The 56,985-nt window shown below is 62.5% G+C and carries 51 protein-coding genes (1 of these 51 cut by a window edge); 17 read left to right on the top strand and 34 right to left on the bottom strand.

Translation table 11 applies throughout. From position 1 onward, the window contains the following. Window positions 1–60: 60 nt before the first annotated feature. The 3 genes from RIN61_RS20445 to RIN61_RS20435 all read right to left on the bottom strand — a co-directional run bounded on the left by RIN61_RS20445 (window position 61) and on the right by RIN61_RS20435 (window position 6,585). Window positions 61–4,548, bottom strand: a complete 4,488-nt coding sequence (locus tag RIN61_RS20445) for an NEL-type E3 ubiquitin ligase domain-containing protein (protein ID WP_313853734.1) — start codon at window positions 4,546–4,548, stop codon at window positions 61–63. Between the two features lie 99 nt (window positions 4,549–4,647). Beyond that, on the bottom strand, window positions 4,648–5,667 hold the full coding sequence (locus tag RIN61_RS20440; protein ID WP_207878162.1) for an AraC family transcriptional regulator: 1,020 nt from the start codon (window positions 5,665–5,667) through the stop codon (window positions 4,648–4,650). Between the two features lie 54 nt (window positions 5,668–5,721). Beyond that, on the bottom strand, window positions 5,722–6,585 hold the full coding sequence (locus RIN61_RS20435; protein WP_112253282.1) for a LysR substrate-binding domain-containing protein: 864 nt from the start codon (window positions 6,583–6,585) through the stop codon (window positions 5,722–5,724). Between the two features lie 357 nt (window positions 6,586–6,942). On the opposite strand from RIN61_RS20435, the gene RIN61_RS20430 reads away from it, so the two are divergent. Both RIN61_RS20430 and phnX read left to right on the top strand, forming a co-directional pair. Beyond that, window positions 6,943–8,049, top strand: coding sequence for a 2-aminoethylphosphonate--pyruvate transaminase (locus tag RIN61_RS20430; RefSeq protein ID WP_313853730.1), 1,107 nt, complete (start codon window positions 6,943–6,945; stop codon window positions 8,047–8,049). Between the two features lie 34 nt (window positions 8,050–8,083). Next, complete coding sequence (phnX, locus tag RIN61_RS20425) at window positions 8,084–8,911, top strand: phosphonoacetaldehyde hydrolase (protein ID WP_112253284.1); 828 nt, start codon at window positions 8,084–8,086, stop codon at window positions 8,909–8,911. A gap of 43 nt (window positions 8,912–8,954) precedes the next feature. Here the strand turns inward: phnX and RIN61_RS20420 are convergent, their stop codons facing one another. Then, a complete protein-coding gene (locus RIN61_RS20420; RefSeq protein ID WP_112253285.1) occupies window positions 8,955–10,019 on the bottom strand; it encodes an AI-2E family transporter in 1,065 nt (354 codons plus the stop codon). A gap of 133 nt (window positions 10,020–10,152) precedes the next feature. Here RIN61_RS20420 and trhP point away from each other — a divergent pair, with 133 nt between their 5' ends. The 4 genes from trhP (at window position 10,153) to RIN61_RS20400 (ending at window position 13,533) form a co-directional block, all read left to right on the top strand. Further along, window positions 10,153–11,487: a prephenate-dependent tRNA uridine(34) hydroxylase TrhP gene (trhP, locus tag RIN61_RS20415; RefSeq protein ID WP_112253286.1), complete on the top strand. Its 1,335-nt coding sequence runs from the start codon at window positions 10,153–10,155 to the stop codon at window positions 11,485–11,487. Between the two features lie 106 nt (window positions 11,488–11,593). After that, window positions 11,594–12,022: a DUF411 domain-containing protein gene (locus RIN61_RS20410; RefSeq protein WP_313853725.1), complete on the top strand. Its 429-nt coding sequence runs from the start codon at window positions 11,594–11,596 to the stop codon at window positions 12,020–12,022. Further along, complete coding sequence (locus RIN61_RS20405) at window positions 12,022–12,459, top strand: YqaA family protein (protein ID WP_207878164.1); 438 nt, start codon at window positions 12,022–12,024, stop codon at window positions 12,457–12,459. Before RIN61_RS20410 ends, RIN61_RS20405 begins: the two co-directional genes overlap by 1 nt. 75 nt (window positions 12,460–12,534) lie before the next feature. Then, on the top strand, window positions 12,535–13,533 hold the full coding sequence (locus RIN61_RS20400; protein ID WP_112253288.1) for an alpha/beta fold hydrolase: 999 nt from the start codon (window positions 12,535–12,537) through the stop codon (window positions 13,531–13,533). A 31-nt stretch (window positions 13,534–13,564) separates the two neighbouring features. Here RIN61_RS20400 and RIN61_RS20395 read toward each other — a convergent pair whose 3' ends face one another. The 6 genes from RIN61_RS20395 to RIN61_RS20370 form a co-directional block, all read right to left on the bottom strand. Further along, window positions 13,565–14,146 (bottom strand): DinB family protein, encoded by a 582-nt coding sequence (locus RIN61_RS20395; protein WP_133970941.1) that lies wholly within the window; start codon window positions 14,144–14,146, stop codon window positions 13,565–13,567. Window positions 14,147–14,160: 14 nt separating this feature from the next. Beyond that, window positions 14,161–15,267 (bottom strand): cell division protein ZapE, encoded by a 1,107-nt coding sequence (gene zapE / locus RIN61_RS20390; RefSeq protein WP_313853721.1) that lies wholly within the window; start codon window positions 15,265–15,267, stop codon window positions 14,161–14,163. 204 nt (window positions 15,268–15,471) lie between these two features. Next, window positions 15,472–16,620: a PQQ-dependent sugar dehydrogenase gene (locus RIN61_RS20385; protein WP_112253291.1), complete on the bottom strand. Its 1,149-nt coding sequence runs from the start codon at window positions 16,618–16,620 to the stop codon at window positions 15,472–15,474. A 23-nt stretch (window positions 16,621–16,643) separates the two neighbouring features. After that, window positions 16,644–16,961: a hypothetical protein gene (locus tag RIN61_RS20380; RefSeq protein WP_207878168.1), complete on the bottom strand. Its 318-nt coding sequence runs from the start codon at window positions 16,959–16,961 to the stop codon at window positions 16,644–16,646. Window positions 16,962–17,187: 226 nt separating this feature from the next. Continuing rightward, window positions 17,188–18,153, bottom strand: coding sequence for an agmatinase (gene speB / locus RIN61_RS20375; protein ID WP_112253293.1), 966 nt, complete (start codon window positions 18,151–18,153; stop codon window positions 17,188–17,190). A 25-nt stretch (window positions 18,154–18,178) separates the two neighbouring features. Then, window positions 18,179–19,258 (bottom strand): extracellular solute-binding protein, encoded by a 1,080-nt coding sequence (locus tag RIN61_RS20370; RefSeq protein WP_112253294.1) that lies wholly within the window; start codon window positions 19,256–19,258, stop codon window positions 18,179–18,181. Between the two features lie 102 nt (window positions 19,259–19,360). Between RIN61_RS20370 and RIN61_RS20365 the strand changes: the two genes are divergently transcribed. Continuing rightward, a complete protein-coding gene (locus RIN61_RS20365; protein WP_112253295.1) occupies window positions 19,361–20,251 on the top strand; it encodes a LysR family transcriptional regulator in 891 nt (296 codons plus the stop codon). Window positions 20,252–20,447: 196 nt separating this feature from the next. On the opposite strand, the gene RIN61_RS20360 is transcribed toward RIN61_RS20365, so the two are convergent. Both RIN61_RS20360 and RIN61_RS20355 read right to left on the bottom strand, forming a co-directional pair. Next, window positions 20,448–22,874 (bottom strand): TonB-dependent receptor, encoded by a 2,427-nt coding sequence (locus RIN61_RS20360; protein ID WP_313857654.1) that lies wholly within the window; start codon window positions 22,872–22,874, stop codon window positions 20,448–20,450. 226 nt (window positions 22,875–23,100) lie between these two features. Then, window positions 23,101–24,222: a sigma-70 family RNA polymerase sigma factor gene (locus RIN61_RS20355; RefSeq protein WP_313853712.1), complete on the bottom strand. Its 1,122-nt coding sequence runs from the start codon at window positions 24,220–24,222 to the stop codon at window positions 23,101–23,103. 135 nt (window positions 24,223–24,357) lie between these two features. On the opposite strand from RIN61_RS20355, the gene RIN61_RS20350 reads away from it, so the two are divergent. After that, window positions 24,358–24,840, top strand: coding sequence for an LEA/WHy family protein (locus RIN61_RS20350; protein WP_313853710.1), 483 nt, complete (start codon window positions 24,358–24,360; stop codon window positions 24,838–24,840). Between the two features lie 18 nt (window positions 24,841–24,858). On the opposite strand, the gene RIN61_RS20345 is transcribed toward RIN61_RS20350, so the two are convergent. After that, window positions 24,859–25,122: a hypothetical protein gene (locus RIN61_RS20345; RefSeq protein WP_003256287.1), complete on the bottom strand. Its 264-nt coding sequence runs from the start codon at window positions 25,120–25,122 to the stop codon at window positions 24,859–24,861. A 129-nt stretch (window positions 25,123–25,251) separates the two neighbouring features. Between RIN61_RS20345 and RIN61_RS20340 the strand changes: the two genes are divergently transcribed. Further along, window positions 25,252–25,572, top strand: a complete 321-nt coding sequence (locus RIN61_RS20340) for an ElaB/YgaM/YqjD family protein (RefSeq protein ID WP_112253299.1) — start codon at window positions 25,252–25,254, stop codon at window positions 25,570–25,572. Between the two features lie 22 nt (window positions 25,573–25,594). On the opposite strand, the gene miaE is transcribed toward RIN61_RS20340, so the two are convergent. Beyond that, window positions 25,595–26,212 (bottom strand): MiaE family protein, encoded by a 618-nt coding sequence (miaE, locus tag RIN61_RS20335; protein WP_015269630.1) that lies wholly within the window; start codon window positions 26,210–26,212, stop codon window positions 25,595–25,597. A 153-nt stretch (window positions 26,213–26,365) separates the two neighbouring features. Here miaE and RIN61_RS20330 point away from each other — a divergent pair, with 153 nt between their 5' ends. Next, window positions 26,366–27,229: a universal stress protein gene (locus tag RIN61_RS20330; RefSeq protein ID WP_215521164.1), complete on the top strand. Its 864-nt coding sequence runs from the start codon at window positions 26,366–26,368 to the stop codon at window positions 27,227–27,229. Window positions 27,230–27,372: 143 nt separating this feature from the next. On the opposite strand, the gene RIN61_RS20325 is transcribed toward RIN61_RS20330, so the two are convergent. The 8 genes from RIN61_RS20325 to RIN61_RS20290 form a co-directional block, all read right to left on the bottom strand. Further along, entirely contained in the window at window positions 27,373–27,576 is a 204-nt protein-coding gene (locus RIN61_RS20325; RefSeq protein WP_112253301.1) for a formate dehydrogenase subunit delta, read from the bottom strand. Further along, on the bottom strand, window positions 27,573–30,455 hold the full coding sequence (fdhF, locus tag RIN61_RS20320; RefSeq protein WP_112253302.1) for a formate dehydrogenase subunit alpha: 2,883 nt from the start codon (window positions 30,453–30,455) through the stop codon (window positions 27,573–27,575). The genes RIN61_RS20325 and fdhF overlap by 4 nt, the downstream gene beginning before the upstream one ends. Then, window positions 30,452–32,011, bottom strand: coding sequence for a formate dehydrogenase beta subunit (locus RIN61_RS20315; RefSeq protein ID WP_313853702.1), 1,560 nt, complete (start codon window positions 32,009–32,011; stop codon window positions 30,452–30,454). Before RIN61_RS20315 ends, fdhF begins: the two co-directional genes overlap by 4 nt. Beyond that, window positions 32,005–32,487 (bottom strand): formate dehydrogenase subunit gamma, encoded by a 483-nt coding sequence (locus tag RIN61_RS20310; RefSeq protein ID WP_112253308.1) that lies wholly within the window; start codon window positions 32,485–32,487, stop codon window positions 32,005–32,007. The genes RIN61_RS20315 and RIN61_RS20310 overlap by 7 nt, the downstream gene beginning before the upstream one ends. Before the next feature lie 434 nt (window positions 32,488–32,921). Further along, window positions 32,922–34,016, bottom strand: coding sequence for a dimethylsulfone monooxygenase SfnG (sfnG, locus tag RIN61_RS20305; protein ID WP_313853700.1), 1,095 nt, complete (start codon window positions 34,014–34,016; stop codon window positions 32,922–32,924). A gap of 176 nt (window positions 34,017–34,192) precedes the next feature. After that, a complete protein-coding gene (locus RIN61_RS20300; RefSeq protein WP_039614149.1) occupies window positions 34,193–34,480 on the bottom strand; it encodes a DUF3077 domain-containing protein in 288 nt (95 codons plus the stop codon). A gap of 102 nt (window positions 34,481–34,582) precedes the next feature. Then, a complete protein-coding gene (locus RIN61_RS20295; protein WP_112253305.1) occupies window positions 34,583–34,840 on the bottom strand; it encodes a hypothetical protein in 258 nt (85 codons plus the stop codon). 701 nt (window positions 34,841–35,541) lie between these two features. Then, entirely contained in the window at window positions 35,542–36,228 is a 687-nt protein-coding gene (locus RIN61_RS20290) for a hydrolase (protein WP_112253306.1), read from the bottom strand. A gap of 212 nt (window positions 36,229–36,440) precedes the next feature. On the opposite strand from RIN61_RS20290, the gene RIN61_RS20285 reads away from it, so the two are divergent. Next, a complete protein-coding gene (locus RIN61_RS20285) occupies window positions 36,441–37,346 on the top strand; it encodes a LysR family transcriptional regulator (protein WP_313853696.1) in 906 nt (301 codons plus the stop codon). Here the strand turns inward: RIN61_RS20285 and RIN61_RS20280 are convergent. Beyond that, window positions 37,343–38,380 (bottom strand): sterol desaturase family protein, encoded by a 1,038-nt coding sequence (locus tag RIN61_RS20280; protein WP_313853694.1) that lies wholly within the window; start codon window positions 38,378–38,380, stop codon window positions 37,343–37,345. The genes RIN61_RS20285 and RIN61_RS20280 overlap by 4 nt on opposite strands. A 244-nt stretch (window positions 38,381–38,624) precedes the next feature. Here RIN61_RS20280 and RIN61_RS20275 point away from each other — a divergent pair, with 244 nt between their 5' ends. From RIN61_RS20275 to RIN61_RS20255, 5 genes are all read left to right on the top strand, one after another. Further along, on the top strand, window positions 38,625–41,036 hold the full coding sequence (locus RIN61_RS20275) for a TonB-dependent siderophore receptor (RefSeq protein WP_313853691.1): 2,412 nt from the start codon (window positions 38,625–38,627) through the stop codon (window positions 41,034–41,036). Window positions 41,037–41,341: 305 nt separating this feature from the next. Then, the gene (locus RIN61_RS20270; RefSeq protein WP_215521161.1) at window positions 41,342–42,211 is read left to right on the top strand and encodes an AraC family transcriptional regulator; all 870 of its coding nucleotides are present in this window, start codon (window positions 41,342–41,344) and stop codon (window positions 42,209–42,211) included. 835 nt (window positions 42,212–43,046) lie between these two features. Continuing rightward, the gene (locus RIN61_RS20265) at window positions 43,047–44,312 is read left to right on the top strand and encodes an AAA family ATPase (RefSeq protein ID WP_313853688.1); all 1,266 of its coding nucleotides are present in this window, start codon (window positions 43,047–43,049) and stop codon (window positions 44,310–44,312) included. A 727-nt stretch (window positions 44,313–45,039) separates the two neighbouring features. After that, on the top strand, window positions 45,040–45,246 hold the full coding sequence (locus RIN61_RS20260) for a hypothetical protein (RefSeq protein ID WP_313853686.1): 207 nt from the start codon (window positions 45,040–45,042) through the stop codon (window positions 45,244–45,246). A gap of 322 nt (window positions 45,247–45,568) precedes the next feature. Next, the gene (locus RIN61_RS20255; RefSeq protein WP_313853684.1) at window positions 45,569–46,303 is read left to right on the top strand and encodes a HEPN domain-containing protein; all 735 of its coding nucleotides are present in this window, start codon (window positions 45,569–45,571) and stop codon (window positions 46,301–46,303) included. A gap of 286 nt (window positions 46,304–46,589) precedes the next feature. Here the strand turns inward: RIN61_RS20255 and umuC are convergent, their stop codons facing one another. After that, the gene (umuC, locus tag RIN61_RS20250; RefSeq protein WP_313853682.1) at window positions 46,590–47,861 is read right to left on the bottom strand and encodes a translesion error-prone DNA polymerase V subunit UmuC; all 1,272 of its coding nucleotides are present in this window, start codon (window positions 47,859–47,861) and stop codon (window positions 46,590–46,592) included. Then, window positions 47,851–48,279, bottom strand: coding sequence for a LexA family protein (locus RIN61_RS20245; protein WP_054572226.1), 429 nt, complete (start codon window positions 48,277–48,279; stop codon window positions 47,851–47,853). Before RIN61_RS20245 ends, umuC begins: the two co-directional genes overlap by 11 nt. 102 nt (window positions 48,280–48,381) lie before the next feature. Here RIN61_RS20245 and RIN61_RS20240 point away from each other — a divergent pair, with 102 nt between their 5' ends. Further along, window positions 48,382–49,089 carry an SOS response-associated peptidase family protein gene (locus tag RIN61_RS20240; protein WP_313853679.1) on the top strand — a complete coding sequence of 236 codons (708 nt, stop codon included), beginning with the start codon at window positions 48,382–48,384 and terminating at the stop codon, window positions 49,087–49,089. Here RIN61_RS20240 and RIN61_RS20235 read toward each other — a convergent pair. The 9 genes from RIN61_RS20235 to RIN61_RS20195 form a co-directional block, all read right to left on the bottom strand. Then, window positions 49,072–49,866 (bottom strand): DNA adenine methylase, encoded by a 795-nt coding sequence (locus RIN61_RS20235; protein WP_313853677.1) that lies wholly within the window; start codon window positions 49,864–49,866, stop codon window positions 49,072–49,074. The two genes, RIN61_RS20240 and RIN61_RS20235, sit on opposite strands and share 18 nt — an antisense overlap. A 150-nt stretch (window positions 49,867–50,016) precedes the next feature. Further along, window positions 50,017–50,577 (bottom strand): lysis protein, encoded by a 561-nt coding sequence (locus RIN61_RS20230; protein ID WP_313853675.1) that lies wholly within the window; start codon window positions 50,575–50,577, stop codon window positions 50,017–50,019. Continuing rightward, window positions 50,574–51,125, bottom strand: coding sequence for a glycoside hydrolase family 19 protein (locus tag RIN61_RS20225; protein ID WP_313853673.1), 552 nt, complete (start codon window positions 51,123–51,125; stop codon window positions 50,574–50,576). The genes RIN61_RS20230 and RIN61_RS20225 overlap by 4 nt, the downstream gene beginning before the upstream one ends. 18 nt (window positions 51,126–51,143) lie before the next feature. Beyond that, the gene (locus RIN61_RS20220; RefSeq protein ID WP_313853672.1) at window positions 51,144–52,196 is read right to left on the bottom strand and encodes a phage late control D family protein; all 1,053 of its coding nucleotides are present in this window, start codon (window positions 52,194–52,196) and stop codon (window positions 51,144–51,146) included. A gap of 61 nt (window positions 52,197–52,257) precedes the next feature. Further along, complete coding sequence (locus RIN61_RS20215) at window positions 52,258–52,464, bottom strand: tail protein X (protein WP_178075685.1); 207 nt, start codon at window positions 52,462–52,464, stop codon at window positions 52,258–52,260. Next, window positions 52,439–53,284: a phage tail protein gene (locus RIN61_RS20210; RefSeq protein ID WP_313853671.1), complete on the bottom strand. Its 846-nt coding sequence runs from the start codon at window positions 53,282–53,284 to the stop codon at window positions 52,439–52,441. The genes RIN61_RS20215 and RIN61_RS20210 overlap by 26 nt, the downstream gene beginning before the upstream one ends. 9 nt (window positions 53,285–53,293) lie before the next feature. Beyond that, entirely contained in the window at window positions 53,294–56,380 is a 3,087-nt protein-coding gene (locus RIN61_RS20205) for a phage tail tape measure protein (RefSeq protein ID WP_313853670.1), read from the bottom strand. Between the two features lie 126 nt (window positions 56,381–56,506). After that, the gene (locus RIN61_RS20200) at window positions 56,507–56,803 is read right to left on the bottom strand and encodes a phage tail assembly protein (protein WP_313853668.1); all 297 of its coding nucleotides are present in this window, start codon (window positions 56,801–56,803) and stop codon (window positions 56,507–56,509) included. Between the two features lie 34 nt (window positions 56,804–56,837). Then, on the bottom strand, window positions 56,838–56,985 hold the 3' end of the coding sequence (locus RIN61_RS20195) for a phage major tail tube protein (protein WP_313853666.1). 362 nt of this gene lie beyond the right edge of the window; 148 of the gene's 510 nt are visible here — the last part of the coding sequence; its start codon lies beyond the right edge, outside the window — the gene reads right to left on this strand; its stop codon occupies window positions 56,838–56,840.

Below are 56,985 nucleotides of genomic sequence, written 5' to 3'. Positions count from 1 at the left end.
GGGCAAGCGTCCTGGGCGAGATACGAATTTCACTCTCCTGCGCGATCGATAGCAGGGCGATCAGGCGCCGTGGTCAGGCCTGGCTTGCAATATTTCCTTGGTAAATTCCACAACCAACCTGTAGCGGTCCGAGGTCCGCCTGTATTCAAGCTCATCCCATTCAGCCTGAGGTGCCTGCGCGCCGGCGCCCTGCTCCGTCTGAGCGGACAATGCGTTTGCCTGCTGCGCATAGTGCGTATCGAGCTCCTCGAAGCGCTGCTGATTCTGGCTTTCCACCCAACCGCTCCAGAACGGTTGCAACGCGAGAAACTCGGCCTGCGCCTCTACGGTCTCGCTTTCGCGGACGAATGCGCGCGCTGCTTCCAGCTGAGCTGGGGTAACATTGGCCAGATCGCCGTACCTGAATGACGAGGGTTGCCCTGGCAAGCCCATTTCCTGCGCCAATGCCACGCTGTAGGCGAGCTTGACCTCTATCGGGTCTACCTGTTGGTGCAGGCTCTCGCGCGTGGCAATGTCCATGCGTGCGAACCTTTGCAACCTTTCCAGCCGGAACAAGCCAAGCCCCAGTTGCAACAAGCCATCCTGCTGGACGTCGGTGGCTCGGTTGGTCTGGGCGATCAGGGCTTGCAGATGCATTTCGCTGAAGCGTTCGGCAATGCTGTCGGCGCAGGTCGTCCTGTCTTCGGCGATGGCTGTCACCTGGCCTGCAAGCTCGGCATCTTCATCCATCGCCTCGAGCAGCCCCCACACCTGCAGTGTCAGATCGGCTCGGTGCCTGTGGTAATCCTTGGTGTTCTGCAGCGCCTGCAAGATATCCAGCACACGCGCACGGCCCGCCACGCCGAACACTCGGTCCCAAAGATCGCGCTGCACCTGGGTGGCGGCCTCGCCCAGCCACAGCTGGCGAGCCGGAACTTGCACCACCGGAGCGGCTTGTGGGTGCGCCAAATGGGCCGGCGGAGCGTGCAATCTGGCCAATTGGCGTGCAGAGATGGCGTTGTTCTGCACCTGAAAAGCCATACGAAATTCATACGGCATTTGCATGATCGCCTGTGGCACCTCGGTAATCTGGTTACAGCGCAGATCCACCACGGTAAGCAGGGCACATTGTTCCAGCCCTGCGGGCCATTCCACCAGGCTGCAATGGCGCAGATGCAGCGCTTGCAACTGCGCAGCCGGGTTGAAACGCAGTGCCAGGCGCCGCAACGGATTCGCGCTCAGGTCCAGCACGGCCAGATGCTGTAACCCGCTCAAGGTTTCGCTTCCCATTTCGCCCCACCGGATGCGGTTATAAGACAGTTGCACGCTTTCCAGGTTGGCCATATGCCGCAGCCCGGCGGGCACCCGGAGCAGGTGGTTTCTGGAAAAATTCAGCCTGCGCACTTCTCTGAAGCAGCTGAAGAACTCGTTAGGCTCCACGACCAGCGGCGTATTGATCATCACCAGCGTGGTCACGAAATGGAAGTCGAGGGCCTCTGCCAGTTCCGGCAGGCTGCTGACCTGAAAGCCGCTCAGGTCAAGAATCCGCCCACCCAATTCGGCATGCATCCTGTCGAGGGGCAATTGCCGGCGCCAAGCCTGACGTAACCTGGCTGCAAACAACCGCCGCGGCCCCGCCTCGTTGCCCCTGGCATACGAAACCCATCGGCCTAGACGGTGGTTGAGCAGACGAAAATTGTCTTCCTCGGCAAGCATCGCTGCGAACGGGTCTTCGCTGCGGTTGATCCTGTCCAGGTGTTCATCGATTTCTGCGTCACTCGCACCATGGTAAAGGCTTCTGAGCCGCGCGCGCAGTTGGCCCACGTAGCCCTGTTCGGTTGACTGCTGACCGCCCAGAGGGTAACCCACTCGCCCGTCAGGCAAGCGCTGCCCGGGGTTGAACCAACCTGGCTGCTCTCGCCAGCCGAGCCGCCTGAGCAATTGCGTACGCGTCGTCGGTATCGCCTCGATAATCAGTCGGCGCAGCGCGCCGGCCGGATTCGCGGGATCAAGCATCAACCGGCTTTGCTGTCCGGGTGACAGCAGGGCTACAACCGCCGCGAAGATGTCGTCTGGTGCATCCACCTCAGTATCGAGCGACGTGCCAAGGTGGCCATACAGCTTGAACTGCCCCTCGGCGCGCACCAGTACTACCCCGGCCTCTGCGGGCGCTTGTGAGTTGAGGATCGCGATCAGGCGGCCCGATGCGCTTTTTGCGCGCAGCTCCAGCCGCTGCCGGAAAGACCAGTTGGCCAGGCGTGGTAACAGTTGCACCAGCAGTTCACCGCTTTCGTCGCTGTAAGCGTTGCGCAGCAGCAGGCCTTGTTGAGCCCGGCTCAGCCTGGCCAGTTGCAGCAACGCCCGGGCTTTTTCGGCGACCGGCAGCGGTAGCCGCTGCAACAGTTCGATCTGCTGCCGCTCTTCGCCAGAAACCGAATACGCCAGCTCCAGGGCATAGCCAACAGGCAACCCGGCAAAGTCACGCAAGACTACGCCCGCAACGCGGTCCTCCGTGGTCGCTTCCTGGGTCAGGTGGGCAAACAGCTCCGCACGCAATGTCGAGCTCTGTTCGACAACCGCAGCAGCCAGGCCGGCGTCGTCGACGCCGGCAAATTGCGGACGTTGCCGGCAGTACTGGATGAGTGCTGGATCCGCCCCAGCCTTGGCGGCGCCGAGCGCGGCAAAAAACGTTTCGATGCGCCGATCCGCCGCGAAGCGGCGCAAGGTATCCCGCAGGTTGGCTGGCAAGGCGCGGTTATCGAGAACGATGCCGCGCAGCTCGTCCAGGTCACTGCCTGCTACTTGCAATATTGCCTGGGCACGCTGTGAGTCCAGTGGCTGTGCCTGCGGCCACAGCCGGTTGAGCATCTGCGCTGGATCGCTCCAGGCTGCCAGGCGCTCTTGCGGCAAGTGCCAAAAGCGCTCCCCGTTGAAATTGACTGCGGGCCCGTAGGCCTCACTGCGCAGCGGATGACGCAAGCGCCAGCCGCTACCCGCGTGCGGCTGGTGCACCTCATAGTAATCATCAGCGATGCGTAGCCAGTGCCGCTGACCGGTGCTATAGAGGCCTCGCTCATCGAGTAACGCATTTTGCTCCAGATCACAGGCATAGGCCGTCAGATCATTTTGCCAGAGACGCGCGCCAACACCTTCAAGGCTGACCGGCACCAGGCCGTCGACGAATGTACTGCGCTGTAACAGCCGTACCACAGCCCCGGCACCCGCCACCGCGCCGGTGGTGATGGCTACGCCCGCAGCAATCTGCGCAACGCCAAGCAAATGTTCAAGTGCCTCGTGGTCATGCCCCTCGGCCCAGTCGGCCATCCCTTCATAGGTATGGGAACAAACCTGGCGCAGCAAGTCGGCCAGCAATGCTGCCCCCACCAGCGGAATGAAGAATCCGGCGAGGTTGGCCAGGTTCCAACCGGCCGAACTCCAGGTCGCCAGGCGCTCCTGACTGGCCTTGGCGTCGGCATCAGCGGTGGGCACCAAAAGCAGCCGCGCATCATCTTTGGCCCGATCGATCAGCGCCGCTACCCAACGCTCGCCAATGGCGCCATGCCCCGCCTCGCCTTCCACTTCAAGATCGGGTTCAGCATCTGCCAGGCGCAATCCCAGTTGATCAAGAAACGGCTTTCGCTCGCGCAGGGCTATGCGTTGGCTGAATGCTGCCAGGGGCTCCGGCGTCGATAACTGGCGGACCAGCGCCTGCTCAAGGGCCAGCTTCGAGTCATAGCGGCGCAACGGATGATCGGAGCCATCTGCCAGGTACAGGATTACCCCTTGATCACTGTCATCGTGGCCGCGCAACTGTATGTACAGCGCCTCGTGCACGGTATGGCCGAGCATGCTCAGCAAGCCAGGATACGCGATCAATGCGGGAGCGGGATCCTGTGGTGCCCTGGCACTGGGCGCGAAACAGGCATCCAACGCTGCTTTCACTGTCGCGTCGATCTGCCCGCGCAAGAGCGCGACCTGCGCGGCAAGCCGCAGCGCGGCGAGTTTGTCACCGACCAGTACCGCCCGGTGGCGTCTGAAGTTGTCGGTGAGCAAGGTCTGATACCTGCCACCCGCATCCAGGCTTCGGCAGGCAAACACGAGCGAATCGATATCCTCGGACACCAGCGTTTGCGTGACAGGATCGTAAAGGCCACTGCCATCCAGCGGGGTGGCGCCTTCGGCGAAGTTCTGCATCAGGCGCAGTAAGGCAGGGCCAGCCTTGTAGGAGTATTCCAGGTGGGGCAGCGAGACACCCAGCAGCTCCACTCCCTTGTCTCGCCACTGCAGCTTGCTGAGTGATTTGCCCGCTGGCAGAAACCGGCTCAGGGCCCGGGCGAACTGGGTTGCGGCAAACTGCTGCACTGGGGCGACCGCTTGCGTCGCATCCTTCACTCGCTTCTGGCTGGCCTTGTGCGCGTCGAGCAGGCGGCGTAGTTCGCTGATTTGCCCCACGGATGCTTCTTTTAGCCAGTCTGGCAAGCGCTGCTGGATGAAACGGTCGGTGGCCCGTTGCTCATCCTCCACGGTGTATGCGAGGGGCTTTTGCGAAACGGCGGCAAACTGGCGCATGGGCTGTGCTCTGATCGGCGGAAAGAGACGCACAATCTTTCATCGAAGCGCCCTGCCGGTCAGGGGGAATTACCTCACCCGCTAGCCTTCAACAGCCCGTCAACGCCTGCCGCGGGCCTGGGTCTGCTCGCGATATTGCCCAGGGTTGCAGCCAAACCATTTGCGAAATGCCTTGTAGAACGAGCTGCTGTCGGCAAACCCCAGGCGCTCGGCAATTTCAACCATGCCTGGCTGTGGCTGGCTCAACCAGGCAATGGCGAGCTCGCGCCGGACGCTGTCTTTAAGGCCTTGATACGACTGCCCTTCTTCAGCCAGGCGACGGCGCAAGGTGGAAGGTGACAAGCACAGACGCCTTGCCAGGCTGTCGCTGTCGGGCCAACGGCCAGGGTCCAGGCCCAATAGATCGCTCCGGATACGCAGGCCCAGGCTGGCTGGGTCACGGTATTTCACCAGGATATTGCCCGGCGCTTCGGCAAGAAAGCGCTGCAGCTCTTCTTCGGTACGACGCGGCGGCTGGTCGAGGCCGTCTGCCGCCATTACCAGCCGGGTCAATGGCCGCTCGAAGTGCAGGTTGTCCGAGAACATCACGCGATAGTCTTCGCAAAATGGCGGCGCGCTGCAACGCAGGTCGATGGCCAGTATCGGAATGCGTCGCCCGGCCAACCAGCACGCAACACCATGCACGATCATCCAGAAGGTGAAATAGGTAAACGCCCGGCGGGGTTGATCGCGGGGTTCGTTGATCACGATCTCGGCCAAGCCCTGCTGACGCACCAGGGCCGGTTGCAGGTCCTGCAGCATCAATGACAAAAAGGCCAGGGCCGTTTCCAGGCCGGCGCCGAGGGTAGGTTGCGCCATGCTGGCCCGGCACATGAACGCCAGGCTGCCATTGCGCAAGCCGCGCGGGTCCATGGCAAAAAACTCATCGTTGCAACGCCGCGCCAGCAGGCGCCAGAGCCGGGCATAGGCCTGCGCCCCAACGCGCGCATCCGGCTGGTGCAACTGGTCGGCGTCGATACCGGCGCGCGTCAGCAAACCCCTGTCAGGCTCGCCGGCCGGGCAGGTTTGTAAAAGTGCCTCACGCACCAGGTGCATGGAGATGGTGTCTTTTTCGCTCATCGGCCGTCCCGTCGGCTTGATCTCGGTAGTTACGGCCACCTTGGGCAACCGCCATCAGAGTGTTGCCGCCAGCCCCAGAAAAGCCTGGATCAGGCGCAGTTCCCGGCGCCGCTCCAGGCAGCCGACCAGGTGCTGGTTGACCAGCCCCTGCCCGGCCAGGGGCCGGGCGACCACCCGCGGGTCACTGGCGACCTCGGTGGACGAAACCACGCCAATGCCAAGTTCCGCTGCCACTGCCTCGGTGACCGCTTCGCGGCTGTCCAGCTCCAGCAGTACGCGCGGCTGCACCGTCGCCGCCAGGCAGGCCTTGTCGAACGTGCGGCGGGTAGTGGAACTGGGCTCGCGCAGTACCATGATCTGCTGATGAAGCGCTGTCAGCGGCAGGTCGCCCTGCTCTGCCGCCCAGGCATGCCCCACTGGCAGCAAGGCACACAGGCGTGACTGGCAAAGGCTCTGCAAATGCAAGCCCTTGCGCGGTTCGATCTCGGTCAGCACGGCGACATCGGCATGTTCACCGAGCAACGCGGCCAGGGTTTCCTGGGCATTGCCCAGCCGCAGATTGACGGTGATACCCGGGTAGCGCTCGCGCAGTATTGCCAGCATCGGCATGACCCGATGCGGGCCGTCGGCGGCCACTTCCAGACGCCCGGTCAGTAGTTGCCGGTTGGCTTCGAGCATGGCTTGCGCTTCGTCGGCGAGGCTGAACATGGCCCGCGTGATGGCTGCCAGGCGGGTGCCCTCTTCTGTCAGCTCCACCCGGCGGGCCGTGCGCCGCAGCAAGGTAATCTGATAATGCTCCTCCAGCGCCTTGATGTGACCGGTCACCGCCGGCTGGCTGATGAACAGGCGTGCGGCGGCGCGGGTAAAACTGCCTTCACGGGCTACCGCGTCGAAAGCACGCAACTGGAACAGGTTCATGGACATAGGCCTGGCTAATGCTCGAATTGTCTGCGAGCAATTTGACTGATGAGGGCGTCAGCTAGCAAGGGCAATCAGCGAAGGCATGTGTGGCCAGGTACCAACTGCTTCTCGAATGAGCGCGATAGCACGTATGACAGGTGGACCGGTAAACGTGGCCAGTTGCTTCTGACTGGCCAGGCAGGCAGGTGCTGCGCGATGAAATCGTCGAGGGAAACAGGCGTAAAGCAGAGGAACGCGGGGCCATTTATCGGCACGACTTATAGCTCGGATAACAACAAACAATTTGATTGATGACAGCGCCAATTGCAACCTAGGCCCCGTAGTTTCAGCCCACCGCTTGTGAGGAATAACGGAATGAGCAACGCCCCGATTCTGCTGACTCCCGGTCCCCTGACCACATCAATCCGCACCCGCCAAGCCATGCTGGTGGACTGGGGCTCCTGGGACCGCGACTTCAACCAACTGACTGCCAGTGTCTGCGAGCAACTGCTGGCCATCATCGATGGCAGCGCCAGCCACCACTGCGTGCCTCTGCAGGGCAGCGGCACCTTCGCCGTGGAAGCCGCGATAGGCACCCTGGTGCCACGTGATGGCAAGGTTCTGGTCCTGATCAATGGCGCTTATGGCCAGCGCCTGGCAAAGATCTGCAAGGTACTGGGCCGCAACTACAGCACCTTCGAAACCGCCGAAGACCAACCGACCACCGCCGCCGACGTCGACCGCCTGCTGGCCGCCGACCCGACCATCACCCATGTCGCGCTGATCCACTGCGAAACCAGCACCGGTATCCTCAACCCGCTGCCCGAGATCGCCCAGGTGATCAAAGGCCACGGCAAGCGCCTGATCATCGACGCCATGAGCTCGTTCGGCGCACTGCCGATCGATGCCCGCGCGATCCCCTTCGAGGCGCTGATTGCCGCCTCCGGCAAATGCCTGGAAGGCGTACCCGGCATGGGCTTCGTGTTCGCCGAGAAAACCGCCCTGGCCGCCGCCGAAGGCAACGCCCACTCGCTGGCCATGGACCTGCACGACCAGCACGCCTACATGGCCAAGACCGGCCAGTGGCGCTTCACCCCGCCGACCCACGTGGTCGCTGCCCTGCACGAGGCGCTGCAGCAATACAACGAGGAAGGTGGCCTGCCAGCGCGCCACCAGCGCTACGCCGACAACTGCAAGACCCTGCTCGACGGCATGGCCGCCATCGGCCTGCTCAGCTTCCTGCCTGCCGATATCCAGGCGCCGATCATAGTCACCTTCCACGCACCGAAGGATCCCCGCTATCAGTTCAAGGACTTCTACGAGCGGGTCAAGGCCAAGGGCTTCATCCTCTACCCGGGCAAGCTGACCCAGGTGGAAACCTTCCGTGTCGGCTGCATCGGCGTGGTCGGAGCCGATGGCATGCAGGCTGCCGTGAATGCCGTGGCCGAAGTGCTGCGGGAAATGGAAGTGCTGGATATCTGACCCTTTGCCCACCCAATTTCAGGAACACGCGCACATGAACTACAGCAACCCAACGCAGCTGCAAGCCGCCATCCTCGACTGGGCCGGCACCGTGGTCGACTTCGGTTCCTTCGCCCCGACCCAGATCTTTGTCGAAGCCTTTGCCGAATTCGATGTGCAGGTGTCCATCGAAGAAGCCCGCGGCCCGATGGGCATGGGCAAGTGGGACCACATCCGCACCCTGTGCGATGTGCCGGAAATTGCCGAGCGCTACCGCAAGGTGTTCGGCCGTACCCCGACCGACGATGATGTCACCGCCATCTACAACCGCTTCATGCCGCTGCAGATCGAGAAGATCGCCGTGCACTCGGCGCTGATCCCCGGCGCTCTGGACACCCTCACCGGGCTGCGCCAGGACGGCCTGAAGATCGGTTCTTGCTCGGGTTACCCGAAGGTGGTGATGGACAAGGTGGTGGAGCTGGCCGCGCAGAACGGCTACGTGGCCGACCATGTTGTGGCCACCGACGAAACCCCGAACGGCCGCCCATGGCCGGCCCAGGCCCTGGCCAACGTGATTGCGCTGGGTATCGACGATGTGGCGGCCTGCGTGAAGGTCGACGACACCGTGCCGGGCATCCTCGAAGGCCGCCGCGCCGGCATGTGGACCGTGGCCCTGGTGTGCTCGGGCAATGCCCTGGGGCTGACCTGGGAAGGCTACCGCGCGCTTAGCGCCGAGAAGCTGGAAAGCGAGCGCCAGCGCATCCACGCCCTGTTCGCCGGCTCTCGACCGCACTATCTGATAGACACCATCAACGAACTGCCCGAAGTGATCGCCGACATCAACCGGCGCCTGGCCCAGGGTGAGATGCCGCAAACATCCTGACCCGGCCACTGGGGCCGCTTTGCGGCCCCATGAAGGCCCACCCCTACTCCGGCAACTGCACCTGGGGCTTGGTCGCCGCGAAGATCGCCCAGCTCGACACAAACAGCGCCGCGATCAACGGCCCGATCACGAAACCGTTGAGCCCGAACACCGCCAGCCCGCCCAGCGTCGACACCAGAATCAGGTAGTCCGGCATGCGCGTGTCCTTGCCCACCAAAATCGGCCGCAACAAATTGTCCACCAGGCCGATCACCAGCACGCCAAACGCGGTCAGGATCACCCCCGACAATATCGCCCCGGTCAACAGGAAATACGCCGCCACCGGTGCCCACACGATCCCTGCCCCTACCGCCGGCAGCAGCGACAGAAACGCCATCAGCACCGCCCACACCAGCGCACTCGGGATATCCAGCACCCAGAAGATGAAACCGCCCAATGCCCCCTGGGTAATGGCCACCAGCACGTTGCCTTTCACCGTCGCCCGCACCACACGGTTAAACTTCAACTGCAAACGGCGCTTCTGCTGCTCGGGCAGCGGCACTGCCAGACGCACCTGGCGGGCCACCTCCGCGCCTTCGCGCAGGAAGAAGAACAACAGGTACATCATGATGCCGAAGCTGATCACGAACTCAAACGTTCCCTGACCGAAGTTGAACGCCTGGCTGGCCAACACCTGGCTGCCCTGGGTGGCCCACTTGCTGATCTTGTCGCGCAGCCCGTCGAGGTTGCCCATGCCCATGCTGTCCAGGCCCTGCTGGGCAAACGCCGGCAGCATCTCCTTGCCGCGCTCGACATAACCGGCAATGTCCAGCTCCCCGTGCTCGATGCGCTGGTACAGGGCGGCTCCCTCCTGCACCAGCAGCGCGCTGGTGATGATCACCGGCAGGATCGCCACCAGCAGGCACACCAGCAAGGTGGTCGCTGCGGCCAGGTTGCGCCGGCGGCCGAAACGCAGCAGCAGGTGGCGCTGCAGCGGGGCGAACAGGATGCCGAGTATCACCGCCCAGAAGATCGCACCGTAGTACGGCAGCAGGATCCAGATGAAAGCTATGGTCACCAGCGCCAGCAGTACTGCCAGGGCTTTGTTCTGCAGGGCGGTCTGGTTCATTGCGGGTCCTCGCATGGCTTATGCGTTATTAGTGCACCGCACCTGGGCAAAAGTGCCGCCATTCCCTTGATGCAAATCAATACGCGCCGTGTCTGCCAACCCTAGCATCCGCGCCTTTCGCTCCGGTGCGCACATGACCCTTATCGCCAAGCCCGAACTGCTGGCCCCCGCCGGCACCCTCAAGACCATGCGCTACGCCTTCGCGTATGGCGCCGACGCGGTCTACGCCGGCCAGCCACGCTACAGCTTGCGGGTGCGCAACAACGAGTTCGACCATGCCAACCTGGCCCTGGGCATCCAGGAGGCGCATGCCTTGGGCAAGCGCTTCTACGTGGTGGTCAACATTGCCCCGCACAATGCCAAGCTCAAGACCTTCCTCAAGGACCTGGCACCAGTGATCGAGATGGCACCGGACGCGCTGATCATGTCCGACCCAGGCCTGATCATGCTGGTACGCCAGCACTTCCCGCAGATGCCGGTGCACCTGTCGGTGCAGGCCAACACGGTCAACTGGGCCAGCGTGCAGTTCTGGCAGCAACTGGGCCTGAGCCGGGTGATCCTGTCGCGCGAGCTGTCGCTCGAAGAGATCGAGGAAATCCGCCAGCAGGTGCCGGACATGGAGCTGGAGGTGTTCGTTCACGGTGCCCTGTGCATGGCCTACTCCGGCCGTTGCCTGCTGTCGGGCTACCTCAACAAGCGTGATGCCAATCAGGGCACCTGCACCAACGCCTGCCGCTGGAAGTATGACGCCACCCCGGCCACCGAGAACGCCAACGGCGACATCGTGCGCGAAGTGCAGCCGACCCTGGGCCTGGGCGCCCCCACCGAGCAGGTATTCCTGCTGCAGGAAAGCAACCGCCCCGGTACCGAAATGCCGGCGTTCGAAGACGAGCACGGCACCTACATCATGAATGCCAAGGATCTTCGCGCCATCCAGCACGTCGGGCGCCTGGCGGCCATGGGCGTGCACTCGCTGAAAATCGAAGGCCGCACCAAGTCGCACTTCTACTGCTCCCGTACCGTGCAGTCATACCGCCAGGCGATCGACGACGCGGTGGCCGGGCGGCCATTCGACCGCGCCCTGATGGACAACCTCGAATCCCTGGCCCAACGCGGTTACACCGAAGGCTTCCTGCGCCGCCACGTGCACGACGAATACCAGAACTACCAGCGCGGCAACTCGGTGTCCGAGCGCCAGCAGTTCGTTGGCGAACTGACCGGGGTGCGCGTCGACGGCCTGGCCGAGGTCAAGGTGAAAAACCGCTTCGCCGTGGGTGACCACCTGGAGCTGATGACCCCGCGCGGCAACTACCACTTCGACCTGCACCGCCTGTGCGACCGCCAGCAGCAGGCCATCGAGGTGGCTCCGGGTGACGGCCACGTGGTGTACCTGCCGATTCCGGAGCAGGTCACGCTCGACTACGCCTTGCTGATGCGCGACCTCGGCACCGACGAGGCGGCCAGCTGACAAACCTGTAATGTGCGCCTCAGGTACCTGACAGGTGCCAGCGGCGAACATCGTGCAAGCCGCTTACGCTATGCTGCTGAACTACCGCTGGAAGGAGTGCTTCACCATGCTGCGCAAACACTTGCTGACCCTGGGCCTGCTGGCCGTCACTGGCCTGGCCCAGGCCGCCGAGACCATCGACGTCTACCGCGACCCCAACTGCGGATGCTGCAAGGCCTGGATCAACCACTTGCGCGACAACGGTTTCACCGTGAACGACCATGTCGAGCCGAACATGAGCGAGGTGAAGCAACGCCTGGGCGTGGCGCCACGCCTGGCGTCGTGCCATACCGGGATGATCGACGGCAAGTTCGTCGAAGGCCACGTGCCGGCCGAGCAGGTGCGCCTGCTGGCCAAGCGCAACGACCTCAAGGGCCTGGCCGTGCCGGGCATGCCCATGGGCTCGCCCGGCATGGAAATGGGTGACCACAAGGATGCCTACCAGGTCATCGGCGTGACCCAGGACGGCAAGGACACCGTGGTCGCCAACTACTGATGCTCAGCCTTTGGGCGCTGTTCCTCAGCGCCTTCGGTGCCGCCACCCTGCTACCGCTGCAATCGGAGGCCGTGCTGGTCGGCCTTTTGCTGCGCCAGCCCGAAGCCTGGACCACCCTGCTGCTGGTGGCTACCCTGGGCAATGTGCTGGGCTCGGTGCTCAACTGGGTGCTGGGGCGGGCCATCGAGCACCTGCGCGACAAGCGCTGGTTCCCGTTCAGCCCTGCCCAGCTAGAGCGCGCGCAACAGCGCTACCAGCGCTGGGGGCAATGGTCGCTGCTGCTCAGCTGGATGCCGGTGATCGGCGACCCGCTGACGCTGATCGCGGGCATCATGCGTGAGCCGTTCTGGCGCTTCCTGCTGCTGGTGACCCTGGCCAAGGCCGGCCGTTATGGGGTGCTGGCGATGATTACCCTGGGCTGGTTTCACGCCTGGTAACACCTTTCACGTTCCGCGTGGTCCACTGGCTGTTACAGTCGCCCCTTCCTACATGGCCCTACACGGAGTGCCCCCATGCTGCGCGCAACCGCCCTGGCCCTGGCCTGCCTCGCCGGCAGTTCGGCCATCGCTGCCGAATCGCCCACCTATGGCCCCCAGCTAGAGGGCTTCAGCTACCCGCATCCGCTCAAGCATTTCGACTTCAAGACCCAGGGCCAGGCCCTGCAGATGGGCTATATGGACGTACCCGCCCAGGGCCAGGCCAACGGCCACAGCGTGGTGCTGATGCACGGCAAGAACTTCTGCGCCGCCACCTGGGAAACCACCATCGATGCCCTGAGCAAGGCCGGCTACCGGGTCATCGCCCCCGACCAGGTCGGCTTCTGCAGCTCCAGCAAACCAGCCCATTACCAGTACAGCTTCCAGCAACTGGCGAGCAACACCCATGCCCTGCTCGAACAACTGGGCGTGAAGCAAAGCATCGTGCTTGGCCACTCCACCGGCGGCATGCTCGCCACCCGCTATGCGCTGATGTACCCGCAGCAGGTAGAGCGCCTGGCGATGGTCAACCCCATCGGGCTGGAAGACTGGAAAGCCCTGGGCGTGCCCTACCGCACGGTGGACCAGTGGTATGCGCGCGAACTCAAGCTGGATGCCGAAGGCGTGCGCGAGTATGAGCGCAAGACCTACTACGCCGGGCGCTGGAAGCCGGAGTACGAGCGCTGGGTGCAGATGCTGGTGGGCCTGAACAAGGGGCCAGGGCATGAAGCGGTGGCGTGGAACTCGGCGCTGATCTACGACATGATCTTCACCCAGCCGGTGTACCACGAATTCAAGGACCTGCAGATGCCCACCCTGCTGCTGATCGGTGACCAGGACACCACGGCCATCGGCAGTGATATCGCGCCGCCAGAGGTGAAAGCGAAGCTGGGCAAGTATGCAGAGCTGGGGCCGCAGGTGGCCAAGCTGATTCCCAAGGGTGAGCTGATTACCTTTGAAGGCATGGGGCATGCGCCGCAGATCGAGGAGCCGGTGCGGTTCAACCGTACGCTGGTGGAGTGGTTGGGCAAGTGAGCCAATAGGCGGGGGGCCGCTTTACGGCCCCCTACACTTTCCAGACCTGCTCCTCTGTCCAGCCCAGCTCGGCAAAGTCCACCGCCCGCAACCCTGCCTCTTCTTCACAGAAAAACTCATCCAGCTGCGGCGGCCTCACTGCCGTGTCACTGAGCATCGCATGCACCTGCCCACGGTGATGCACCTGGTGCTCGAACAGGTGCGCCAACAGCCGCAGCCGTTGCTCGCGCTGCACCCGCTCGGGGCGCACGATGCTTACATAGCGCCCCAGTTCACCGTCGCGCAGGCCGCGGCAATAGGCGATCAGCCGGTGGTCGGCCTGGGCCTGTTCGGCATGCAGGTCGGTGCAGGTGGCAAACGGCTGTTCCGGCTCGAAGAAGCGCTCGCCGTCGGCGTCGGGCTGCTCGCCACGCTGCTCGCACTCGAGCATGTGCAGGTAGAACCAGTCCACCGTCAGCAGGTGGTTGAGGGTGGCTTTGATCGAGGGGAAAAAGCTGCAGCGGGGTGCGACGAATTCGTCCTGGGTCAGTTGCAGGCAGGCCTTGTACAGGCGGTGGTTGGCCCAGCCATTGTTGTAGGCCTGGGTCAGCAGATGATGCGACAACGGCTCCATGGTTCGGCTCCTTTTCAGGCGAAGCGTTGCAGTTGCATCTCCCGTAGCCGGCTCAGGGTCCGTTGGTACGGGAACGCCAGATACCCTTGAGTGTAGAGCGCATCCAGCGGCACCTGTGCCTCCAGGTACAACGCCACCCGGCGGTCGTAGCATTCGTCGACCAAGGCAATGAAGCGGCGCACTGCGTCGTCCTTGGGCGACAGCGCCGGCAGCTCGCGGTCACCCGCCACCACCCGCGCCGCAGCATCCTCGGTGCCCCGAGCAATGCGCCCGGCCCGCTGCTCCCCACCCAGCGCCGGAATGCCCGACACCAGAATGGCCGGGAACCGGTCGCACAGGGCCATGAACTCCATGGCTGCCAGCGGCTGCTCGCACAGGTCGGTGAAGCGGCACCAGATGGCCTGCGCGCTGCGCCGCACCACCTGCACCTGCCGGGAGCCGATCGCCAAGGGCTGGTCTTGGCCTGCATCGCCGGGGCTGAGCTGGCGGAACACCTCGTCCAGCTGGCTGGCCTGCCCCGCTTGCGCCACCCAGTAACGCTGGCGCTCGGCGCCGGGGTGCAGGCGGTGGTCCTGCTCGCCGGCTACCGGCAGCACCTGCATGTGCCGCTGGATGGCGGCAATGGCCGGCAGGAAACGCTCGCGGTTGAAGCCGTCGCGGTACAGCTGCTCGGGTGGCTGGTTGGAGGTGGCGACGATCACCACGCCTTGGTCGAACAATACCTGGAACAGGCGGCCGAGGATGATCGCGTCACCGATGTCGTTGACGAACAGTTCGTCGAAGCACAGCACGCGAATCTGCCCGGCCAGTTCCCCGGCCAGCGCCAGCAGCGGGTCGGCAGTGCCGTTGAGCTGAAACAGGCGCTGGTGGACCCAGGCCATGAAGTGGTGGAAGTGCTGGCGCCGGCTGGGTACCCGCAGGCAGCGGTGAAACTGGTCCATCAGCCAGGTCTTGCCCCGGCCGACCGGGCCCCACAGGTAGATACCCTGGGTTGGGCGGCCCTGTTCGAGGGCCTGGAAGCAGACCTGCAAGGCCTCGACAGCGCAGGCCTGGGCAGGGTCGGCGACATAGCCCTGGGTGGTCAGGGCCTGCTGGTAGAGGGAGTGGGGATCGATAGCCATGCGGCATTCTACACGGCTGACACACCGCGGACCTTGTGGGAACAACGGTATTACCCAAATTCAAAAGGCTGCGGCGATCCCTGTGGGAGCGGGCGTGCCCGCGAACACGGGCGAAGCCCGTGCCATCCACCGCGGCGCCTGCTTCGCGGCGGTTCGACGCCTCGACACGCCCGCTCCCACAGGGGCCGCGTACAACAGTGGTGATCAAGCGTCGCCCAGGCCTACCTTGAGCAGCGCGCCGTCCTTGTCATCGGTCAGCACATACAGGTAACCATCCGGCCCCACCCGCACATCGCGGATACGCGACTTCAACTCACCCAGCAAACGCTCTTCATGCACCACCTTGTCGCCATCCAGCTGCAGGCGGATCAGCTCCTGGGTGGCCAGCGCGCCAATGAACAGGTTGTGGTCCCAGGCCTTGAACGTGGGGCTGTCGTAGAAGGCCATGCCGCTGATACCCGGCGACTTCTCCCACACATGGTGCGGGTCGACCATACCCTGCACATGCTTGCCCTTGGCCTCGGGGATCGGCAGAAGCGAGTAGTTGATGCCGTGGGTCGCAACCGGCCAGCCGTAGTTCTTCCCGGGCTCGGGAATGTTGATCTCGTCGCCACCGCGCGGGCCGTGTTCGTGGGTCCACAGCTTGCCGGTCCACGGGTTGAGTGCGGCGCCTTGCTGGTTGCGGTGGCCGAACGACCAGATCTCCGGCCGTACGTTGTCCTTGCCGACGAAGGGGTTGTCCCTGGGCACTTCGCCGTCCGGCAAAATACGCACGATCTTGCCTTGCAGCTTGTCCAGGTCCTGGGCAGTCGGGCGCTGGTTGTTCTCGCCGAGGGCGATGAACAGGTAACCGTCGCGGTCGAACACCAGGCGCGAGCCGAAGTGGTTGCCCTCCGACAGCTTGGGCTGCTGGCGGAAAATGACGTTGAAGTTTTCCAGCCGGGCGCGGTCCTGGGACAACTGGCCACGGCCGACCGCCGTGCCAGCCTTGCCGTCACTGCCCTCTTCGGCGTAGGACAGGTACACGGTACGGTCCTTGGCGAACTCCGGCGACAGCACCACATCCAGCAGGCCGCCCTGGCCCTCGGCCCAGACCTTGGGCACACCGCTGATCGGTGGGCCGACCTTGCCTTCGGCATTGACCACCCGCAAGTTGCCGGCGCGCTCGGTGACCAGCATGTCCTTGCCACCCGGCAGGAACGCCAAAGCCCAGGGGTTGCGCAGGCCGTCGGCCACTGTGCTGACGGTCAAGGTGCCTTCTTCACTGCGCAGCTGCTGTTCGGCCGCCGCCTGCGCCAGCAGGGGCAGGAGTGCGGCGGCGGTCAGGGTTACAAGCCAGGGTGCTCGAAGCATGCAGGATTCCTTTCGTAGGGCGCTCATGGCGCGCGCGGGTTGTCGCGAGGTGGTCGGGTGGGCTCCAGGCTCGGGGTTTGCTGCTGGCGGCGCAGGTTGTCGCCGTTGCCAATGCCGCGGTTGTCCAGGGTGGGCGTGCGCTGGTATGGGTCGGTGGATGGGCCGCGCACGGGAGGTGCGGCCGGCATGCTGCCCTGGCGGCTGTTGGGGTTGGCGCGCTGGATCGGGCTGTTATAGGGGTTGTTGTTGCCGGCGGCGAGTTGCACGGGCAGCTCCGGGGCTGCTTGCGCGGGCAACCACAGCACCAGGCCGAGGGCCAGGATGGGCAATGTCGGGGTCATGCTTCACCTCCTGTACGAGAATGCCGCGCCTGGTGGGTTTGATAGCCTAAGGCGCGAAGGGTTCGCGGCAAAAGTGTGAATGCGGGTGGAGATGATTCCTGATGTTTCAGTATGGGCCCTGGGGGCTGCTTTGCAGCCCATCGCGACACAAGGCCGCTCCTACAGGGGTATGCGATTACCTGTAGGAGCGGCCTTGTGTCGCGATGGGCTGCAAAGCGGCCCCAGGTTACTGGCCCTTGTCCACCTTGTGCCGCGCCGCATACAGGCACAGCATTTCCATCGCCAGGGTGGCCCCCGCCAGCGCGGTGATATCGGCATGGTCATAGGCTGGCGCCACCTCCACCAGGTCCATGCCCACCAGGTTGATGCCGCGCAGCCCGCCGAGGATCTCCAGCGCCTGCACCGTGCTCAGCCCGCCGCACACCGGTGTGCCGGTACCGGGCGCATAGGCCGGATCGAGGCAGTCGATATCGAAGGTCAGGTACACCGGCCGCTCGCCCACCCGCTGGCGAATCGCCGCGATCACCGCCTCGGTGCCCTGCCGATGCACCTGGCGGGCGTCGAGGATGGCAAAGCCCTGGCTGTCGTCATTGGTGGTGCGCAGGCCGATCTGCACCGAGCTGGCCGGGTCCACCAGGCCTTCGCGGGCCGCATGCCAGAACATGGTGCCGTGGTCGATGCGCTTGCCTTCCTCGTCCGGCCAGGTGTCGCTGTGCGCATCGAAGTGGATCAGCGCCAGCGGGCCATGGCGGCGGGCATGGGCCTTGAGCAGCGGGTAGCTGATGAAATGGTCGCCGCCCAGGGTGAGCATGGCGCAGCCTGCTTCCAGAATATGCGTGGCATGGGCCTCGATGCTGTCCGGTACCGACTGCGGGGTGCCGCTGTCGAAGGCGCAATCGCCATAGTCGATCACCGCCAGGTGGTCGAACGGGTCGAACGCCCACGGCCAGTGCCGGGCCCAGGCCTGCTGCACCGAGGCGGCGCGAATCGCCCGTGGGCCGAAGCGCGCACCGGGGCGGTTGCTGGTGGCAGTATCGAACGGCACACCGCTGACCACCACATCGACACCACGCAGGTCGCGGCTGTAACGGCGGCGGGAGAAACTGGTAATGCCTGCGTAGGTACTTTCCGCAGCGGTGCCATAAAGGCTGTCGCGGGTGATGGCCTGGTCGTTGTTTGCGGCTTGCTCCACGGTCGGGCTCCTTTGTCGTTATTGGTTACTGGCGGCTGCGGAACGCGGTCCACAGGCGGTTGCGCTGGCGCAGGTCGGCCAGGGCCATGCTGCGGTCGGCATACAGGCGCTGGCGTACTGCGGCCGACGGGTAGATGTCCGGGTCGTTGCGTACCGCTTCGTCCACCAACGGCGTGGCCGCCTGGTTGGCGTTGGCGAAGAACAGCGTGTTGGTCAGCGCGGCCACCGACTCGGGCTTGAGCATGAAGGCGATGAACGCCCGCGCGGCCTCGGGGTGCGGGGCGTCCTTGGGAATGACCAGGTTGTCCTGCCACACCAGCGTGCCTTCGCGGGGGATGCGGTAGATCAGCTCGAACGGTTTGCCGGCACGGCGCGCCTGGTCGGCGGCCATCGCCGCATCGCCGTTGTAGGTCAGCGCCAGGCACACGCTACCGTTTGCCAGGTCGCTGATCTGCCGGCCATTGGCGACGTAGCTGATCGACGGCTGCAGCTGGCTCAGCAGGTTCTGCGCGGCGGCCAGGTCGTCCTTGTCTTGGCTGTAAGGGTCCTTGCCCAGGTAGTTCAGGGCCACGCCGATCACCTCCTGGGGCGAGTCGGGCATGGCGATGCCGCAGTCCTTCAGCCGGCTGGCGTACTCAGGCTTGAACAGCAGGTCGAGGCTGTCCAGCGGCACATCCCCCAGGCGTTGGCGCACAGCCTCCACATTCACCCCCAGGCCCAAGGTGCCCCAGGTGTAGGGCACGGCATGGCGGTTGCCGGGGTCGGCCTCGGCGAGCTTGGCCAGCAGGTCCTTGTCGAGGTTGGCATAGCCGGGCATGGCCTGGGGGTCGAGCGGCTGCAGGGCGTTGGCCTTGAGCGCCCGGGCCAGCACCGCCGACGACGGCACCACCACGTCATAGCCGCTGCCACCGGTCAGCAGCTTGGTTTCCAGCACTTCGGTGGTATCGAAGGTGTCGTAGCGCACCTTGTAGCCGGTTTCCTGCTCGAAGCGCTGGAGAGTTTGCGGGGCGACATAGTCGGCCCAGCTGTAGAGGTTGACGACCTTTTCTTCGGCCTGCAGCGGCAAGGCCAGGACCAGGGACAGCAGGCACAACGATCGACGCATGGCGGACACCTCGGCAAATGGGTGGATGCCGCGAGCATGCCAGCCGGGTTACATTGCTGAAATGGCAAGTTTGCAAAGCTGACATTCATCAGGAGCAATGTAATGCTCGGACAAGTGCATGACCCCGACCTGCACCTGCTGCGGCTGTTCGTCACTGTAGTCGAGGCCGGTGGCTTCAGCGCCGCGCAAGGGGTGCTGGGCCTGAGCCAGCCCACCATCAGTCAGCGCATGGCGCAGCTGGAAGCGCGGCTGGGTTACCGCCTGTGCAGTCGCGGCAAGGGCGGTTTTCACCTGACGGAGAAAGGCACGTTGTTGCTGGACGCCGCCCGTGGCTTGTTGCTGAACATCGAACAGTTTCGCCAGCAGGCCAATGGCGTTGCCGGGCGGCTGCTGGGGACCGTGCGCCTAGGCATGGCGGAGAACCAGGACAAGGCGGTGAGCCTGAAGCTGGCGGCGGCCATTGCCGCGTTTCGCAGGCGCGAGGAGGCGGTGCAGCTGGAGCTGATCAGTGCGCCGCCGGCGGAGCTGGAGCGGTTGTTGCTGGAGCAGCGGTTGGATTACGCCATCAGCTACTTTTCCGGCAACCAGGCAGCCTTCGATTACCAGCCGCTGTTCGAGGAACGGCAACGGCTGTATTGCGGCAAGGGCCATGTGCTGTTCGGTGAGGCTGGCGTTGGGCGGGAGCGGTTGTCGGCGATGGACCAGGTGCGCCATCCGTACCGGTTTTTAAAGGGCGGCGAGCCGTTCCAGAGCCAGCGCAGCATGGCGGTGGCGGAGCAGATCGAGAGCGTGCTGACGTTCATTCTGTCGGGGCGGCATATTGGTTATCTGCCGTGCCACTGCGCGCAAGCGTGGGAGGCTGAGGGGCTGCTGTGGGCGCTGAACCCTGGGCTGGACTTCGTGGTGCCGTTTACCCTGGCCAGGCACCGGGCGCAGGTGGTTGGCGAGGCACAGCAGGCGTTTGCGCAGGATTTACTGGCGGCGTTTGCCTGACCGGGCCTCTTCGCGGGTAAACCCGCTCCCACAGGGACCGCGACTTCCTCAGGCATGTGCGGTCTCTGTAGGAGCGGCCTTGTGCCGCGAAAGGGCCGCAAAGCGGCCCCGGCAATATGTGCTGCAAAGCTGAAATCCTGGGGGCGCTTCGCACCCCTTTCGCGACACAAGGCCGCTCCCACAGAACCGCGCAGGCTCAGTAAGCCATGCTCCAGGTCAGGGTGTAGGTACGCCCGCGCCCCTGGTAGTCATACAGGTACGCCGGCCCGTAGGTCGGCGAGTAGAACAGCGTCGCACGCTGCCCCCAGACCGTGCTGTACTGCTTGTCCAGCAGGTTCTGGATGCCGGCGCTGAAAGTACCGAAGCCGGTGTCCTGGCTGCCCAGCAGGTCGAAGGTGGTGTAGCCGTCGATCTCGTGGTCGGCATCGTCCTTCAGGCTGAAGGCATGGTTGGCCTGCAGCCGTGCACTGCGGCCATCGCCCTTCCAGCCGACGAACGCGGTAGCCTTCGACAACGAGGCATAGCGGGCATCGCGCTTGATCCAGCCGCCATCAGCATCTTCTTCCTCGGAGCGGGTCAGGTGCAGGGTGCCACCAGCTTCCCAGCCGGTCTGGAAGTGCCGGGTCAGTGCGCCTTCGAAACCGAAGTCACGGCTCTTCTGATCTTCCACATTGATGGTCAGCGTCTGCGAGTCGACGTTGATGATCTTGTCCGACCAGATGTAGTACAGCGCCGCCTGGGCATCCCAGTCCAGGTCGGCATAGCGCCAGCCCAGTTCCACCTGGCGGCTCTTGATGCCGGCCAGCGGGTTGTCGGCCACGCTCAGCCCGGGCTTGCCGTAGTACTTGGCCGGATCGGGCAGGTCGAAGCCTTCGCCGTAGTTGGTCCATACCTGGTGGCCATTCTTGAAGTCGTAGATGGCACCGACGTTGAACAGGTTGACCTGGTAATCGTTGCTGCCGCCCGGCACACCCTTGAAGTCGCTGACGTCCACATCCATCTGCTGGCGCCTGGCGCCGCCGGACAGGGTCAGGTTATCGGTGGCATGCCAGTCCAGCTGGGCGTATACCGACACGCCATCGACCCGGTAGCTGGGGTAGCGTGCGGCCTTGCTGTCCTTTTCCAGCTCCAGGCCACCCGACTCGGACGAAGTCTGGGCGTTGAAGGTGGTCTGCTCGGCGTTGAAGCGCTCGCGGTCCAGGTCGACGCCGTAGGTCAGCTTCAGCGCGTCCCACTGCTTGGCGAACAGGCCCTTGAGGCTGGTGACTTCGAAGTTCTGCTGCGAGGCGGCAAAGTACACCCCGCGCGAACCGGTGGGCGTGGCGCGGTTGTAGTACGGGAACGGGTAGAAGTTGTCGTCTTCCTTGCGGTACGAGGCCTGCAGGTAGAAGTCCTGGCCCAGCACGTCGGTGTGGTGGTAGTTGGCGTTCAGCAGCAGGCGCCGGGTGCGTGGCTCCAGGTCCGACGAGTAGCCACTGCGCAGTTCGGCATCTTCCAGGTCGGATGGGGCGTTGTAGTTCAGGTTGGGGAAGTAGATGCCGGTACTGCCGTGGTTGCCCGAGTCATAGTACTGGGCCAACAGGTCCAGGCTCTGCTGGTCGTTCAGCTGCATCCCCAAGGTGCCGAGTACGTCGATGGTGCGGTTGTACTGCAGGTCGGTCTGGGTGTTGTCGATGAAGATCTGGTCGCCGGCGCCATCGTAGAAGGCTTCGTTCTGCTCGCCGGAAACCCCCAGCCGGGCGTTGAACCGCTCGTTGCCGCCACTGATCGACTGGGCGAAGCGGGTGGCCAGGTCGTCGCTGTTGTTGAAGCCGCTGCTGGCACCGAGCTGGGTCTCGAAGCGCGCCGGGCCGGGTTCGCCCTTCTTGGTCACGATGTTGATGATGCCGCCGGTGGCGCCGCCACCGTAGATGGCGCTGGCGCCAGACAGCACTTCGACGCGTTCGACGTTGAACGGCGAAATGCTGTCGAACTGGCGTGACAGGCCGCGCGAGCTGTTCTGGCTGACCCCGTCGATCATCACCAGCACGTTGCGCCCGCGCATGTTCTGGCCGTAGTTGGTACGCCCTTCCGGCGCCAGGTCGAGGCCTGGCACCAGCTTGCCGATGGCTTCCTTCAGGCTGACGCCGCTGTCGATCTGCTCGCGCAGCTGCTGCTGGTCGACCACCCACACGGTGCCGGGGATTTCGCTGATCGCGGTGCTGGTGCGCGAGGCCACGCTGACCTCGATCGGCTTGAGGTTGACCGCCTGCGGCGCGGGGTCGACCTTGCGCAGGGTTACCGTGCGGGCATCGCTGAATTGCCAGCTCATGCCGCTGCCGGCCAGCAACTGCTGCAGGGCCTGCTCGATGCTGTAGCTGCCTTGCAAGGCCGGGCTGGCCTGGCCGGCGACATCGCCGGTGGTGTACAGCAGGTGCAGGCCGGCCTGGTCGGCGAACGTGGTCAGGGCCTGATCCAGCGGCTGGGCCGGCAGGTCGAGCTGGACCTGGCGGGCCTGGGTCTGCGCCTGTTCGGTGGCGGGCGAGGCAAACGCCTGCAGCGGACCGACCAGCATGGCCAGGGCACTGCAGGACATCAGGGCATGGTGAAACGGACCGCGGCGGCGGTGCAAAGGCTTGAGCATCAGAGGCACGAATGAGCTTCCTGACAAGTCGTAAATGAGAATTGGTTGCTGATCAGTCCCACTACGACGATCTGGCTGGCAGGAACTTGCAGTGCAAGATAAAAAATTTTTCCCGTGCCGGCCTTTTCGCGGCTGAAGCCGCTCCCACAGGAATCTCCACAGACTTCCAGACCTGTGCAGTATCTGTGGGAGCGGCTTCAGCCGCGAAGAGGCCGGCACAGGCGAATCAATGAACCACGGCCAACCACGGCAGGTAGGTGACCTTCAGCCCATAGCGCTGCTCGAGGGTGCGCAACAGGGCCTCAGGTTCATCGAGGTCGAATACCCCGCTCACCTCCATCGCCGCCAGCTTGCCATCCGACAGCACGATCCGCCCATGCCGATAACGCTCCAGCTCCGCCAGCACCTGCCCCAGCGGCTTGCCGTTGAAGATCAGCTTGCCGCGCTGCCAGGCCAACTGCGTGCCGGCATCGGCCGTTATTGCCAGTTCATGCGCGCCAACCTTGGCTTCGCCACGAGCCAATACCACGCTGCCATCGCGACGCACGCTGAAGATGGCCGCGCTCCCCTGCACCCGCTCACCAGCCGTATCGACCACAAAGGGCCGTGAATCATCGGTGGTCTCGAACAAGGCCTCACCAGCCTCCAGCACCACCCGCCGCTCATCGTCGCTGAACACCACGCTCAGGGCACTGGCACTGTTCAGCGTCACCCGGGTGCCATCGGCCAGGGTGATCACCTGTCGCTCGCCGACCCCGGTGTGGTAATCCGCCAGCAGCACCGGCGCCTGCTGCCAACCCGCCACAGCAACGGCCAACACCAGTGCAGCCGCCACCCCAGCCTGTTTCAGCCAGTTACGGCAATGGCGCAAGGCCTGGCCGATGTATTTTGCCACCATGCTCTCGGAAACCCCCAGGCGCTGCGCGATTTGCGCCTGGGTCAGGCCGTCGACGCGGTTGAGCAACAGCGCCTGGCGGGCATTGTCGGACAGCTGCAGCAGCGCCTGGTCGAGGATCTGCAGGCGCTCCCGGGCCAGCAAGGCCGCCTCGGGGGCCGGTGCCGGGCAGGCGACCTCACCTGCCCGCTCGCTGTCGTCGTGGCTGGCGGCAATGCGCTGCTCGCGGCGCAAGGCATCGATCGCCAGGTTGCCGGCGACGCGGAAGATGAAACTGCGCGCGTGTAACACCGGCACCGCCTGCTGGTCGATGCTCACCAGCCTGAGGTAGGTTTCCTGCGCGACGTCGGCAGCGCGCTGGCGGTCGCTCATGCGCCGGGTCAGGAACTGCAGCAGGTCGTCGTAGTGCTCCTGGAAACTTGCCAGCAAGCCCGGCGCGGGAGAGGTCAGCATGGGTTTGGGAACGGCCAGTAGGAGAAGTTATCGGGCGTTAATGAGAAACAGTATCTTTCATCTGGAAGGAGACTTTCAACGCCGACGCGTATTTGCCACACTGCCCATTCGCCCAACCTTGCAAGGTCGCTCCCCATGGCTGCCCGTCTGCACCGCTACGCCTGCCTGTTTCTGGTCCTGCTGCTGGCCTTCGGCCTGGGAGGCTGTGCGCTGTTCCAGGCACGCGACCCGGTCAATATCAGCGTGATCGGTATCGAGCCGCTGCCCGGGCAGGAGCTGGAACTGCGCATGGCGGTGAAGATGCGGGTACAAAACCCCAACGAGGCGCCGATCGACTACAACGGCATCGCCCTGAACCTGGAAGTGAACGGCCAGCCGCTGGCTGCAGGGGTCAGCGACCAGCAGGGGCACATCGGCCGTTATGGCGAAGCAGTGGTCGTGGTGCCGGTGAGCATCACGGCGTTTTCCTTCCTGCGCCAGGCCTATGGGCTGGGCCAGGCGGGCTCGTTGCAGGGCCTGCCCTATGTGCTGCGCGGCAAGCTGGCCGGCGGGCTGCTGGGGACCGTGCGTTTTACCGACGAGGGCAAGCTGGACCTGCCCAAGGGCACTTACTGGTAAGCGCCTGGCAGAGTGAGATCAGCGGCTGGCGCTGGCTGCGGCCATCAGCTTGTTGACTTCGCTGCGCACCATGTTGGCGTATTCGGGCGGCGACATGCCATCCAGCTCGGCACGCACCCACTCGGCCCATTTGCCTTTGCGCCGTGGTTTTTCGGCGATCAGCCGCGCCGCTTCGCCCTTGGCCTTGCCCAGGTTGTTCTGCCACAGTTCGAACAGCCGGGCCTTCTCTGCCTCGATCTGCGCCCGTTCCTCGAAGCTCATGTTGGCCAGATTGAAACTCATGAAGGTACCTGCAAGTTTGAAAATGGCCGCTATCTTACACCCAGGTATTGCAACAGCCCAAAGCCGCCGCAACTTTCCCGACGCGCCGGCATCCATTGTTCAAGCCACACCATCGACGAGGACGAGTTCATGGCCCGGAAAAAAGCCGCGCTGGCCGACAGCGATCAGATCAAGGACCAGGTATTCAGCGAACTGCAGGCGCTGATCGAAGAATCGGAAAGGCTGCTGAACGACAGCGCCGCCCTGGTGGGTGACGAGGCGGAAACCCTGCGCGCGCAGGTAAGCCTGAAGCTACGCCAGGCGCGCCATGCCGCCGACAAGGTGCGCAGCAAGGCGCAACCGGTGATGGACGCTACCCAGGACTACATCGGTGGCCACCCGTGGCAGACCGTGGCCATTTCCGCAGGCCTCGGGCTGGTGGTCGGCCTGCTGCTGGGCCGCCGCCACTGACACCTGGGCCGCCTGGCGCGAGTCAGGCGGCCTGCGCCATCGGGATACCGCTGTGGAAGCGCAGCTCCTGGTCCGGTGACTGAATCAGTTCCACCTCTGCTGCGCGCACCAGTTCCACCCGGCGGGCGATATCTGCCTCTTCACCGTAGTTGTGCGCCAGTTTCAGGTAACCCTGGTAGTGGCGCGCTTCGCTCTTCAGCAGGCCGTGGTAGAAGCGGCCCAGCTCCTCGTCCAGGTGCGGTACCAGCGCGGCAAAGCGCTCGCAGCTGCGCGCCTCGATGAACGCCCCCACCACCAGCGTATCCACCAGCTTGACCGGCTCGTGGGCGCGCACCAGCCGCCGCAGCCCCGACGCATAACGCCCCGCCGACACCGGGCGCAGCGGCACGCCACGACGCTTCATCAGGCGCAGCACCTGCTCGTGGTGCACCAGCTCCTCGCGGGCAAGGCGCGACATCATGTTGATCAGGTCGAGGTGGGTGTTGTACTTGGCGATCAGGCTCAGGGCGGTGCTGGCAGCCTTGAATTCGCAGTTCTTGTGGTCGATCAGCAGGGTTTCCTGGTCGGCGAGCGCCGCTTCGATCCAGGCGTCTGGTGTCGGGCAACCAAGAAAGGCGTCGATTTCGGGGATCAGGGACATGACGTGCAACCACACAGGACAGGCAGGGCCGGCGATTATACCGGCGGCGGCGGGCGGCGCCAGTGACTATGCTTGATGTACATCAAGCGCCAGCGGGGGAAGCGCCGACTATAGTCAGGCATTGGTCGCCACCTTTGAAGGGAGCTAACGCCCATGCAAGCCGTCCGCAGCATCCTCGTCGTCCTGGACCCAGAGCACGCCCACAGCCGGGCGCTGACCCGGGCCAAGCTGATCGCCGGCCTCACCGGCGCCCGCCTGCACCTGCTGATGTGCGACAAAAGGCACGACCACAGCGCGCTGCTGAGCCTGCTGAGCAGCCAACTGCATGATGATGGCTATGACAACGTTACCCATGAACAGGCCTGGCATGACACCTTGCATGAATCCATCATCGCTGTGCAGCAGGCCGAGGGCTGCGAGTTGGTGATCAAGGAACACCGCCCGGACAACCCGCTGAAAAAGGCCCTGCTCACCCCCAGCGACTGGAAGCTGCTGCGCCAGTGCCCGTGTGCCGTGCTGATGGTCAAGAGCGAGCGGCCGTGGACCGGCGGCAAGATCCTGGCCGCGGTGGACGTAGGTAACCAGGACGAGGACCACCGCCGCCTGCATGCCAGCATCATCGACCATGGTTTCGAGATTGCCGAACTGGCCAAGGGTGAGTTGCACGTCATCAGCGCCCATCCGTCGCCGATGCTGTCGGCATCGGACCCGGTGTACCAGCTGAGCGAGACCATCGAAAAGCGCTACCGCGAGGCTTGCAAGGCGTTCCAGGCAGAGTACGACATCAGCGAAGACCGCCTGCATGTGGCCGAAGGGCCTGCAGATGTGCTGATTCCGCATACCGAGAAGAAGCTGGACGCGGTGGTGACGGTGATCGGCACGGTGTGCCGCACGGGGATTTCCGGGGCGTTGATTGGTAATACCTCGGAGGTGGTGCTGGATGCGCTGGAGGGGGATGTGCTGGTGCTCAAGAGCGAGGAGGCAATTGCCCACCTGGCGGAATTGGCCCGCGGTTGAGTTTGCCTTCCTCAGGAGGACACATGATTCCTTGAAATTGCAGGGCCCCTGTGGGAGCGGGTTTACCCGCGAAAGCGGCGGTGAGTCCAACGACGCATTCGCGGGTAAACCCGCTCCCACAGGAGATTTCTTACAAAAAATCTCTAGGCCAACGCCTCTTGGACCTTCGGGTCCAGCCCTTCTCCTGCATTGGCCTCGATCCATTGCGCCAGCTGCCGACGCATCGCCGGCGTCCAGAAGCTCTGCAGATGCTGGCGTACCCCTTGCACCGCCAGCGCCCGGTCTGGCTCGCTGTCGAAGTAATGGGCAATCTGGTTGGCCATCTTGACCAGGCTCTCACTGCTCATCGGCGCACCTCGGCTTTTTCCGCAATACGGCGCTCCTTCAGCAAGCGCTGCTGCTCGTCACTGAAGTCCTGATAGCGCTTCTGCCACTGCGAAGGCTGGAACACTTTCACCACCTCCACCGCCGTCACCTTGTACTCCGGGCAGTTGGTGGCCCAGTCGGAGTTGTCGGTGGTAATCACGTTGGCCCCCGACTCGGGGAAGTGGAACGTGGTGTACACCACGCCCGGCGCTACCCGTGCACTGACCTTGGCGCGCAGCACCGTCTGCCCGGCGCGGCTGCCGATACCGACCCAGTCACCGTCCTGGATGCCACGGCTCTCGGCATCGGTCGGGTGAATTTCCAGGCGGTCGGCGTCATGCCAGGCAACGTTGCCGGTACGCCGGGTCTGGGCGCCGACGTTGTACTGGCTGAGGATGCGGCCGGTGGTCAGCAGCAGCGGGTAGCGGTTGTTGACCTTCTCTTCGGTGGGCACGTAGCCGGTGAGCATGAAGCGCCCCTTGCCACGTACGAACTGGTCGATGTGCATGGTCGGCGTGCCATCCGGCGCTGCGTCGTTACACGGCCACTGCAGGCTGCCGTGGCGGTCGATCTCGGCGTAGCTGACGCGGTGGAAGGTAGGCGTCAGGCGGGCGATCTCGTCCATGATCTCGGACGGGTGGCGGTAGTTCATCGGGTACCCCAGGGCATTGGCCAGGGCCACGGTCGCCTCCCAGTCAGCCTTGCCAGCCAGCGGCTCCATCACCTTGCGCACCCGCGAAATGCGCCGCTCGGCGTTGGTGAAGGTGCCGTCTTTTTCGAGGAACGAGCTGCCCGGCAGGAACACATGGGCGAACTTGGCTGTTTCGTTGAGGAAGATGTCCTGCACCACCACGCACTCCATGGCCAGCAGGGCTGCGGTGACGTGCTGGGTGTTGGGGTCGCTCTGGGCAATGTCCTCGCCCTGGCAGTACAAGGCCTTGAAGCTGCCATCCAGCGCCGCCTCGAACATGTTGGGGATGCGCAGGCCCGGGTCGGGCTGCAGGGTCACGCCCCAGGCACGCTCGAACTCGGCGCGCACGCCTTCGTTGGAAATGTGCCGGTAGCCAGGCAGTTCGTGAGGGAACGAGCCCATGTCGCACGAGCCCTGCACGTTGTTCTGCCCGCGCAGCGGGTTCACCCCTACCCCTTCACGGCCGATGTTGCCGGTGGCCATGGCCAGGTTGGCGATACCCATCACCGCGGTGCTGCCCTGGCTGTGCTCGGTCACGCCCAGGCCGTAGTAGATCGCCGCGTTGCCGCCGGTGGCGTACAGCCGGGCGGCGGCGCGGATCTGCTCGGCAGGCACGCCGCAGACCGGGCCAAGCACTTCGGGGGCGTTTTCCGCCAGGCTGACGAAGTCGCGCCAGCGGGCAAAATCCTCGGTTTCGCAGCGGGCATCGATGAAGCGCTGGGCCAGCAGGCCTTCGGTGACGATCACGTGGGCCAGGGCATTGAGCATGGCCACGTTGGTGCCGGGGCGCAGTTGCAGGTGCAGCTCGGCGCGGGCGTGCGGCGAATCGACCAGGTCGATGCGCCGCGGGTCGATCACGATCAGCCGCGCACCCTGACGCAGGCGGCGCTTGAGCTGCGAGCCGAATACCGGGTGGGCGTCGGTGGGGTTGGCGCCGATCACCAGCACCACGTCGGCCTGCATCACCGAGTCGAAGCTCTGCGTACCAGCCGATTCACCCAGGGTCTGCTTCAGGCCATAGCCGGTGGGCGAATGGCATACCCGTGCGCAGGTGTCGACGTTGTTGTTGCCGAACGCCGTGCGCACCAGTTTCTGCACCAGGTAGGCTTCTTCGTTGGTGCAGCGGCTGGAGGTGATGCCGCCGATGGAATCGCGACCGTACTTCAGCTGGATGCGGCGGAACTCGCTGGCGGCGTAGGTTACCGCCTCGTCCCAGCTGACTTCCTGCCACGGGTCTTCCAGGCGCTTGCGGATCATCGGCTTGGTGATGCGGTCCGGGTGGGTGGCGTAGCCCCAGGCGAAGCGGCCCTTGACGCAGGCGTGGCCGTGGTTGGCGCCGCCGTTCTTGTCGGGGACCATGCGCACCAACTGGTCGCCCTTCATTTCGGCACGGAACGAGCAGCCGACGCCGCAGTAGGCGCAGGTGGTGATGACCGCACGCTCGGGCTGGCCCAGCTGCACCAGGCTCTTTTCCGTCAGGGTCGCGGTCGGGCAAGCCTGTACGCAGGCGCCGCACGACACGCATTCCGAGGCAAGGAAGTTTTCCCCACCCGCCGCCGCTACGCGCGATTCGAAGCCGCGCCCGGTGATAGTCAGGGCGAAGGTGCCCTGGATGTCCTCGCAGGCGCGCACGCAGCGGCTGCAGACGATGCACTTGCTTGGCTCGTAGTCGAAATACGGGTTGGATACGTCCTTCTTCTCGGCCAGGTGGTTGGCACCGTCATAGCCGTAGCGAACCTCGCGCAGGCCCACCTGGCCGGCCACGGTCTGCAGCTCGCAGTTGCCGTTGGCCGAACAGGTCAGGCAGTCCAGCGGGTGGTCGGAGATATACAGCTCCATCACGTTGCGGCGCAAACCGGCCAGGCGCGGGGTTTCGGTGTGCACCACCATGCCTTCGCTGACCGGGGTGGTGCAGGAGGCCGGGTAACCGCGCATGCCTTCGATTTCCACCATGCACATGCGGCAAGAGCCGAAGGCTTCGAGGCTGTCGGTGGCGCACAGTTTGGGGATGCTGGTACCGAGCATGGCTGCAGCGCGCATCACCGATGTGCCGGCGGGCACAGTGACGGCACGGCCATCGATGCTCAGGCTGACCTGTACCTCGCTGTCACGGGCCGGGGTGCCGAGGTCGCTGCTTTTATCAGAAGCGGGGTCGAAGAAATTGATCACTGCGCGGCCTCCGTGTGGGTCAGCCCGAAATCGGCGGGGAAGTACTTCAACGCGCTGGCCACCGGATAGGCAGTCATGCCGCCCATGGCGCACAGCGAGCCGTACTGCATGGTGTCGCACAGGTCACGCAGCAACAGCGCGTGGTCGTGGCGTTCGGTCATGTCGCTGGTGGCGATCAACCGGTCGACCACTTCCATGCCTCGGGTCGAGCCGATGCGGCACGGGGTGCACTTGCCACAGGACTCCTCGGCACAGAACTGCAGGGCGAAGCGCGCCATGCTGGCCATGTTCAGGGTGTCATCGGCCACTACCACACCACCATGGCCGAGCATCGCGCCCATGGCGGCGAAGGCTTCATAGTCCAGCGGCGTGTCGAAGTGGCTTGGCGGTACCCAGGCACCGAGTGGGCCACCAACCTGCGCGGCCTTCAGCGGCCGGCCGCTGGCCGTGCCGCCGCCATAGCCTTCCACCAGCTCGCGCAGGGTCAGGCCGAAGGCGCGCTCCACCAGGCCGCCCTGACGGATGTTGCCGGCCAGCTGGAACGGCATGGTGCCCAGCGAGCGGCCCATGCCGAAGTCGCGATAAAACGCCGCGCCCTTGGCCATGATGATGGGTACCGAGGCCAGGGTGAGTACGTTGTGCACCAGCGTCGGCAGGCCAAACAGGCCCTGCAGCGCAGGCAGCGGAGGCTTGGCGCGGACGATGCCGCGCTTGCCTTCGATGGATTCGAGCAGCGCGGTTTCTTCGCCGCAGATATAGGCGCCGGCGCCGACCCGCACTTCCAGGTCGAAGGCCTGGCCGCTGCCGGCCACGTCGCTGCCGAGGTAGCCGGCGTCACGGGCAATGGCGAAGGCCTGGTCGAGCACGCGGATGGCGTCTGGGTATTCCGAACGCACATAGATGTAGCCCTTGTCGGCACCCACGGCGAGGCCGGCAATGATCATGCCTTCGATCAGCAGGAACGGGTCGCCTTCCATCAGCATGCGGTCGGCAAAGGTACCGGAGTCACCCTCGTCGGCGTTGCACACCACGTACTTCTGCCCGGCTCCGGCGTCACGCACGGTGCGCCACTTGATGCCAGCCGGGAACGCCGCACCACCGCGGCCGCGCAAGCCGGAATCGAGCACGGCGGCGACCACCTCGGCGCCGTCCATGGCCACGGCCGCTTCAAGGCCGGCGAAACCGCCATGGGCGCGGTAGTCGTCCAGCGACAATGGGCGGGTGATACCGGCGCGGGCGAACAGCAGGCGCTGCTGGGTCTTGAGGTAAGGGAGGTCCTCGACCGGCCCCAGCGCCAGCGAGTGGCCATCGGCTTCACTGGCGAGGGCGTCGAGCAAGGACGGCACATCTTCCGGGGTGACCGGGCCGAAACCCAGGCGCCCTTGCGCGCTGTCGCACTCCAGCAGCGGCTCCAGCCAGTACAGCCCGCGGGAACTGGTGCGCTGGATGTCCAGCGGCAGCTGACGGCGCTCGGCCTCCTGCTGCAAGGCATCAGCGACCTGGTCGGCGCCGACGGCGCGGGCTACAGAATCGCAGGGGATATACAGCTTCAGCATGCTGCGTCCTCCTGGCAGGCGTTGACCAGCGCGCGCAGGCGCTCAGGGGTAAGGCGCGCATGCACCTGGCCGTCCAGTTCCAGCGCTGGCGAGCAGGCACAGGCACCCAGGCAGTACACCGGGCGCAGGCTGATGGAGCCGTCGGCGCTGGTGCCGTGGTCGTCCAGCGCCAGCTGTTCGCGCAGTTGCGCGGCCAGCGCCTCGGCGCCCCGGCTCTGGCACGACTCGGCGCGGCACAGGCGCAGGGTGTGGCGCGCCGGTGGCGTGGTGCGGAAATCGTGGTAGAAGCTGATCACCCCACGCACCTCGGCCAGGCTGAGGTTCAGGGCATGGGCAATTTCGGCGACAGCGGCATCGGGGATGTAGCCGATGTCGTGCTGGATGGCATGCAGGATCGGCAACAGCGCGCCGGGGGTATCCTTGTCACGGGCCAGAATGCGGTGGATCACAGGCAGGTGGAGCAATTCATCAGGCATACAGCGGACCTCGGCATCACGGACCCTGCCTGAATTGTTGTGAGGGCAGGTATCCGGCGTGTTCTGCTGCGGCGCGCCGGCCACGTCACGGTTGCGTGGTGCCAGCGGCCTCCTTGCCTGCGGCCGCACGTCTGCGCGCACTGGTCCGAGGCATCCTGCAAGCATGGCACTTGTGGCGCCCGGGGATTGCGTGCGAACGACCAGGCGCATCCTGAAACCGACGCGGGTTGTTTCTGGCCTTATGCAGTCTGCCGCGCTGTGGCTTAGAGAACTGAATGCGCAAGCGGTCCGCGTACCCTGTGGGAGCGGGCGCGCCCGCGAAGAATCCAACGCTGTGCATGGCACCGGCTACGCCGGTGTTCGCGGGCATGCCCGCTCCCACGGGGTGCTCCGGCAGCCCAAGGCAAGGTGCCGAGCCCGCCCTGCGCCCGGCTTCAGGCCACAGCCTTGTCCACGCTGCGCCCGGCCTCCAGTTCACGCACCAGCGGCAGCACATGTTCGCCGAAGTACGCTACCTCCTCCTGGAAGTGCAGGAACCCGGACAAGATCAGATCCACACCCACTGCCTTCAGCGCAACGATGCGCTCGGCAATCTGCCGCGGTGTGCCGATCAGGTTGGTCTTGAAGCCATCGTTGTACTGCACCAGGTCTTCGAAGCTGGACCTGGCCCAGTTGCCCTCACCCTCCGGGCTGGCAGAACCGGCATGCTTCACTTCCTGGCCAAACGCCCGCACCGCCTCGGGGTTGGCCTTGTCGATGATTTCCTGCAGCACCGCGCGCGCCTGCTCTTCGGTGTCGCGGGCGATGATGAAGGCGTTGACTCCGATCTTCACCGAATGGCCGTTGGCCGCCGCCTTGGCGCGGATATCGTCGACCTGCGCCTTGATCCCTTCCACGCTGTTGCCGTTGGTGAAGTACCAGTCCGACACGCGCGCCGCCATGTCCCTTGCGGCGCGCGAGCTGCCGCCCTGGAAAATCTCCGGGTGCGGCTGCTGCAGCGGCTTGGGTTTGAGGTTGTAGTTACGAAAGCGATAGAAGTCGCCGTTGAAGGTGAAGTTGTCCTGGGTCCAGATGCCCTTCAGCGCACGGATGAATTCCTCGGAACGGCGATAGCGTTCGTCGTGGTCCAGCCAGGGTTCGCCGATGGCGTGGAACTCGCCCTTGAACCAGCCCGAGACCACGTTGATGGCGATGCGGCCGTTGGTGAACTGGTCGATGCTCGCCAGCTGCTTGGCCGCCAGCGCCGGGTTCCACGGGCCCGGCAGGATGGCAGCGATGACCTTGAGCTTTTCCGTGGCAGCGAGCAGCGCGTGGCTGATGGTGACCGACTCGTGCTGGTTGTCGGCGCCGTAGCCGGCGGTGAACCGGATTTGCGACAGGGCGTAGTCGAAACCGGCCTGTTCGGCGATTTGCGCGAGCTTGCGGTTGTAGTCGATGTCCCAACTGGTGCGCTGTTCGATGGTGCTGACCACCAGGCCACCACTGACGTTGGGGACCCAGTAGGCGAACTTGATTGGGGCTTGGCTCATGGTAAGGCTCCTTGGTGACCCTTGGGTTCAAGGAGACAGGAGCAGCAAACATGCCAGGCTTTAAAGTGCCCTTATTTCAATCGGTTAGTTCAATTTGTCGGCGATGCTGGCTGCATGCGGTCAAACAAGCTGCTGGAACGCTGTTGCCTGCACAACATCGCCGCCCCGGGGGCAGGTCAGCGGTTCTTGCGCATGCCCATATGCGCGTCATCCATCAGCGCCTTGGCCATGTCGCACAGAAAGTGCGAAGCCCAGACCAGCACCGGTTCGTTGTCCATCACCCCGATAAACGATGCTCGCCGTGAGCAATCCATCAATACCGACGCTTGTTCGATGGCATGGTCACAGCAGTTTCCCGCCTCTACGCGGAACAGTTTCTTGCCGTCCAGCACACCGTCCAGGAAGGTGGCCGCGCCTACGGTCAGGCCCAGCGTGCCAGTGTCGTCATCCAATTCCTTGTCCATCTGAAACCCTCTTTTGAATCTGCCGGCCAGTGCGATTTCCCGGTTGCAGTCCCTGGTAGGAAAACCGCACCGCCAGGCTGGCAAAATTTGAAAGTCAGCCCATCAATGCAATGTATGCATCGGCTGCCCGTCTCGAAGCTGCACCTGCGCAATCGCCGACTCCAGCAGCATGCGCACAGCCTCCATTTCATGCATGACCGCCAGGGTCATGATCGTGGCGGGAGATCTGGGCAGCGAGGCTACGGCGTGATGACCTACGGACAAGGCGCAGAGCACGTATTCCGTGGCCTGGGTCAGGGTGTCTTCCAGGTGATGAGATGGGTCGTTTGAGAAAGGTGGATCGGGAACGAGTTTAAGCATGACAGCCTCCAGACAATAACAAGTCGGACCGTCGCCAGATCACTTGCAGATGATAGGGTGGCGGCTACATGCGGGCCTGCAAGACCGGGCTTGGAGGTCGGTTCCCGGCTGGCCCGAAGACCACCCGCACGCAGCCACCATTGAACGAAGCCAACAGCAAACTGAGACCAAACCAAGCAACGGGCTTGCAGACCCGGTCGTTGAATTTGCAACGACAAGGCGAGACTAGGGGGCTCAGGTTTCCATCGCAATGGTGAAACGGCTTGAAAAGGATGATTCAGAAATGGACTACGAGGAAGGGGAAAAATCTGATTAGTTCTTGTAGGAACAACCATTCTCACGGCACAGCAGCAACACGGCGGCGTGGGCTCTCATGGAGCAGCACTAACTCATTGCATTAGCAGGGCCCCTGTGGGAGCGGCTTTAGCCGCGAACACCGGCGCAGCCGGTGCCATGCACCGAGTTGGATTCTTCGCGGCTAAAGCCGCTCCCACATTATCAGCACCGACTTCCAGACATGCACAGGATCAGTAGGAGCAGCCTTGTGCTGCGAAGAGGCCGGTAGGGCAAAAAATCCTCTTTGCCGGTAGCGGCCTCTTCGCAGCACAAGGCTGCTCCTACAGGCAATGAGGCAACCTGATGGGGCAAGACAGTTGCTCCCACAAGTACAGCCCGGCAGCAAACCACCGGGCCGCAAGCCATCAACGTTGCGAATCGAGCACTTCGTGCTCCGTCACGACCTGCTGGGCCTTGGCGTAGCTTTCGATCAGCAGGCGGTAGTGCGGGAAGATCAGGCTGTAGGCCTCGGCCCACTGCGCGGCGTCGGGGCGGTTCCAGGTGCGCTGGATTTCCGAGGCGACTGCGGCGGTGTCCATAGGCACCACGCCGGCCTGGACGACGCGGGCCAGGGTGATTTCCTGGGCGGCCTTGGAATAGGTACCGGAGGCATCGATCACCGCGAACACACGGTAGCCGGCGTTGACTGCGGCGATCGCCGGGAAGGCCATGCACACGCTGGTAATGGTGCCGGCGATGACCAGGGTCTTCTTGCCGGTGGCCTGCACAGCGGCGACAAATTCGGGGTTGTCCCAGGCGTTGATCTCACCCTTGCGCGCCACGTACTGCGCATGGGGCGCAGCCTCGTGTATCTCTGGGATCAGCGGGCCGTTGGGGCCCTGCGGCACCGAGGCGGTAGTGATCACCGGGATCTTCGCCAGGGTGGCGATCCTGGCCAGGGTGATGGCGTTGTTGCGCAGTTCGGTCATGGGCATGTCCTTGACCGTCTGGAACAGGCCGCTCTGGTGGTCGATGAGCAGCATGGCAGTGTCGTCGGGGTCGATCACCGGGCGCTGGCCGTTGAAGTTGGCAATCTGCGAGAAGTTGGTCATGTCGGTTCTCCTGACAGGGCATCCGGGCCGGGAAACCCGCGCCTCCTGCGCGGGCGTTCATCCGGACCAGGCGTCGCCTAAGTCCGGGGGTGTGACATGGCGGGCCATCTGCCCGAAATGTCCGCTCTGCTATGGAGTCACGATACGGATGGAACAATTGCTTCGGTAGTTGGCAAAAACTACTATCAGTGTTCTGCCAGAGGAACACTGAAATGCAAGACCTCAACGACCTCTACTATTTCGCCCAGGTGGTGGAGCACGGCGGTTTCAACCCGGCCGGCCGCGCACTGGGCGAACCCAAGTCGAAGCTCAGCCGGCGCATTGCCGGGCTGGAGGAGCGCCTGGGCGTGAGGCTGATCCAGCGTTCGACGCGACACTTCTCGGTGACCGAGATCGGCCAGGTGTTCTACCGGCACTGTGTGGCGATGCTGGTGGAAGCGGCGGCGGCCACCGAGGCCGTCGAGCAGCACCGCGCCGAGCCGCGCGGAGTGGTGAACCTGAGCTGTCCCACGGCGCTGCTGAACTTCTGGGTCGGCCCGATGCTGGCGCGATTCATGGTGCGGTACCCGCTGGTGGAGTTGCATGTGCAGAGCACCAACCGCCAGGTGGACCTGATCCCGGAAGGCATCGACATCGCTTTGCGGGTGCGCTTTCCCCCACTGGAGAGCAGTGACCTGGTGATGAAGGTGCTGGGCGAAAGCCGGCAGCATGTGGTGGGCGCCCCGGCATTGCGCGAGCACCTTCCGGCAAGGCCGACCCCTACCGATATTGCTGCCCTGCCGACACTGCACTGGGGCGTTGTACAACGCGAATACTACTGGCAGCTGGATGGCCCCGAGGATGCCAGCGCGCAAGTGCGCTATCAGCCGCGAATGGTCACCGACGACCTTGTCGCCCTGCGCCAGGCCGCGCTTGCGGGAGCCGGTGCGGTGCACATGCCCGCCGTGGTGGTGCGTGAAGACCTGAATGACGGCAAGCTTGTGAACCTGCTGCCAGACTGGGCGCCCCGCACGGGAGTTGTCCATGCCGTCTATGCGTCCCGTCGTGGTCTGCTTCCATCGGTGCGGGCGCTACTGGACTTTCTCGGCGACGAATTTGCCAACAGCGGGATCAGCTAACGGCCTGCCCTGCCGGATGCGCCCAGCACAGCCTTGCGCTGGCGTTTCACCAGGACCTTGCGGCCTGTTTCGACAAATGGCGTGATGACCAGGCTATAGACCGTCAGGTAACGCTGGTGGTCTTGCTCGCCGGTGCCGAAGCGGATGCTTTCAGGCGTCGATGTGGTGACATAGAGCGTGCCGAACATCCAGTCCCAGAGGGACAGGTTGGTGCCGAAGTTGCGGTTGAAATGGCGTGGGGCGTCACTGTGATGGATCTGGTGCTGGGCCGGGCTGTTCAACACATGCTCCAGCTGCGGGCCGAACGACAGCCAGACATGGCTATGCCGCAGGTTGGCCGCCAGGCTGTTGAAGATGAACACCAGGTAGGTCACGCCGAACAGGGTATAGCGGCTGACTTCACCGCCGCACAGGTACCAGAAGCACCCGGCGTAGAGGCCGATGCAAATGCCGGTGCTCAGTTTCTCGACGATCTTTTCCACAAAATGTACCCGGCTCGCCGTCGCCGGCACCAGCACGGGTGCCGAATGATGGACCTTGTGAAAGGCCCAGAGCCAACGGGAGTGGAAGGCCCGGTGCGCCCAGTAATGAATGAAGTCCTTGAGCAGGAACACGCCCAACCCGTAAAGCAGGGACAGGGCGAGGTTCTCGCCCACGCGCGGGCGTGCGCCCCAGAGGTTGCTGAAAAAGGCCAGGTAATCGCCGGAGCGCAGGATGTACGGATCGACCAGCTGGACGACAGGCAGCACCAGCGCAACCTTGAGGATTGCCCGCACGAAGTAGTAGCGGTAATCCAGCAGCGCAGAGGGATGAAGATGTACACGGGCGCCGCCGATGAATTGCCAGAACGAATGGGCGCTGCTCAGGCCGCGCCGCTTCCTGACGCGGAACAGGCCATAGGCTGCACCGTAGGATATGCAAAGGAACAAGGCCCCGAAACGGCCGTTCATATTGAAAATGCCGAGCAACTGGTCGGTAACAGGCGTGATTACCCACTCGGTCAGGTGCTGATAGACAAGCGACAGCGCATCCACGAATCGTCAGCCTCGGCAAAAGGGACGCAATTGTAAATCAGATTTATTTACTCCAGTGGTTTTATGCATGGCCTGGTGCTGCAAGCAACGGGCAGTGGCTTGCACCCGCCCGCAAAAACGCAAGACACGGATTGACAACAGCAGGAGGAAAGACAAGTATCCGGCCGCCTTTATGCGAAGCATTATTATTATCAATACGCTTCTCACTATTGCGTCCGCAAAGTCCATCGAAAGGAGCCAATGGATGTCCGCCTGTTTTTCTCCCCCCGCCTTCAGCATTCGCCAAGCCGCACTAATGGCGAGCCTTTCGGGTTCGCTGCTGGCCAGTGCCAATGCCTGGGCCGTGCCTGTCAGCTACAGCATCCCGGCGGGGCCGCTGGAAGTTGCAATCAACCAGTTCGCCACGGCAAGCGGGGTGACTGTCAGCGCCAGCAACGAAGAAATCACTGGCCTGCGCAGTGAGGGCCTGCAGGGCAGTTACGAGCTGGAGCAAGGCCTCGCACAACTGCTGCAAGGCAGCGGCCTGCAGGTGCAGCAAGCGGGAGACAAGCACTACATGCTGGCCCGACCCGGCCAGGACGGCACGATGGAACTCGCTGCAACGACGGTCTCCAGCGTAGGGCTGGGTGCCACCACCGAAGGCAGCGGCAGCTACACCACAGGTTCGGCCAATACGGCAACCGGGCTGCGCCTCTCGGCACGCGAGACACCACAGTCGATAAGCGTGGTGACCCGCCAGCAGATCGAAGACCAGAACCTGAACGATGTTGCCCAGGTACTGGAACAGACCCCAGGCGTGGTCGTCGACAGCATGGGGCCGGCCGGCAGCGACGCCAACCATATCTACGTACGTGGTTTTGAAGTCGGCACCATCCAGGTCGACGGCCTCAACCGGCCCAACAGCTTTGGCTTTCGCGATGACCTTGCCGACATGGTGTCGTATGACCGGGTCGAGGTGGTACGCGGTGCCACGGGGCTGATGTCCGGCACCGGTGACCCCGGTGCGACCGTCAACCTGATTCGCAAGAAGCCGACCTTTGAAACGCAACGCAAGCTGACCCTGAAAGCAGGCTCGTGGGACACTTACCGCACCGAGCTGGATGTGTCCGGCAAGCTGTCCGAAAGCGGCCACGTACGCGGGCGCCTCGTGGCCTCGAACACCGACAGCCAGAGCTACGTAGACCGCCAGTCCCTGGAACGGCAGGTGGCCTATGGGGTGCTGGAATGGGATATCACCGACAGCACGATGCTGACCGTGGGGGCCGAATATCAGGAAATGGACAACGACGGCGCCGGTAACCACGGCTTCCCGATGTTCAACTCCGATGGCAGTCACTTCAGCCCTTCCCGCTCGTTCAATTCGGCCTCGGACTGGAGTTATCACAAGCGTCGCACCAAGACCCTGTTCACCACACTGGATCACGACCTGGCCAACGGCTGGCACCTGAAATTCAACGCTGAGCACAGTCGCCGAAGCTACGACGACGTATTTGCCACCGCCGCCAGCGGCACAGTCAACCCTGATGGCAGCGGCATCCAGACCTGGACTGGTCGTTGGGCAGGCGAACCTCGGCAGACCTCGTTCGACCTGTCGGCTACGGGCCCGTTCGAAGTGCTATCGCGCGAGCACCAAGCGTACGTCGGGCTCAGCCACTACCGGGCCTACTACCGCAACGACGGCTACCATCTCTGGACCTGGCAGGACATCGACAACATCCATGACTGGGATGGCTCGTTGCCAATACCTGACGCCATCCACAACAAGACGACGGAAAATGCGCTGGACGAAACCCAGGACGGCCTGGTGGCTTCGGTGCGCTGGAGCCTGGCCGATGACCTGTCGCTGATTACCGGCGCGCGGGTGATCGACTGGCGACGTGACGAAACCGAGGAGCAGTTGGCGAGCGGTGAAACCAAACACACCTCGCGCAGCGAAACCGGGGTCGTCACCCCTTACATCGGGCTGGTTTACGACATCAATGACAACTGGTCGGCCTATGCCAGCTACACCACCATCTTCAACCCGCAAGACAAACAGACTGCATCGGGCAGCTACATCGACCCGTTGGAGGGCGTGAACTACGAGCTGGGCCTGAAGAGCGAGTTCTGGGACAAGCGCCTGACTGCTGCACTCAGCGTGTTCGAAGTGCACCAGGACAACCTGGCCGTGAAGGACGGCGACAAAAAGGCGCCGGACGGCAACCAGGCCTACCGTGCCGAGTCCGGCACCAGGACCCGCGGTTTCGAGATGGAAATGGCGGGCGAGATCCTGCCTGACTGGCAAGTATCGGCCAGCTACACCTATGCCGTGAGCAAGAACTCAGATGGCGACCGCCTGCTCACCGAAGTACCCCGCGACACCCTCAAACTGTTCACCAGCTACCGACTGCAGTCACTGCCACAGTTGAAAGTGGGCGGTGGTGTGCGCTGGCAAGGCTCGGAGTACGAGAAAAACGCAGGCCCCAACCACGAGACCTTCACCCAGGGTGCCTACAGCGTGGTCAACCTCATGGCGCAATATGCCCTCACGCCGCAAACCAGCGTCTCGCTGAACCTCGACAACGTGTTCGACAAGACCTACTACACGGCGATCGGCTCACGTGGCTGGTATGGCAGCCCGCGTAGCGCCACGGCCACCTTGGTGTACGCATTCTGACCCAGGTGGCCTACAAGCGTTTTCTGGCGAACGCAATGCGGTAGCCAGCGCGCCTCATTGATCGGGGTGAACTACCGCTGCGGCCAGTCGACTGATCATGCCGGGACAGTTACGCTGGCGCTTTCCCTTGCACGGAAGCGCCAGCGATCGCACTCACCCTACTGCCCTCCCCTGCGAACACCGCAAGCACCGGTACCATCCACGGTACGGTCAGGACAATCCCGGATACAGCAATCACGGCTAGGCACCTCCATGCCTGAACAACGGATGCTAGCGCTCACCGCACCTTCCGGAGATTCCGCTCGTTGACTGACTCACAGCACAACCCAACCTACGCAAAACGGTTCGAAGCCGTGCTTGCCTACATCGACAGCCACCTCGAAGGTGACCTGTCGGTAACTGCCCTGAGCCGCGTCGCCCACTTCTCGGCATTTCATTTCCATCGGCAGTTCACGGCATACATCGGCGTTCCGGTTTCACGGTATGTGCAACTGATGAGGCTTCGACGCGCGGCGCATCAACTGGTCGCCTCGCCTGCCATCTCGGTGCTGGAAGCAGCTCTCGGCGCCGGCTTCGAAAGCCCCGAAGCCTTTTCCAGGGCCTTCAAGCGTGCTTTTGGCATGGCGCCGAGCGTATTCGCCAAGGCCCCGAACTGGCAGGCCTGGAGTGCGGTTTTCATTGTTCCCCATCATTCCAGGAGCATCACCATGCAGATCCGTATCGTGGATTTCGCCGAAACTCATGTAGCCGCGCTCGAACACCAAGGGGCGCCCAGCCTCATCAGTGAAAGCGTTGCGCGTTTTCGCCAATGGCGCATTCAAAGCGGTCAGTCACCGGTGGCCAGCAGCCGAACCTTCGGCATTCCCCACGACAACCCCGATACCACCCCGGCGCACGCCTTTCGCTTCGCCGTGTGTGGCGAGATAGACGAAGCCGTGCAGCCGAATGATTTTGGCGTGCACGAACGCATCATCCCGGCGGGCCGCTGCGCCGTACTCCGGCATACCGGGTCGCCTGACTACATTGGTGAAACCATCTATCCGGTTTATCGGGACTGGTTGCCTTCGAGTAACGAGGAACTGCGTGACCATCCGTTGTTCTTTCACTATTTGAGCGTGTATCCGGAAACGCCGCTGGAGCAATGGCAAACGGATATCTACGTGCCGCTCAAGTAACTTGGCTAGACGGCCGCCAGGGGTTTTGAGGTATGCCATCTGCGAGACCTTCGTCCGTTTTCGGCTGAGATCGGCGGGAAACGCGTGCCCTATGCCGGAGGTGATCCGGCATAAGGCTGCAGGGCCGCGCATAGATCGAGTCCAGACGGATACCCTGCTCTCTTGATAAACTAGCCGCCTGCCCTAGCAATCACCGATCTCCCGCCGTCGACTTTTGCTACCTCGCGCCCTCGGATTGCTACAAACCCCCTCGAAATTGCTGAATTTGGTACAAGACACGTTGAACGATATGACCACAAACCCAGGCTCTAACCCAGCAACCACGCGCCCTGAGCCTTCCCGTCGCTTCAGCGTTGCACCGATGATGGATTGGGCAGGTGCTTCCTGAAACCCGCTACTCAATTGGCCTCTATCCCTCCTAGCTTGAGCCTGTACCATTTTTTTACCACTACCAATGTGCCAAAAGCTGATCGGCTTTCCTACTGCCAGTCAAAGTAGACCTTGCCCTTAATCGGTTCCCTCCGCCTGCGTCCACCTAGAGCTCAGCGGACAAACCAAAGCGCCGAATAACCCTTCGCTGTTTGAAAATGCTTCGCGTTGTCCTATAGCCCCCGTCAGCAACTCGCCCGCCTCCTACCTCTCTTTCATCAACTGCTCTGCCCTTGCCGTTCGTCATCCTAATTACCCGCACCAATAGGCCTCGCTACCGTGTTTTTGCGTATTGACTTGCAACGCAAATAATATCAATCTGCCCACACTCATTTGATGCAGATGGGTTCCGTTCGGCCCATTGCATTATACGTATCGCACTGGAGTCACAATAAGGGATTATCGAGTGGAAAAACTCAAAGTAAAAAACTTCGTAGTACTAAAGAACGCTGAAATAGAAATCAAAAAACTCAATGTCATCATAGGCCCTCAAGCCAACGGCAAGAGTCTATTAGCAAAACTTACAAACTTCTTTAAAACCATCCCAAATATATTTATCCAAAGCATTCGCACTTTCGATACAAAAAGAGAATTTGATAAAAAAATTCTTTCCAAATTCGAAGAGCGGTTTCCTAGGTACTCCTGGGAAGGCTCTAGTTTCAATATCCTATACGTCAATGGTGAAATCAGTATAGCCATTGACGGAAAGTCTAATAAAAAAAACAAGACAACCATCACCCTTAAATACTCTGAAAACCTAACCAAAACTTTCAATGCAAAAAAAGCCACATACAAACGTAAAACTGAAGAACACAAACTCAAGGCGCCCGAGGATGACTTCCTAGAAGACTGGAGCTTGGTGCGAAATCACATCACCGAGCCACTCAGATCAGAGTATTCATTCTTCAATGGCGAGCCAATTTTTATCCCTGCCAGCCGAAGTTTCTTTGCCAATCTTCAGAAAAATATTTTCACCTTCTTGGCGTCCAACCTTGAAATCGACCCTTACCTAAAAGACTTCGGCCGTATTTATGAGCAATCTAAGCGATTTTACGGAGAACCATATCTGATTGGCCGCGTCGACGAAGCCGTTGCAAATTACTCTGATATTTTTGAAACAGTCGTTAGCGGAAAGTACCAATACGAAGACGAACAAGATTGGATTGTGACAAAGGGAAGAAAGATAAACTTAGCCAATGCATCTTCAGGCCAGCAAGAGTCGCTACCAATGCTACTGGTATTAATGATCTGGCCTGTACTCAGAAGTAACTCAGTAGGTGACATGTACTTCATCGAAGAGCCAGAAGCACACCTCTTCCCAACGGCTCAAAACAAAGTTATTTCACTTCTCTCTAAAATCCAAGATCGCGCAAACAATAGCTACTTCATAACATCGCATAGCCCATACATACTTTCAGCCATTAATAATTTAATTTTGGCCAACGATACAATTTCCAACGGAAATATGAGCCTAGAAGACTTCATAGAGCTCAACGGACCAAGCAGTCCAATTAGCTTCGAGGATACTGCAGCTTATACGATCCTAGATGGCGTCTCAACTCCTATTGCTGACCCTGAGTATAGAATGATAGGCGCTGATTTACTTGACGACATCTCTGAGCACTTTGAGCACGTCATGAACAAAATGATTTCTAGTGGATCTGAACAATGAATTACGCGCTATGTACAACCACCGTTACAGACCCCAAAATTGTTGTCAGCGAAAATAAAAGCCGCATAGAAATCCTAAACATTAATCGCCTTGAGGTGAATAAGATACAAGTTGATGGCTGCCTAATCGCCAAAAACCAAGAAAAATGTGACTGGCTAATCACTTGCGAACAACCGACCCCGAAAGCTATATATATAGAATTAAAAGGATGCGACCTGGACAAAGCCATTTCACAATTAAAATCCACTATAAGCGACACCAAAGCCCAGTACTCTCGGTACGCACGAGAATGCTACGCCATCACTACGCGCGTGCCGAAACACGGAGCTACTACCCGCAAACGAAGCATTGATTTTTTTAACCACACCGGCGCTACGCTTTCAATAAAGAACTCTCCACATAGCATTTCCATTTAACCTGAGCGGCAAAAGCAAACCTTACTTTAATTGTGTTGCTAAAGGGACAGAAAAAGGCGCGCAAGGCAGAAATCATGGCTTGTGCGCCTTTTCGCATTGCAGCATAAGAACGGAAATGTATGGGAGGCCCTGCCTGTACTGCATCTTCAGCGACCAGAGATAGGATCTTGAGCCCGCCTCAACCTTCTCAATTTGCTGCTATAGATCAGAAAAACGGCTATTCTCGCGTCAGCGAATGGTCTGTCTAGGTCTAGTGCGCCCTAGAATTTTCCCTAATCTATCCTAAGAACTCTCAGACTAGGAGTATGGTCATGGATGAACAAGCCTCAATCACAGCTGACACGCTTGAGCTTATGCTTCTGAACCAGGTTGCCATCAGAGCGGCGCTGGAGGAACTCTCGCTATGGGTAAGTCATCGCGGCTCTGTCCACGTCCATGAAAACGTCATGGGCGTTCTAGCGACCCTTGATTCCCATGTTGAGGGGATCACATCCGGAATAGAAAGCTTGCGGGAGTGAGCCTTCACGCTGCTTCGCTGGCAGCATCTTTCCAACCATTAAAAACTTCACCACTAATTGATTTCCTTGAAGCTTGCAGAACATATGATTCAGAGGTTATATCGGAATGCCAAAATTTTCATGGCCGAATTACCCTGCGAATACAGCTGAGTTCGATGCACTTATGATGGAGATAGATCGCGTACTCCACTCCGAAGGTGTAAAGCCACATCAGCGCCCCCTACACGTTGGTAGAAAATTCTGGGAGGCATTCGGTTGGGGTGGACGGGTTTTCCCACCCGACTCTTTGGCAGAACAAACCGGCTTCGCTGGTGATATCTTGATGGCCAAAGCCAATCGATGGTACGAAGACGTCCTAGGACAGCGGCTTAAAATACAGTTGTCTTTAGGTGACGTCCCCGCAAAAATCGGCAATGCCATATGGCGAGTCCGCTTATGTGAGTGGGCGGGCACTGTAAATTTCTTCGCACACCGAAATTTAGGAAACCGTGGCAATCAAAAAGGCACGAACAAAGACGGACCGAGCTTAAACATCTTAACCCTTGTGGATAATTTACCCCAAGGCATGGTTGACAGGCTAAGTGATGCAGAAATAATAAACCATCACCGATATCATATGTTCGCTTTACATGCTCTTCAATGGCGAAACAACCTCCCGACTACAAATTTATTCGAAGCTGGCAAGGACGACTACAGCTCCTCGACCGAAGACATTTTATCTGATCGCTACTCACAAAGCCGATGGGCGTCTCAGCAGTGCGTTGAAAAGACGTTAAAGGGCTTTTTAGAACTGGCAGAAGAAAAGTACCCGAAAGGCGCACAAGGTCACGACCTCGCAACCCTGAGCGAGTTAATACGAGTAAAGCTCAACATCTTTATTGATCCATATCTTATCCGTAGCGCCCACTGTGCCACAGGTGCGAGATACAGGGATGAGCCGTCGTCCTTAGAACAGGCCTTCACTGCCAATGTAGCTGCCCTTGGGATTTATTCTACTCTCAAAGACTCCCCCAAAGCGGACGAAATATTAATGAGTCTCCGTTCAAGATCAAAGTAGTTATCAACCATATAGTTTACCAACGTCCGACGAGAGCTAGAATAGTAAATCTAGCTCTGTTGGACGCGTTCATGACTAGCACTTTCCAGCCAATTCGGCCTCGCCTTAATGCTGGGTCGCACTGCTGGAGTGATGATTAAGACATTCGAAGGGAAAGCCGTTTAAATCATACTGGATATCTGAATGGTCGTTGATGCCAACCATTACCCTGCCCCTGCAGCGGCGCATGAAATCAGCCAGCCACCTCCCCCACCAGAAACGGTACGATATCAGCTCTTAAGCGGGCTCAGCGCACCCGCCATAGCTGATCGATTCGCGTAGTATACGACCTACTCATCATCTCGCGGCGCATCACCCAATCGGGGGCGCGGGGGACGCTGGCCGAACGCATCGTCCCCCGGCCGTACTTGCCATTAATTTCGTCCAGCACCGACATCAGCCGGTCACAGGCCACCGGCTGAGTTACCGCGAACAAGTCATCCGTGAACTCGCCCGGCTGCCGCAGATCCATAAGCAGCACCTCGGCTTTGCTGTATCGGTACCCAGGGCGATAGACCTTGTCCACCGCCTCGGTAGCCGCCCTGGTGAGCAACAACGTATCGTTAGTGGGATACGGCAGCTCTACCAGGACGCCCTTGGCGTATTTGGCTTCGTCCGGGTTGAACATGCCTGTGCGGATGCTCACTCGCATACGCTTGCACACAGAACCCTGCCCTCGTAGCTTTTCGGCCGCCCGGCCGGCATAGCTGGCCACCGCCTGCTTGATCGGTGCCAATTCAGTCAGGCGCTTGCCGAACATCCGGCTGCAGCAAATCTCTTGCTTGGGCGGGGCAGCCTCCTCGAGCTCTAGGCACGGTGTGCCGGCGAGCTCCCTGGCTGTCTTCTCAACGACCACGCTGAACTTCTGGCGCAGCGTCCACGGGTCCGTCTTGGCCAAGTCCATTGCCGTGCGTATTCCCATCGACTCAAGGTGCGCTGTCATCCGCCGGCCGATCCCCCAAACTTCCTTGACCTCGGTGTTGCGCAATACCCAGTCCCGCTTGAACGGGTCGCAGATATCGACTACGCCCCCGGTCTGCGCCTGCAGGCGCTTCGCGGTATGGTTGGCCAGTTTTGCCAGCGTCTTGGTACGGGCAATTCCTACCCCTACCGGGATACCGGTGCACTTAAGCACCTTGGCACGCACCTGGCGGCCGAACTCGGTAAGGTTGCCCTGAACCCCAGTCAGATCGGCAAAGCACTCATCGATCGAATACACCTCTGCGGCTGGCACCATCGACTCAATCAGCGACATGACGCGCTCGCTCATGTCGCCGTAAAGCGCATAATTTGATGAAAAGGTCACAATGCCGTGCCGCTGCAGCTTGTCCTTGCACTGGAAGTAAGGCTCGCCCATTTTGACGAATGGCTTCGCGTCGTACGACCTGGCGATCACGCAGCCGTCGTTGTTGCTCAGCACCACGATGGGGGTCTTGGCCAGATCCGGCCGGAACACGCGCTCACAGCTCGCATAGAACGAGTTGCAGTCAATCAGCGCGAACACTTGGTCACTGCGCATGGTCACGCACGCTGTAGCGGACCACACCCCAGATCACCAGGTCATCACCTTCCATCACATACCTCGGTGGATAGGCTGGGTTTTCAGATTGCAGGATCACCACACCGTTACGCCGGTATAGCCGCTTACAGACCGGCTCTGTGTTGATGGCCGCTATCACGATGTCACCGTGCTCGGCATCACGACTACGATCTACGATCAGCAAATCCCCGGAGTAAATGCCGGCGCCCTGCATGCTGTCGCCCTCAACCTGCACCAGGTACATATGCGGCGCCCGAAGATCGAAGAGCTCGTCCAGGGAAATGTGCCGCTCGAGGTGATCCGCCGCCGGCGACGGGAAGCCTGCAGGCACGCGGAACGAATACACCGGCAACTGCGTGGGGCCACCGATTGGCGTTCCCCAAAATGTGATGGACATGATGGACGGACTCGGAAAACTGTATAAACATACAGTTAACTGATAGATCGCGCTCCGGTCAATGTCTGAGCGAGAGGATCCCGATAAACGTTAGAGGTAGGTATGTGCGGAAGGTACTCGATCTACGAGGCAATGGATGTTTACCTCAGGCAGCTGGCACTCGACCTGGTGGTGATCAATGGCTATGACCATGAGCGGATCAACCGCTATAACGTCGCGCCATCAACACGGGTCGAGCTGATCCGGCAGAACGCTGCAGGGCTGCGGGTGGATCGAGTCAAATGGGGATGGGCGCCCTTTTGGGCAAAGGGGAAGCGTCCCGACCCGATTAATGCGAGGGCCGAGACAGTGATGACGGGGAAATTCTTCAAGGCGCTATGGCCAGTAGGCCGGGCTATCGCACCGGCTAACGGCTGGTTCGAGTGGATACCCGACGCAGCCGATCCGAAGCGGAAACAGCCCTATTACATTACGGCTGCAGACGATGAGCCGCTGTTCTTCGCTGCACTAGCTGAAGTGCATGAAGGGATCGAGCCTGACGACCGCGACGGGTTTGTGATTATCACCGCCGCAGCGGACCAAGGCATGGTCGATATCCATGACCGCAAGCCACTCGTCCTAAGGCCCGAGCTGGCCAGAGAGTGGATAGATCCAGCCACAACAGCAGCGCGTGCCGAAGAGATCGCACAGCTGGGCTGCCGCCCAGCTGGCGACTTCAAGTGGCATCCAGTGAGCAAGCTGGTTGGCAACGTGCGCAATCAGGGAGCAGAGCTCATCGAGCCCGTGCAGGTATCAGAACAGCTGCCCTAGCGGAGCTGGGTCCCAATTCATGATAACCAGTTCTCCCGTCACATCGGCCTTGCCCTGACGCTGGTTCGTATTGCTGTAGCGGATATCCACACACTCGAAGTGGAAGCCTTCAAATGCACGCCGAATGTCTGGATGGTCGTTGATGCTGACCATCACCCTGCCCTTGCAACGCCGCATGAATTCCGCCATTCGCTCGTATTCCTCGAAGGGGAAATCCACGCCGTAGCCGGCGGTCTGCCAATACGGCGGGTCCATGTAGAAGAACGTGTGTGCTCGATCGTAGCGCTCGGCGCAGGCGAGCCAGGACAGGTTCTCGACGTAGGTGCCGGCGAGTCGCTGCCACGCGGCGGATAGGTTCTCCTCGATACGCAACAGATTGATGGCAGGCCCGGTGGTCGCGGTACCGAACGTCTGCCCGGTGACTTTGCCACCGAAAGCGTGCTGCTGGAGATAGAAGAACCGGGCAGCACGTTGGATGTCCGTCAGCGTTTCGGGACGGGTCATCTTCTGCCATTCGAAGATCTGACGGGAACTGAGCGCCCACTTGAACTGGCGCACGAACTCCTCCAAGTGGTTCTGCACAACCCGGTAAAGGGTGACCAGGTCACCGTTGAGATCGTTCAGCACCTCCACCGGGGCTGGCTGGGGACGCATGAAGTACAACGCGGCTCCGCCGGCGAAGACTTCGACATAGCATTCATGAGGGGGGAACAGAGGGATCAAGCGGTCGGCCAGGCGGCGTTTGCCACCCATCCAGGGGATGATTGGTGAGGTCATAGGTATGCAAGTCTTTACTGTATGAATAAACAGGTGTAGGCTCGCCGCGCTTTGTGCACAAGGCAGAGGCCACGGCTGGACTTGCAGGAAGGGTCTGCGGGTTCGGCGGGCCGGGCTGGATGTTGGCGCATCCACCCGGCTCGCCTCTTTTCACTTGGTGACTTCGCGGACGTAGGCCTGGCAGGCCTGCAGCGCGATCAGTCCCCGGTCGCCTTCATCGGTGATGGCGACAATTCGTTGAGCATGCGCTCGGTCAAGTTGGGCGCGTACGGCGCCATGTACCACGCCTCGGGAGCCGGCGGCTTCTCGCATCCCACTGTCACAACCCTGGGTGGCAAGGGCTTCGGCGTCGACAAGGACTGACAGCCGCAGATCAGCGGTAGCAAGCCGGTCACGCAGACGAGCCTGAGCTTGTTGAGCATCGTTCATTTCCTTCCAGTGCGTTTTGGTCTGATCCTGCAGGCGAGCCTCCAGGGCGCGACGCGCATCCTGCTGCTCTGCGAGTTGGTCGAGCGCTGCTGCTGCGGCTTCCTCACGCTCACGGCCATGCGCGCGGTCTTTGTCCGCCAACTGCTTGCCGTAAGCATCGGCCTGCTCTGCGAGCTGCGCTCCGAACGCGTTGGCCTGCCAAACCCAAGCCGCCCGCGCGCCGATGGCACACGTGATCACCAGCGCTGCCAAGACTATGTGGCGAGTGCCCCAGGCGCTCACTGCAGCACCTCGAGTGCCCGTTTGTAGATGGCCTTTCGATCCTCCAGCCCATTAGTACCGCCGTTGATCCGCCTGGTGATGGCGAGGATGTCGCCCTTATCGGCCAAGCTGTTCAAGCCTTCCCTGTGCCAAAACCAGCCAGCAGACAGCGCGGCATAGACGGGCTGTTCGAGCAGCTCTGGTGTGTTGAGCAGTCGGCTGTCGCCGAATAGCGCCTCACTGCAGGCTTCATAGTTGTCGCGACCTGTCACCTGGATGAGCCCTCGACCACGGTAGAGCTGACCATCGCCATCAGCCTGCGGCGTATTGCCCAGGCGTTGTGCCAAGCGGCCGGTGTCGTACTTCGACAGGTAGCTATCACTACCGAGTTCACGCACGTATAGGAACTGGCCAGACTCGTGCCCCACCTGGGCGAGAAACGCAGCCATGCGTAGCCGCGTGATGATGGCGTACTTGCCCATGGTGGCGTTGAGGCCGGGAACAAAAACGCCGGCTTTGCGGCCGGCGTTCGGTAGGATCTGCTGCAGCTGTTTTTCAGTGATCGGCATTGCTTCTCTCCGTAAGGTTCACGCAGGCGACACATCCACCGTGCGCAATGGTTTGGTTTCTTTTTTCTTCTTGCCTTTGGCGGTGGCCTTGCCCTTCTTGCCGCCGTTGCATTCGACGGTCGTGGTCCAGCCCGAGGCGGTAAACACCTGCTCCACGCTGTCCACCAGGTACTCGCCATCGAGCCCGTTCTTGAAGCCCTGGGCGTTGATGGTCCGTTCGGCAAACAGGTCGGTACGCCCAACCATTTCCAGGCGCACGGCGGCGGTGCTGCGGTTGAACGCGGCCAGCCGCGCCTTGGCGGCCTGCTCGGCGGCGCTCTTGTTGGGGTAGATATGGCGGTCGGTGTGCACGCCCGGCAGGCCGGTGGGGGCGTCGTCGTTGCCCAGCTCAACCACGTTCAACTTGCCGGTGGCCTTGTCCTGGTGCTGGGTCTTCACCGCCTTCTGCGTGCTGCGGTCGCCCAGGCGGAACGAATAGCGGCTCACATCGGCGCGGCTGATGGTGACGACACCGATTGCCTTGCCGCTCGCGCTCTGCCCGCCCTGGCGCGGCAGCACCACCAGCTTGCCGCTGGCCACCTTGGCGGTGCAGTCGTACTGCTTGGCCAGGCGGGTGATGAAATTGAAGTCGGATTCGTTGCGCTGGTCGACGCGCGGCACTTTGGTTTGCACCGTACAGCCCGGCTCCCAGCCATTGCGGGCGGCCACATCGCTGACGATCTTGGCCAACGCCACATCCTCCCAGCTGCCGCTGCGGGTGGTCTTGCCGCTGCCGCGCATGTCGCTGGCCTTGCCGCGCAAGGTGATGGTGTCCGGCGGACCGGTCACCTCGACCTCGTCCACGGTGTAACTGCCCAAGCGCGCCATGGCCTGCGCGCTGTAGCCTAGAAAGACCTCGATCTTGGCCCCGCGCGAGGGCAACGTGACGGCCTGGGCGCGGTCGTCAATGCGCAGCTCGAATTCGTCCGACTCCATGCCGGGCTTGTCCGAGGTGCGCAGCAGCGACAGGCGATCATTGATCAGCGCGGTAATGTCCTTGCCATCCGCGACGATTTGGAACACAGGCTTCATGGGGTTGCTCCAGAAAAGAAAAAACCCGCACAGGGCGGGGTTCGTTACGCGTAACGCGGGATCAATCCCACAAGGTGACTTGCTCGGTCTCGGCCGCTGTCAGGTCGGGCAGGTAGATCAGCACGCCGGCGCGATACGGCTGCGCCTCCTCGGCCAGGCCCTGATTGGCCTGCAACACCGCCTCGACGGTACCCACCAGGGTGCCGTAGTAGGCGTGGCACAGGCTGTCGAGCAGGTCGCCCTCAGACGTTCTGCATGTCATTGCCATAGGCGACAAACTCCAGGTTAAAGCCCTGCTTGCGCGGGATGCCGCCAGGTAGCAGCGCCCCCTGCTCCTCGTCCACGCTCAATAGGCACCAGGTACCCAGCACCTCACCGTAACCCGTGGTCAGGGTCAGCGGCTGCAGGCGCCGGCCGATGCTGCGCAACTCGTTCAGCTGGCCGATACCGCCCCGGAACAGCGGGAAGATCGCACCCTTGATCGTCAGCTTGTCCTCACCCTGCCCCACCGCCTGCTGCGCAATCTCACGCGTCAGGCGCTCCTGCCCGGCCCAGCGGAACGCGGTCTTGCGCGTCAGCTCATCAAACGCGGCCGTGTCCAGGTTGAAGTAGTAGGGCTTAAGCTTCGGGTCTTGCGGCTGGATGATCAGCAGATGCGGGAACGGCTTCACCGCCTCGGCCGCCGGCGTCATGTCGGCGCCGAGCACACTGCTCGGGAAGATATTGCCCAGGCTTGGGCTGAGCTTCCCGCCAATGCGATTGACCGCCGCCCCGGCCTTGGCCGCCTGTTCCTTGAGCGTACCCAGGCGCTGCTCCACCTGGGAGGCCGCCGAAACGGCCCGGCTGTACTTCGCCGCCACCTGCCCCACTGCGGAGTGGGCCGCATTGATCTGCCGCATGGTGCGCTGCAGCTTTTCGCCCACCATCGGGCCAATAATCGGCAGGCTTTCCAGCTCTGAGGCGGCGCCCGTCATGTCACGGACAGCCCCGTTTAGCGGGCCCAGCATACCGTCGAGACTGGTACGGCCGGCCTGGCCAGCCGCCACCAGCGCCGACAGCGTCGAGCCCATCAGCTCCATGTAGGCCATGGCACCTCCTTAAGCGACATCCGCCGCATCAAACAAGCTAACCGAGGCCTGGCGGGCCGCCACCTCGCGCTGGAACCCTTCAAACATCACGCGCAGCGCCTGCTCGGCCTCGCGCACGATCTGGTTGGGGTCTTTCACATCACCATGCACGACAATGGGCATGTTCGGTGCGAAGGTAAACGACTGGTCAACCTTCGCCGGCTCGCGCTTGGCCTTCTCGACGGACTTAGCCGCCGGGAGGGTCACCGCCGGCGACTGCACCGATGCCACCAGGGAACGCACCACATCGCCCATAGCGCCAGGCTCACCGCCACCTTTGACCACCTGCGAAACCACCGGGGCAATCGAGGGCGGCAGCTGCGGCACCTTCTGCAGCTCGCGCACAGCCATGCCGAGCGCTTGGGTCTGATCCACCGGCGGCGCAGGGCGCGGCTTGGCGGGCTTGGCGGGCTTGGCATCCAGCGTCAAGGTCGGGGCGAAGCCCTCGCCCAGGCCCGCGCCGGTACCACCGAACCCGCCAACCCCGTCGAACAGGTCGCGCTGGGCGAACTTCGGCAGCTTGGCATAGGCCTGCTCGACCTCGGCGTCAGTCATCTGATCGACCGACTTGGACGGCGCGGCTGGCCGGGTGGTGACCGCCGCCGGTGCAGGCATGGCGGCCAGCGGGGCCAGGTCCTTGACCACCGGTGCCGGCATCGCAGCCGCCACCGGCAGGGCCGGCACAGGGGCCGATTCCTTGGTCGCCGGGGCCTGCGCCTCGCCCTGCTGTGCCGCTGGCTCAGCGCTTGCGACCTGGTCCGACTCAGGCTGTTCCTCACCGAACCATTTCTTGCCCAGCCAGCCACCGACAGACTCACCGCCGAGGCCACCGAGGGCTGCGCCAATGGCGCCACCGACAGCGGTACCAATGATCGGCACAACCGAGCCAATCGCTGCACCAGCGGCCGCACCCGCCATGGCGCCGGCCATGCCGCCCGCCACCCCGCCGTAACCCTCGGCCTTTTCGTCCTGGGTTTCGGCGTTCAACGCCACATCGAGCGCGCCCGGTACCGCGTCAATCAGCTTGCCACCCGGCAGCTTGCCAGCGGCTCGGGTGATGCCGCGCACGCTGCGCACCATCCGCCCCAGCTTGTTCGCTTCACCGGCCGCCTCCGCTGCGCCAGCGAGCGCCGCCACGCCGGCCATTGGCGCACCCGGCGCGCGGCGCACATCGGCCATTGTCCCAGCACGGCGCCGGCGACGACGACGCGCACGACGGCTACCAGCCTCTGCAGGGCCCGAATTAGCCACGCTACCGCCAAGCCGGCCGATAGCGTCGGCATTGACCACGAACACGCGCTGCGGCTCGCTGCCGACTCCTGGGGCCGGGTCATTGCTGGCCGGCACGCCAAACACCTTGCCCAGCGCGCCCATGCCGGCGTCCAGCACTCGATTGCCGGTCTTGGGTAGCGCCGCCTCAGCCGGGGCCTCCTCGAGCTTGCCGCCGCGTCGAGCGCTCCAGGCGCGGCCGCGCGCGACGTTGAACGCGCCTCGCGCGACCTTGGCACCACTGCGGACAGCCAGCAACCCGCTGATGCCCGCAGCCAACCCTGCCAGCCCCATGATCACCGCCGGGAACTTGTCCGACAGCGTGGTGATGCCCTGGGCAACCGCCGTCAGCCCCTTGGCCGCCATGTCGGTGGCCGGGCGGATGGCATCGCCAATGCTGCGCATGGCATCGTCGACCGCCTGGGCCGTCTCGGCCCATTGCTGGGACGATGTTTCGCGGCGCTCGGCCAGGTTCTTTTCCAGAATGCCCGTCGCCTTCTGCGAATCGGCTTTCAGGTCGGCATACAGGCCCCGGTTTTGCGCATAGGCGGTCAGCGCCGCCTTGACCTGCATGTCGGCGAACAGGTCACCGGTGCGCAGGGTCTTTTCCAGCGCCTCCAGCGCCGCCTTGGCCTTCTCCGGGTCAACCTCCTTGTCGATGTTGGCCTGGGCCTCTTTCATCTTCTTGGCTTTCGCCGGGTCTGTCGCTTCGACGTACTTCATGGCCAGGGCCATGGAGGACTCGATAACGTTCATGCCCTTCTGCAGGCCGGTGTTCAGCGATTCCTGGTAGTCGATACCTGCATCCTTGTAGGCCTTGACCACATCGCTGGAACCGATCTTCTCCATCCAGTTCTTGAAGTTGTTCGCCGCCTCATCCGAACTGCCGGCAGTCTTCATCTGCACCTGCAGCATGGCGCCCAGGGACGAAACCGAGTCCATGCCGGTGATGCCGTTCTTTTCCATGCCGGCGAGCAATTGCGGGAACCACTTGGCCATGTCGCTGGCCTCGAAGCTACCCGCCTGGCCTTGGTAGGCGATGGCCTCCAGGGCCTGCTCCATGACCTTGGGATCGCTGATCTTGGCGTTTTGCTGCAGCGCCATGATCATGCTGGCCGTGTCGACGCCCGAGGCGCCTTGGCCGACTGCGAACTTGGCCGCCGTCGGCGCATAGGCCATGGCCTTGTCCAGCTCCATGCCGGCGCCGACCAGCTGGTTGATCAGATCGGCCACATCATTGCGGCCCATGCCGGTGCCTTTGGCCGTCTGAATCACGGTGCGGCTGAGCTGAACCTCCTCGGGCTTGTTGACCGCATCGGCCTTGATCGCAATGTCGCGGATGATCGCCTGATAGTCGGCGCTGATCTTGGTCGGCACGGCCGCCAGGCCCACGCCCACAGCGGCCGCTGCCGCGTTGGACTTGAGCCCCGAGCGGCCGGTGTCGATTTGCTGGTGACCCTTAAGCTGCAGGTCGGCGCCTTTCGCCTCGCGGGCCAGGCGATGATATTCCCGGCTCAGGCGGCCAACCTCGACGCCCTGCTTGCGCAGCGAATCCAGGTTGCCATTGAGCTTGCGCAGCAGCTTGTCGGCGCCGGCGGCGCCGGCATCGTGTGCCCGCTTCCACTCGGCCTGCAGCTTCATGGTTTCGCCAATGGTGCTCTTGAGCACCTTGGCCTTGTTGCCTTTCTGTTCGAGCTTGGAAATGCGCCCTTCGACGTTCTTGAACGCGGCGCCGACCGACGACGCGACGGCGCCGCCGATCACCAGGGCTAACTGCATTTTTGCCATCGGTTACCCCCTTCTCAGTCGCCGAGCCACCACTGCATGTCCGCGAAGGACATGCCGGATATCTCAGTGGCCGAGAAATTCAGCTCCTTGGCCAGCCGCTTGGCCAGCCGTTTCTGCGTGGCCGCATCAAACGTCGTCGTCTTGCACCAGGCGAAAATACGCGGTCTGCAGGCGGGTGTAGTCCTTGAGGTCCATGCCCTCCAGTTCCTTGGCGCTAACCTCGGCCAGCGAAGCGAACAGGTTCAGCTCGCGCTGTTCGTCATCGTCGCCTGCGCCCCGCTGCGCCACGCGAATGTCGCGCACGGTCGGCGAGCGCATGGTGATGGTGTCGACCATCACGCTGTTCAGTTCGGTTGGCTTACTCAGCGTTACGGTAACGCGGTCGGCCGACAGGGTCAGCCAGGCTGGGGTTTTCTTGGTCATGAGGGTGCTTCCTTGAATTCGTGGGGAGGTGGGGTTACAGGCCGAGCGCGGCGCGCTGTTCGGCCAGCTGGTCGACGCCTTCAATAACGCGGCGCATGCCCAGCGCATCGATCTCGTAGACCGTGCGGTTGTCGACCTCCAGTTTGTAGTAGGTCAGGCTGACAGCGTGCTTGATCTCGGCC

Origin of the sequence: Pseudomonas inefficax (genome assembly GCF_032164165.1) — a bacterium.
GTDB lineage: Bacteria > Pseudomonadota > Gammaproteobacteria > Pseudomonadales > Pseudomonadaceae > Aquipseudomonas > Aquipseudomonas inefficax.
The sequence above is the reverse complement of the archived record's forward strand: the minus strand, read 5'-3'. Positions and strand labels throughout refer to the sequence as shown.

Excerpts from the sequence above, each read along its gene's own strand:
- phnX (WP_112253284.1), top strand. The coding sequence starts at position 8,084 with ATGAACTACAGCAACCCAACGCAGCTGCAAGCCGCCATCCTCGACTGG.
- RIN61_RS20300 (WP_039614149.1), bottom strand. The coding sequence starts at position 34,480 with ATGGACAAGGAATTGGATGACGACACTGGCACGCTGGGCCTGACCGTA.
- RIN61_RS20315 (WP_313853702.1), bottom strand. The coding sequence starts at position 32,011 with ATGCTGAAGCTGTATATCCCCTGCGATTCTGTAGCCCGCGCCGTCGGC.
- RIN61_RS20330 (WP_215521164.1), top strand. The coding sequence starts at position 26,366 with ATGCAAGCCGTCCGCAGCATCCTCGTCGTCCTGGACCCAGAGCACGCC.
- RIN61_RS20400 (WP_112253288.1), top strand. The coding sequence starts at position 12,535 with ATGCTGCGCGCAACCGCCCTGGCCCTGGCCTGCCTCGCCGGCAGTTCG.
- miaE (WP_015269630.1), bottom strand. The coding sequence starts at position 26,212 with ATGTCCCTGATCCCCGAAATCGACGCCTTTCTTGGTTGCCCGACACCA.
- RIN61_RS20340 (WP_112253299.1), top strand. The coding sequence starts at position 25,252 with ATGGCCCGGAAAAAAGCCGCGCTGGCCGACAGCGATCAGATCAAGGAC.
- RIN61_RS20200 (WP_313853668.1), bottom strand. The coding sequence starts at position 56,803 with ATGACCAAGAAAACCCCAGCCTGGCTGACCCTGTCGGCCGACCGCGTT.
- RIN61_RS20245 (WP_054572226.1), bottom strand. The coding sequence starts at position 48,279 with ATGTCCATCACATTTTGGGGAACGCCAATCGGTGGCCCCACGCAGTTG.
- RIN61_RS20345 (WP_003256287.1), bottom strand. The coding sequence starts at position 25,122 with ATGAGTTTCAATCTGGCCAACATGAGCTTCGAGGAACGGGCGCAGATC.
- RIN61_RS20420 (WP_112253285.1), bottom strand. The coding sequence starts at position 10,019 with ATGAACCAGACCGCCCTGCAGAACAAAGCCCTGGCAGTACTGCTGGCG.
- RIN61_RS20350 (WP_313853710.1), top strand. The coding sequence starts at position 24,358 with ATGGCTGCCCGTCTGCACCGCTACGCCTGCCTGTTTCTGGTCCTGCTG.
- RIN61_RS20410 (WP_313853725.1), top strand. The coding sequence starts at position 11,594 with ATGCTGCGCAAACACTTGCTGACCCTGGGCCTGCTGGCCGTCACTGGC.
- RIN61_RS20210 (WP_313853671.1), bottom strand. The coding sequence starts at position 53,284 with ATGGCCTACATGGAGCTGATGGGCTCGACGCTGTCGGCGCTGGTGGCG.
- RIN61_RS20215 (WP_178075685.1), bottom strand. The coding sequence starts at position 52,464 with ATGGCAATGACATGCAGAACGTCTGAGGGCGACCTGCTCGACAGCCTG.
- RIN61_RS20225 (WP_313853673.1), bottom strand. The coding sequence starts at position 51,125 with ATGCCGATCACTGAAAAACAGCTGCAGCAGATCCTACCGAACGCCGGC.
- RIN61_RS20325 (WP_112253301.1), bottom strand. The coding sequence starts at position 27,576 with ATGAGCAGTGAGAGCCTGGTCAAGATGGCCAACCAGATTGCCCATTAC.
- RIN61_RS20235 (WP_313853677.1), bottom strand. The coding sequence starts at position 49,866 with ATGACCTCACCAATCATCCCCTGGATGGGTGGCAAACGCCGCCTGGCC.
- RIN61_RS20430 (WP_313853730.1), top strand. The coding sequence starts at position 6,943 with ATGAGCAACGCCCCGATTCTGCTGACTCCCGGTCCCCTGACCACATCA.
- RIN61_RS20445 (WP_313853734.1), bottom strand. The coding sequence starts at position 4,548 with ATGCGCCAGTTTGCCGCCGTTTCGCAAAAGCCCCTCGCATACACCGTG.
- trhP (WP_112253286.1), top strand. The coding sequence starts at position 10,153 with ATGACCCTTATCGCCAAGCCCGAACTGCTGGCCCCCGCCGGCACCCTC.
- RIN61_RS20365 (WP_112253295.1), top strand. The coding sequence starts at position 19,361 with ATGCTCGGACAAGTGCATGACCCCGACCTGCACCTGCTGCGGCTGTTC.
- RIN61_RS20385 (WP_112253291.1), bottom strand. The coding sequence starts at position 16,620 with ATGCTTCGAGCACCCTGGCTTGTAACCCTGACCGCCGCCGCACTCCTG.
- RIN61_RS20380 (WP_207878168.1), bottom strand. The coding sequence starts at position 16,961 with ATGACCCCGACATTGCCCATCCTGGCCCTCGGCCTGGTGCTGTGGTTG.
- sfnG (WP_313853700.1), bottom strand. The coding sequence starts at position 34,016 with ATGAGCCAAGCCCCAATCAAGTTCGCCTACTGGGTCCCCAACGTCAGT.
- RIN61_RS20240 (WP_313853679.1), top strand. The coding sequence starts at position 48,382 with ATGTGCGGAAGGTACTCGATCTACGAGGCAATGGATGTTTACCTCAGG.
- RIN61_RS20295 (WP_112253305.1), bottom strand. The coding sequence starts at position 34,840 with ATGCTTAAACTCGTTCCCGATCCACCTTTCTCAAACGACCCATCTCAT.
- RIN61_RS20205 (WP_313853670.1), bottom strand. The coding sequence starts at position 56,380 with ATGGCAAAAATGCAGTTAGCCCTGGTGATCGGCGGCGCCGTCGCGTCG.
- RIN61_RS20355 (WP_313853712.1), bottom strand. The coding sequence starts at position 24,222 with ATGCTGACCTCTCCCGCGCCGGGCTTGCTGGCAAGTTTCCAGGAGCAC.
- RIN61_RS20405 (WP_207878164.1), top strand. The coding sequence starts at position 12,022 with ATGCTCAGCCTTTGGGCGCTGTTCCTCAGCGCCTTCGGTGCCGCCACC.
- RIN61_RS20290 (WP_112253306.1), bottom strand. The coding sequence starts at position 36,228 with ATGACCAACTTCTCGCAGATTGCCAACTTCAACGGCCAGCGCCCGGTG.
- RIN61_RS20395 (WP_133970941.1), bottom strand. The coding sequence starts at position 14,146 with ATGGAGCCGTTGTCGCATCATCTGCTGACCCAGGCCTACAACAATGGC.
- RIN61_RS20285 (WP_313853696.1), top strand. The coding sequence starts at position 36,441 with ATGCAAGACCTCAACGACCTCTACTATTTCGCCCAGGTGGTGGAGCAC.
- RIN61_RS20310 (WP_112253308.1), bottom strand. The coding sequence starts at position 32,487 with ATGCCTGATGAATTGCTCCACCTGCCTGTGATCCACCGCATTCTGGCC.
- RIN61_RS20440 (WP_207878162.1), bottom strand. The coding sequence starts at position 5,667 with ATGAGCGAAAAAGACACCATCTCCATGCACCTGGTGCGTGAGGCACTT.
- RIN61_RS20275 (WP_313853691.1), top strand. The coding sequence starts at position 38,625 with ATGTCCGCCTGTTTTTCTCCCCCCGCCTTCAGCATTCGCCAAGCCGCA.
- zapE (WP_313853721.1), bottom strand. The coding sequence starts at position 15,267 with ATGGCTATCGATCCCCACTCCCTCTACCAGCAGGCCCTGACCACCCAG.
- umuC (WP_313853682.1), bottom strand. The coding sequence starts at position 47,861 with ATGCGCAGTGACCAAGTGTTCGCGCTGATTGACTGCAACTCGTTCTAT.
- RIN61_RS20220 (WP_313853672.1), bottom strand. The coding sequence starts at position 52,196 with ATGAAGCCTGTGTTCCAAATCGTCGCGGATGGCAAGGACATTACCGCG.
- RIN61_RS20370 (WP_112253294.1), bottom strand. The coding sequence starts at position 19,258 with ATGCGTCGATCGTTGTGCCTGCTGTCCCTGGTCCTGGCCTTGCCGCTG.
- RIN61_RS20255 (WP_313853684.1), top strand. The coding sequence starts at position 45,569 with ATGGCCAAAGCCAATCGATGGTACGAAGACGTCCTAGGACAGCGGCTT.
- RIN61_RS20435 (WP_112253282.1), bottom strand. The coding sequence starts at position 6,585 with ATGAACCTGTTCCAGTTGCGTGCTTTCGACGCGGTAGCCCGTGAAGGC.
- RIN61_RS20260 (WP_313853686.1), top strand. The coding sequence starts at position 45,040 with ATGGATGAACAAGCCTCAATCACAGCTGACACGCTTGAGCTTATGCTT.
- RIN61_RS20360 (WP_313857654.1), bottom strand. The coding sequence starts at position 22,874 with ATGCTCAAGCCTTTGCACCGCCGCCGCGGTCCGTTTCACCATGCCCTG.